Below are 56,147 nucleotides of genomic sequence, written 5' to 3'. Positions count from 1 at the left end.
GTGTGGTTAATGATTGAGACTAGCGCGGCAAATGCAGAGTTTTGAAGACTTGTGTAAAGATGGGTAAGTGTTCGTAAACGTTGTGCCTGTGTCTGCAAGCTTGATAGCGCGTTGAGGCTGCGCATGGGCATGCCGTCATAACATTGCAACAAAGTTGCTAATCCTGGCCTAACTGTTCTAAAATGACTTGTCGTTTGTTAACTCGCTGCTCGTCAAAGAAGTCGCATCATCAACGCTCTCAAACAAAAAATCTTCAACTGGGACAAGCTGGGCAATTTTGTTTCCCTGCTCTGTCTGGTGCACTGTCTGGTGCTGCCTTGGTTGGCCATGTTCATGCCCTTGTCGGTGTTTCTCGATGAAAGCGTGCATGTCTGGCTGTTTGCCGCCTTGCTGCCCGCTGCAGTGTTTGGTGCCTGGTCTGGCTGGCGTCACCATGCCGACCTCAAACCCAGTTTGCTGCTGGCCAGCGGTTTGATTTTGGTGGGCTGTGCTGCTTTTCTGCCCATGAATACCGCGGCGGAAATTGCGTTGACCATACCAGGCAGTCTGCTGCTGATTGCAGGCCACAGCCTCAATCGTCGTTTGCAGGCGCTTTCTCACTTTGCTGCCATGCAGCATGAGAACTCCTGAAAAATCCCGACAAAACTCTATCTCTAGCGTCAAAATTCAAAAATTCCTGGCACTCCGCCTTTGTGCCTTTGCCCATATAGGGCTATAGTCTGGGCTGGGAGTCGTTGTACCGACTTGTATATTGCTGTGTGGCCGGACGGGCTCTCGTTTCTTTCCACCCACTTAATAAGAAGCAATCATCATGAGTACAAATAGCGCAGATATTGGCCTCATCGGTTTAGCCGTCATGGGTCAGAACTTGGCATTAAACATCGCAGATCATGGCTACACGATCTCGGTATACAACCGCAATCCTGAAAAAACCCGCGATTTCATCGCCCACTGCAAGGACAACGAACCCGCTGCTGAACGCCTGCAGGGTTTTGAAGATCTCGCCACCTTTGTCCTCAGCATCAAACGCCCGCGCAAGATCGTTCTGCTGGTCAAGGCTGGCAGCGCCACCGATGTCACTATCAATGCCTTGATCCCCTTCCTGGAAGAAGGCGACATCATTATTGATGGCGGCAATGCCTTGTGGACAGACACCATACGCCGCGAGAAAGAATTACGTGCCAAGGGTCTGGAATTCATAGGCTCTGGCGTTTCTGGCGGTGAAACTGGCGCCCGCTTCGGCCCTTCGCTCATGCCCAGCGGCACCCGCAAGGCCTGGTCCTCGCTGGAGCCTATCTGGCGTGATATCGCCGCCAAGGTAGACCCACGCACGGGCAACCCGATTGAAGGCGGCACACCTGGCAAACCTGTACAAGGCGGCTTTGCCTGTGCCGAGTACATAGGCCCTGATGGTGCAGGCCATTACGTCAAGATGGTGCACAACGGTATCGAATACATCGATATGCAGCTGATCTGCGAACCTACTGGCTCATGAAGAACTTGCTGGGCATGCGCGCCGACGAAATAGGCAAGGTATTTGAGGAATGGAACAAGGGTGAACTATCCAGCTTCCTGATCGAGATCACTGGCGATATCCTGCAACAGAAAGACCCGGCGGGTGAGGGCTTCCTGGTGGACAAGATTATGGATGCCGCAGGGCAGAAGGGCACAGGTCAGTGGACAGCTGCCAATGCGCTGGAACTGGGTTCTCCCGCCAATGCAATTGCAGCAGCGGTGTTTGCGCGTGCCTTGTCCACAGTCAAGGATGAGCGCGTAGAAGCCAGCAAGATACTCAAGGGGCCGGAAATCAAGCTGGAATCCGACCGCAAGAAGCTGATCGAATCCATACGTAATGCGCTGTATTGCTCCAAGATTTGCGCCTACGCCCAAGGCTTCCAGCTCATAGACAAGGCGCAAGTGCCTATAACTGGAAACTCAACTTTGGTGAGATTGCGCAGATCTGGCGTGGTGGTTGCATCATACGCGCGCGCTTCCTGCAGAAGATTACCGATGCTTACGCCCTGGACTCACGCTTGAAGAACCTGATGCTGGACCCTTACTTCACCGAAGCTTTGGAAGAAGGCCAATCCAGCTGGCGTGAGGTGGTGTCACTGGCGGTGCGCAATGGTATTCCGGCCCAGGCCTTCTGCGCCGCGCTGTCCTACTATGACGGCTACCGCAGCGCCAGCCTGCCTGCCAATCTGTTGCAAGCCCAGCGTGACTACTTCGGTGCGCATACCTATGAGCGTACCGATCAGCCACGTGGTCAGTTCTTCCACGTGGATTGGCCGGAGCCAGGTCGTCCGCAGCTGGATGCTTAAAAGCAGTTCACACTAAATCTTGCAGGCTTTAAGGTCTGCTAAAAAGCCTGGCCCCTGGTGGGGTTACCACCAGGGGCCAGCGCATTTTCTCTTTGACTCAATTCGGCTTTGAGTTAATAGAGTTCATGCGCTTGAGTTAACTCGCAATGCATTAATCCGCATCAAGCTGTTGCGCAATCGCGCGCAGCTCAGCCTGCGGGTCTGTAAATTCTTCGTACTCATGTTTGCTACGCTTGTACCAGTAGCGGCTGTTCCACTCATCCCCTTCTATCTTGTGCAATACCGCATGCACAGTGTGCCTCGGCACTTTCGATATCCTGGGCAATATTGTGCGCACCATGCCAGTCTCCGGCCAATGCCAATTTCACCGCTTGTTGCAAAGACATGCTGTCCTCCTATTTCTGCACCTTTAGTCCGCAAAATTTGCAGGGATGTCTACCTAAAACCCTGCATGATTTGTAGGAAATCCCATCTGTTGCATCGCATACCCTCATGCCGCTTAAATCTAACACCATGATTTTAAATCATTAAATAATTTTCTCCGAGTCAAGGTTCAGCTGGCCTCGTATTTGCTATATATTGCTTATATTTTTACTATGATTTTCTCATGATAAGCAATTCACCGCATAGGTCGCTGGCGTATTTCTTTCTACTAAGTTATCTCGCACTACTGGCATTGGCGCTAGATACCATCAAACTGCAACAAGCTTGGGATAGCGGCTTACCTGCTTTTGCCTTTATCGTCGCAAGCTGGCTGTGCTACAGCGTTTACTACTTGCTGCCCAGCATGGTATTGACCTGGCTGACCCAGCTTGTGCTGCCGCGCAAGCCAGTGTTCTCTTATGCCATGGCCGTCATCACCACCTCGCTGACCAGCCTGCTGCTTTATGCCAATGCCAAGCTGTATGCCCTGTATGGCATGTTCATCAATAGCTTCATCATCAACCTGATCACCACGCCCGGCGGTATAGATTCTCTCGGTGGCAGTCAGGCCAGCCAACTGGGCATGGCATGATAGTCGTGGGTTTTGTTGTGCTGCATCTCATCTTGCTTGTGCTGTGCCTGGCCATGGCCAAGGGTGCTCGCACAGAACAAGCTCATTGGCGTCGTGCATTGATACCTGTGATCATCATCACCAGCTGGGCATACATCTGACCTATGCGGCGCAAGATGCCATGGGCAAGCCCACCATGACCAGCCTGGCAGAAAGCGTGCCTTTCTTCCACCCTGTCACCACCAAAAGTCTGTTCAAACATCTGGGCGTGAAGACGGTAGAACGGGCCAAGCTGAATATTGCCGGGCGGCTGAATTACCCGCTCAAGCCATTTTCTGTGCAGGCGCCTGCTAAACCTTACAACATCATCTGGCTGACCTCGGAATCGTGGCGCGCGGATATGCTCACCCCGGAGATCATGCCCAATACCTGGCGTTTTGCCCAAAGTGCGCAGAAATTCAACCAGAACTACAGCGGCGGCAATGGCACACGCATGGGTGTGTTCAGCATGTTCACAGGCTTGCCGGGCAATTACTGGTTTGCCTTTATGCGCGACCAGCGCGGTGCAGCGATTATTGATGTCTTGCAACAACAGCAGTATCAGATATCGCTCTACACCAGCGCAATGTTCAGCTATCCGGAATTTGACCGCGCATTGTTCAGCCATGTCCCGCCGCAACATATGCAAGCGCTACAAGGCAATGGCAAGCCAGGCTGGATGAATGACAGGCAAAACGTCACCGACATGCTGGACGCCATCACCAAGCGTGACCCGGCAAAACCCTTCTTCAGTTTTATGTTCTTTGAGTCACCGCATGCGCGTTATCACTTCCCGGAAGAGAGCGTGATCCGCCGCCCCTACAAGGACGACATCAATTACGCCACGCTGAGCAAAGCCGAGTTACGCGACGATATCGAGCCGATCAAAAACCGCTACATCAATGCCGTTCACCATCTGGATAGCCAGTTTGCCCGCGTGTTTGCCTATCTGCAGCAACATCAGTTGCTGGATAACACTATTGTCATTTTGGTTGGCGATCATGGCGAGGAATTCATGGAGCATGGTTTCTGGGGCCATAACTCCACCTTCGTCAATGAGCAGGTGCGCACACCCTTGGTGCTGTGGCTACCCAATCTCAGTGGGCAAGAGCACAACGAAATGAGCAGTCATATGGATATTATCCCGACCATCATGCCTTATCTGGGAGTGCAAAACCCCAGTGCGGATTACACCCTGGGACATGACCTGATCAATGGGACAGATCGCAGCTACACCTATATTTCAGACTGGTATCGCATTGCTTACCTGGACGACAAGGTCAAGGCCACCATGAATATCAATGGCTACGCCAGTACGCAATTCACCACCCCTAAAGATCAAGCCTTGCCTGCTCATGAGTTGGCAAGTGCCCAGCAAAGCCAGGCACGCATCATGCTAAACATCATGCATGACCTGAGCAAATTCCTACAAAAACAATAAAACAACCATAAACCATCATGAAAGCAACCCTATGCAAGCTCTCACTCAACTCGCTCTACGCGGTGCCAATGGCCTAGCCCTGGCGCTTATTTATCTGCAACATCTGGTGGCCTTGCTGCGCCCTGACGCAGCGGCCAACCGCTTGGGCAAAGCCAGCAGTATTAAGTAGCCCATAAAGTAATAAAAACTGATGACATCAAAGTCTTAAGGATTGCAGCAATGATCAACGACTTGTCATAAGATATGCTGGCTTGCAGGCAGCTTACCCAGCCTGATATCACTACAAGGAGCCTATCGTCATGAAGTCGTTGATTGCTGTTGTTCTCTGTACGCTATCCTTTGCTGGCCTGGCCCATGCCGGCACCCAGCAGGACAAGATGAAAGCCTGCAATGCCGAGGCTGCCACCAAGAATCTCACTGGCGATACGCGCAAGGCGTTTATGCAGACTTGCCTTTCCGCCCAGCCAGACACGCCGCAAAACACCCAGCAGCAGAAAATGAAATCCTGTAACGCTGAAGCAGCTGACAAAAAACTGGCAGGGGATGCGCGCAAGGATTTCATGAAAAACTGTCTATCGGCCAATCCAGCCGCCAGTAACAATTCCCAGCAGTTGAAAATGAAGACTTGTAATACCGAGGCCAGCAGCAAGAATCTGCAAGGCAACGAGCGCAAGAGCTTTATGTCATCCTGCCTGTCAGGTAAGTAAACCGCTGTGATTTATCCTGCAGGAAGGCGTTTGGCAGGCTAGAATAGCGGCAATGATAAAAACCCCAATAGTGGGAGGAGCCACGCAATGCTGATTCAAAGCCATATCGCCGACCTGCAGACCGCCACAGGTACCATGCGTACCTATGTACACCGCCCCGCTGGTGAAGGTCGCTTCCCGGCGGTGCTGTTCTATTCTGAAATTTTCCAGCAAACCGGGCCGATTGAGCGTGCCGCACGCTTTTTGGCAGGTCATGGTTACGCCGTGCTGGTGCCTGAAGTGTTCCACGAGCTTAACCCCATAGGCACGGTATTAGCCTATGACGATGCAGGCCGTGACAAGGGCAATGCCGACAAGTCCGCCAAGGATGTGCAAGGTTATGACAGCGACAACCGCGCCATGATCGAATATGTACAGCAGCAAGACTGGTTCAACGGCAACATCGGTGCCATGGGCTTCTGTATCGGCGGCCACCTGGCTTTCCGTGCCGCGCTGCAACCTGAAATCAAGGCTACCGCCTGTTTCTACGCCACCGACCTGCACACTCAGGTCATCCCTAACCAGCCTGGTCAACACAGCATGGAGCGCCTGGCGGATATTAAGGGCGAGCTGCTGATGATCTGGGGCAAGCAGGACAACCATATCCCTACCGCAGGCCGCGTCAAGGTTTATCAGGAACTCACCGATGCCAACCTGAGCTTTACCTGGCATGAGTTCAACGGTCAGCACGCCTTTATGCGCGACGAAGGCGAGCGCTATGACCCACAACTGGCTGCCACTGGCTACCAGTTGGCCCTGCAGTTGTTTGGCAGGACTTTGTAATACCGCTTCAAAAAGCCGCAGATTCTGCGGCTTTTTTATTGCCTGGCATTGTTAGCCAGTGTTCTTCATGACCTGTCTGTATTGCGGCAGGTCTTTTTGCATCTGAAAGGTCGTTTTTATCTCGTCAGCTTTTTAATTCATTCAATAAGGGGAGCAGCACCATGAAACGTATTGCAATCTTTGCCGATGGCACCTGGAATTCACCTGATCAAGCCCGCTCAACCAATGTGCTCAGTCTGGCGCAAGGCGTCAAACCTAACGCCAAGGGCGTGGAGCAGGTGGCTTTTTATGACTGGGGCATAGGGTCTGAGGGCAACAAGCTCAGCGCCGGGATTACCGGAGACGGCATAGACAAAAACATCATGGATTGCTATCGCTTTATTGTGCATAACTATGAAGCAGGGGATGAGCTGTATTTTTTCGGCTTCAGCCGCGGTGCCTATACCGTGCGCTCGCTGGCCGGGTTTATCCGCAATAGCGGCCTGCTCAAGCGCGAGCACGCCGGGCGTGTGGCCGAGGCTTACAAGCTTTACCGCAAGCGCTCACGCCAGAGCGGCCCCAATGCCCCTGAAGCCACCGCCTTCCGCCAGGCGTATGCCGTGGCAGATATCACCTACATTCAGTTTGTCGGCGTCTGGGATACCGTGGGCTCGCTGGGGATTCCGATTCCTTTCTGGGGCACACTGGGCGCGCGTGAGTTTCTCTTTCATGACACCGAGCCCAGCAAGATTATTCTGCGCGCGCGGCATGCGGTTTCCATAGACGAGAACCGCGAGGATTTCAAACCTACCTTATGGAGTGAAAAACCCGGGCTGGACCTCAAGCAAGTCTGGTTTGCCGGGGTACATTCCGATGTAGGAGGAGGTTACGACGAGCCGGGGCTGAGCTTTTGTGCGGCGCAATGGATGGTGACTGAAGCTGAAGAATCAGGATTGATTTTTGAACCTCACCTGCATAATGCCATCCAACCTGATGAAAACGACCTGCAACACAACGAACGCAAAGGCATTTATCTCGCCCGGGATGAGCATATACGCAGCATCTCTGGGCCAGTTCACCGGTCTGCCAAACAGCGTTGGGACAATAATTCCGACAACTATCGCAGCAAGAGCAAGGCCTTGGCCCAGCTGCTGGAATCTGTCGGCAATGACTGGAGCAAAATCGAACTGAGCAGCTAGAACTATCCTAAGCTGGGTCACCCAGACCGAGGTCATTTTGGTCGGGTTATCTCTGGCTGCAGTGCCTGCGTCTCTAGATAAGAATAAAGGAGCAAGTTTGGCACTACATCAGCGTGACTTTAAGCAGAACAACGGCCATGCCGTTGCCATTTTCGGCGAGGTGCTGGCGGATATATTCCCCGACGGCAGCGTGCTGGGCGGTGCGCCTTTCAATGTGGCGCGCCACCTGCACGCCTTCGGCCTGCATCCGGTCATGATTACCCGCATAGGGCATGACGACCTGGGCAAGGAGCTGATGCAGGAAATGCAGCAACTGGGCATGGATACCACAGGCGTGCAGGCTGACCCTGTGCATCCCACTGGGCAGGTCAAAGTGCATATGGCCGAGCATGGCCATGAATTTGAGATTCTACCCGGCCAGGCCTACGACTATATCAACGCTGGCGTCACCCATATGGTGACCATGTCCACCAAACCTGATCTGGTGTACTTCGGCACTCTGGCGCAGCGCAATATGGAAGCCAGGCTGGCCCTGGATAATTTCCTCAACTATGGCACCAGCCCGCGCTTTCTTGATATCAATCTGCGCGACCCCTGGTATGACAAGCACACGGTGCGTCGCTCCTTGCTGCGCGCCGATATCGTCAAGATGAATGATGACGAGCTGGCGGTGCTGGCCCCCATGCTACGTCTGCCAGGCAAGACCGCATTTGAGCATGCGGCTGCGCTGATCAACCGCTTCCGCCTGGATTACCTGCTGGTAACCGCAGGTGAGGCGGGTGCTTGGCTGATGCATGAATCCGGCAATGTCACCAGCATCAACGGCAGCAGCACGTCTATCAAAGTGGTGGACACCGTAGGTGCGGGCGATGGTTTTGCCGCAGCTACATCCTCGGCATACTCAAGGCTGGGAGATGGATATCACCCTGACACGTGCCCACCAGTTTGCGGGGGCCATCTGTGGCATACGCGGCGCAGCACCCAAGACTCAGGATTTCTACCTGCCCTTCATCAAGGAGTGGCAGCTATGAGCACCGCCAATAATACTGGCGCCGAAGCAGGCACCAGCCATTCTGCCAAACCGGGTGAACGCCCGATTTACATCCTTATGATCAGCATGCATGGCCTGATCCGCTCCGAGAACCTGGAGCTGGGACGTGATGCCGATACCGGGGGCCAGATTACCTATGTGGTAGAACTGGCACGCGCTCTGGCAGAGCATGAAGGGGTGGAGAAGGTAGACCTGATGACCAGGCGCATAGAGGACGAAAGCCTGCCCGCCAGTTACAGCACACCAGAGGAACAACTGGAAGACAACGCGCGCATTATCCGCCTGCCGTGCGGCCCCAAGCGCTATCTGCGCAAGGAATCCCTATGGCCGCATCTGGATCAGATGGTAGACCAATGCCTGCACTATCTGCGCAAACAGGGCGGCCGCTTGCCAGACCTTTTGCATACGCATTACGCCGATGCCGGGTATGTAGGCCAGCAACTCTCTTTGCTACTGGGCATTCCGCAAGTGCATACCGGGCATTCGCTAGGCCATCCCAAGCGTGCGCGCCTGCTGGCCTCAGGGCGCAAGGCACAGGCAATTGAGCGTCAATTCAATTTCGAGCGCCGCATTGCCGCCGAAGACGCGGTGCTGGAACACGCCTCCATGATCATCACCAGCACCCAGCAGGAGATAGACGAGCAATACAGCCTGTACCACCATTTCGACCACCAGCGCTTCCGCGTGATTCCGCCCGGCACCAATACCACGCGCTTTTCCCCGCCTGGGCGTAACAATATAGACCCGGCCCTGCAGCAGAATATAGACCGCTTCTTTGCCGATGCAGATAAACCGCTCATTCTGACCATCTGCCGCCCGGAGCTGCGCAAGAATCTCAAGGGACTGATCAAGGCCTATGGCGAAGATGCTGAATTACAGGCCGCCGCCAACCTGCTCATCGTTGCCGGCACACGCAAAGGCATACGCGAGCTGGAAGAATCCCAGCAGCAGGTGATGCAGGATTTGCTGCTGGATATTGATCAATACGATCTCTGGGGCAAAGTGGCCATTCCCAAGCATGTCACGCAGGACGATGTGCCCGAGGTTTACCGCCTGGCAGCGCGCCGCCGTGGCGTGTTTGTCAACGCCGCACTCACCGAGCCCTTTGGCCTGACGCTGATAGAAGCCGCGGCCAGCGGCTTGCCCTTTGTAGCCCCCGACGATGGCGGCCCGCGTGACATTGTGCGTAATTGCCGTAGTGGCTTGCTGGCCAATACCCTGGATAGCCAGTCCATCGCCTTTGCGCTCAAGGAAGTGCTGACCGACAAAAACCGCTGGCGCATCTGGGCCAAGAGCGGCCTGGTGGGCATCAAGCGCCATTACAACTGGCAGGCCCACGTTAACGCCTATATGAAGCAGGTACGCCAGGTGCTGCACAAAGAGCGCAAGCGCTGGCGCAGGCAATTGGTTATCACCCTGGATTCAGGTAAATCCTATATGCCGCTGGTTAATTCCGCCTTGATCAGCGATATAGACAACACCTTGCTCGGCGATAAACGTGCGCTCAAGCAATTAACCTCCTGGCTCAAGAGCCACAAGGGCCAGTTTGCCTTTGGCATTGCCAGCGGCAGGCCGCTGGAAAGTGCTGTCGCCATTCTCAAGGAGTGGCAGGTGCCTACGCCCGAGGTCTATATCACCTCAGTGGGCAGTGAAATCCACTATGGCGCACGCCTGATTCCCGACACTGGCTGGGCCAACCATATCCGCCACAAATGGCGCAGGGATGATCTGGCGATTGCCCTGCAACAGATACCCGGCCTGACCCTGCAATCGGCGGAAAACCAGCGCGAATTCAAGCTGAGTTACATCGTCGATGCGGCCAAGATGCCCTCCATAGAAGAGATCAACCGCCAACTGCGTGATCAGCAGTTGTTTGCGCAGCTGATCTACTCGCATGGCGAGTTTCTTGATGTGTTGCCCATACGCGCCTCCAAGGGTCACGCCATACGCTACCTCTCCTACAAGTGGGGGGTGCCGCTGCGGAACTTCCTGGTGGCTGGTGACTCAGGCAATGATCATGAAATGCTGGTGGGCGACACCCTGGGCGTGGTGGTGGGCAACCACAGCGAAGAGCTGGAACAATTGCGCGGCATGGAGCAGGTGTATTTTGCGCAAGGCCACTTCGCCGCTGGCATTCTTGAGGGCATGCAGCACTACCGCTTTGAGGAGATCAAGCCACAGGCTCCATTGCCTTGAGCAGCGACTTGGTTTACTGGCGCTGAATTTCTGCTTATCCAACAAGAAAGTGTATCGGTATGTATGAACAAGTTTCCCATTCATTGCTGAATGACATTCTGATTGCCCTTGACCCTGAGCTCAAGGGAGATGACCTCAAGCACTTCTACATACGCCTGGGGGCCAACTTCTACGCCATACACTCCTTGTTCCAGCTGCTGTACGGTGAAAGGCGCGATTTCCGTCTGCAAATGCACAAGCTGGTGGAGGTCATGGCCAAGCAATACCGCAACCGTGCCAATGAGTTGCGTAACCGTGACCTCGCGCGCGAGAAAGACCATGACTGGTTTCTCAGTGAGAAGCTGGTAGGTTATGCGCTCTACTGCCAGGAATATGCCCAAGGCCTCAAGGGCATGCATGAAAAGCTGGATTACCTGCAAGAGCTGGGCATCAACCTGGTGCACATCATGCCCATACTGGATGGCCCCAAGGGTCGCAATGATGGCGGCTATGCCGTGCGTGACTTCCGCAAGATAGACAGTAAATATGGCACCCTGGCCGACCTCGATGCGCTCAGTGCGGACATGCGCTCGCGCGATATGCTGCTGGTGCTGGATGTAGTGGTCAACCACACCTCGGATGAGCACGAGTGGGCGAAAAAGGCCAAGAAGGGCAACAAGAAATACCAGGAATACTATTACACCTACGCCGACAGAAAGATTCCTGATCTGTTCGAGCAGACCATGCCCGAAGTATTCCCCGAAACCGCGCCCGGCAACTTCACCTGGGATGAATCCATGCAGCGCTGGGTGATGACGGTGTTCAACGAGTTTCAGTGGGATCTCAACTACAAGAACCCGGCTGTGTTTATTGAGATGATAGATATCATCCTGTTCTGGGCCAATCACGGTGCGGACGTAATACGTTTGGACGCTGTGGCCTTCCTCTGGAAGAAAATAGGCAGCACCTGCCAGAACGAGCGCGAGGCGCATCTCATCCTGCAATTGATGAAGGACTGCTGCCAGGTCACAGCCCCGGGTGCCTTGTTCATTGCCGAGGCTATCGTGGCCCCGGTTGAGGTGATCAAGTATTTTGGCGAGGATGCCATCAATGCCAAGGAATGCGAGATTGCCTACAACCCCACCTTCATGGCCTTGTTGTGGGAAGCAGTGGCAACCAAGAAAGCGACCCTGTTGGATATAGGCGTACGCAATCTACCCACCAAGCTGGATCGCGCCACCTGGCTCAATTATGTGCGCTGCCATGATGATATTGGCCTGGGCTTTGACGACAACGATATACGCGCCGCGGGCTATGACCCACAGGCGCACAGGCGCTTTATGGTGGATTACTACACCGGGCAATATCCTGACTCCAGCGCTACCGGGGTGGCTTTTGGCCGTAATGAGAAAACCGGAGATGCGCGCATTTCCGGCTCGTTAGCTTCTCTTGCCGGGCTGGAAACCGCCTTGCTCAATAATGATGCGGCGGCGATTGATATCAGCGTCAACACCATTATTCTGCTGCACAGCATGATTGCCGCTTTTGGTGGCATTCCGCTGCTGTACTACGGTGACTCCATAGGCACGCTCAACGACAACACCTATCTCACCGATGAAAACAAACACCATGACAGCCGCTGGGTACACAGACCAACGCTGGACTGGGAGAAAGCCAAGCGCCGCCATGAACCCGGCACGGTGGAAAACCGCATCTTCACCGCCATCCAGCGCCTGATTGCCGTGCGCAAGCAAATCCCGGCCTTTGCCGACCTCAACAACCGCGAGATGCTGGATGTGAAGAATCCACATCTGATGGTGTTCCTGCGCTTTGCCTCGCGCGGCATGTATTCACGCGTGCTGGTCATCGCCAATTTCGATACCTCGCCGCAGACCATGAATCTGCGCGAGCTGGATGCGGTCAATCTGTTCGAGCACCGCGAAGCACGCGAACTCTACAGTGACAGGCCCATCTCTACCCGCAGTGGCGAACTGCTCATACCGCCGCTGGGCTTCTACTGGCTGCAGCTCTAAGGCTGCTCTATACATCCCCCCTGAATCGATACAAGGAAATCCATGAACTCATTCCTCAACCTGGCCAATCACGAAAACCTCACCCACTACATACAGTCTGGCCTGCGCATTATTCTGGTGATTATTGCCGCCTTTGTGCTGATACGTTTGAGCCAGAAAGCCATCAGCCTGCTCAAGGGCAGGTTGCGCCTGCATGCGCAGCAAAATCTGGAAGAACTGAAGCGCATAGAAACCCTAGGCCGGGTGATAGGCTATATCGCCAGTACCGTGATAGGCGGTATTGCCGTGGTTGAAGTTTTGCATGAGCTGGGCATCTCCATCGCGCCCATATTAGCCGCTGCCGGGATAGTGGGTGTGGCCGTGGGTTTTGGCGCCCAAAGTCTAGTCAAAGACTACTTCAATGGCCTGGTCATGCTGCTGGAAAACCAGATACGCCAGGGTGACTCCATAGAGGCTGCAGGCAAGAAGGGCACGGTGGAGGAGGTGACATTGCGCCATATCCGTCTGCGCGATTATGAAGGCAGCGTGCATTTCATTCCCAATAGCGTCATCACCACCGTCAGCAATATGAGCCGTGGTTTTGCCTATGCCGTGATTGATATCAAAGTGCCAGTCAACAGCGATTTCAACCACATCATGGAAGTGATGCAGAAGATAGGCGAGGAGCTGCGCCAGGACGATGCTTTCAAGGACAAGATCACCAGCGAGCTGGAAATCGCCGGGGTAGAGCAAATGGATCATGAAACCGCAGTGCTGCGCGGGCGCTTCCAGGTGCAGCCGCAAGCGCAAAGCGGTGTTAGGCGTGCCTTTATGCTCAGGCTGAAAAATGCACTGAGCACCGAAGTTGAAGCCGCCTGAAGCTGGAGATAATCATGAATACCCCTGCAATTAATATCCCTGCAAAGAACATCACCGGAATTCTATTGGCCGCTGGCCACTCGCGCCGTTTCAGCCAAGGCAATAAGCTGCTTTACCCCTTGCAGGACGGCAGGCCTACCGCACTGGTGGCTGCGCAAAACCTGATAGAAGCGCTACCCAATAGCGTAGCCATCATCCGTCCTGACGAACATGTGCTGGCGGAACTGCTGGAAAAAGCTGGGCTAAAGGTCTTGATGTGCAATGAAGATCAGCAGGAGATGGCAGACAGCCTGGCCGCTGCGGCGCGCTATCTGGCCAATCCGACATTAATCTGACGGGGTGGTGGTGGCACTGGCGGATATGCCATTTATTCAGCCACAGACCATTTTGCGCGTGGCTGAAGAACTGGTGGCAGGCGCTGGCATTGTTGTGCCCGTCTATCAGCAGCAACGCGGTCATCCGGTGGGTTTTCATCAGCGCTATCTGCCTGAGCTGGAAGCCTTGCAAGGCGATGAAGGTGCACGTTCGGTATTGCAGCGTCATGGCCTGGACATACGCAAACTGGAAAGCCAGGACCCTGGCATAGTGGCCGATATTGATACCGTGGATGATGCGCAAAGACTACTGACTGCGCTGGGAAGCTAGAAGTGTTAAGCCAGGCTTGAGCTTAATGCCAGCCCTGAGAATAATTCAGGGCTGGCGATCAACTTACTGTTAAGTGTCACTGTGCATCAACTGGCGCAGCTGGGGCTGGAATGTGTGCTCAGCGTATGCGCAATCGCCTGACTGGCGAGCGCGGCACTGCGCTGCTGTGAGCGTATCTGTATGATCTCGGCCAGTATCGCCACCGCAATCTCGGCAGGTGTTCGACTGCCTATGGACAACCCTACCGGGCCATGCAAGCGGCCTATTTCTTCCTCGCTCAAATCAAACATGCGCAGACGCTCACGACGTTTTTCCTGATTCAGCCTGGAACCCAATGCGCCTATATAGAAGGCATCCGACTTCAGCGCTTCCAGCAAGGCCATATCATCCAGCTTGGGGTCATGGGTCACCGCAACAATGGCTGTGTGATGATCGGCAGCCAGTGCCAGTACCACATCGTCCGGCATGCCCTCGCACCATTCCACATTGGGCACTTGCCATTGATTGCGGATTTCCTCGCGTGGGTCGCAAAGCATGACCTTGAATTCCAGCGCCTGTGCCATGCTGGCCAGTGAGGCCCCCAACTGATTGGCCCCTATGATCAAGAGCCGCCATTGCGGGCCGTAGTAATTGTGGAACCACTCGCCTTCTATGGCAGCCATGGAGCCAGGCATGGCTTCACCCAGCTCCACTTCATGCGTGCCCAGCTTGATGGAGCGGCGTAGCAACTGCCGCGCCTGCAAGCTATCCAGCAGCGGCTGCACACTGGCAACATCCTGCAATTGCTCTACACAGATTTGCAGACGCCCGCCGCAGGGGATGCCATAGCGCTGGGCTTCATCGCGACTGACGCCATATTCCAGCAAATCGCTGAGCGGCGTCAGCCTGCCCTCGCGTGCACGTGCAATCAGGTCATCCTCTATGCAGCCGCCAGACACCGAGCCTACCATCTGCCCGTCTGCACGCACTGCCATGAGCGCCCCCGGCAGGCGCGGGGCTGAGCCCCAGGTTTTCACCACGGTGCATAAATGCACGGTATGTCCTGCCGCCAGCCACTCCGCCGCCCGGCTCAGCACTTCCAGTTCCAAGGCATGCATGGATGACTCCTTAGGCTTTCTTCAACTGATCACGGATGGGCAGGGTACGAATACGCTTGCCGCTGGCCGCGAAAATGGCGTTGCAGATGGCAGGGGCCATGGTAGGTGTCACTGGCTCGCCTATGCCGCCCAGCGGTACATCCAGGCCATGCTCGACGATATGCACACGGATATCGCGTGGGGCTTCGTCTATGCGCAGCACTTCGTACTCATGGAAATTGCTCTGCTGCGGCATGCCATCCTTGAAGGTGATCTCGCCGCTCAAGGCCAGGCTGCTACCCATGATGCAAGCACCTTCAGCCTGTGAACGTATGCGATCCGGGTTGACCTGCGGCCCGCAATCGACGGCGATATCCACGCGTGGAATGCTGATGCTGCCATCGTCCGCCACCACCACCTCAACCACGGTGGCGATATAGGTGACAAAGCTATAGCACAAGGCCAGGCCCAGACCATGGCCCTTGGGCAACTTGCGGCCCCAGTCAGCCTTTTTGCAGGCCAGCTCAACTACATTGCGCATACGCCCTATATCCAGCGGATAGCGCTCTGGCGATTCGCCGTAATTCCAGCTATCGGAAATATCATCCGGATTGATCTTGCGTGCCGGGCCTAGCAGATCCAGCAAATAGTCCTTGGGGTCTCGCTTGGCCTTATGCGCCAGTTCGTTGGCAAAGGATTGCACGGCAAACGCATGGGGAATATTGGATACCGAACGGAACCAGCCTATGCGTGTATGTGCAGGCACTTCTGTGGTTTCTACGCGTACGTTAGGAATATTGAACGGCATGTTGACCGCAGACATGCCCAGCTCGAACGGTGCGCCACCCTTGGCCCCGGCAACAAAGGTCGAGGCTATGGTGGGTGCAGAGGAGCGGTGCAGCCAGGCAGTAGGCAAGCCCTTGGCATCCAGCCCGCACTCCAGGCGTTCCAGCGACACGGTGTGGAAGTAATCGTGGTGGATATCATCTTCACGCGTCCAGGTTACCTTGACTGGCTTGCCGCCCATGGCCTGCGACAGCAAGGCCGCTTCTGCAACAAAATCAGGCTTGGACTTGCGGCCAAAACCACCACCCAGGAGTGTGACATTGATCTTGACGTTTTCAGGCTTGAAACCCAGATGCGCGGACACGGTTTCTAGTGTAGCCTGCGGTGCCTGTACACAAGCCCAGGCCTCGCACTTGCCATCAATAATGCGCACTGTGGCAGCAGGCGGCTCCATGGAGCTGTGGGCGATATGCGGCTGGTAGTACTCGGCCTCGAAACGCTGCTTGGCCTTGGCCAGCGCAGCCGGAGCATCACCATTATTACGCACGGCCTTGGCGGGCTTGCGCGCGGCATTTTCCAGTGTCTTGCGGTAGGCCTTGGATTCATAGGCCTTGTTTTCACCGTGCTCCCAAGTCAGCTTCAGCGCTTCACGGCCCTTGATTGCAGCCCAGGTGTTGGTCGCCAACACGGCCACCCCACCTAGCGGATGGAATAGCGGTGGCAGGGCGCTGCTCTTCAACTCCAGCACCTTGACCACACCAGGCACCTTGAGCGTGGCGCTGGCATCAAACTTTTGCAGCTTGCCACCAAACACTGGCGGCCTGGCAATCACGGCATGCAGCATGCCTTCCAGCTTGGTATCTATGCCGTAGTGGGTAGCGCCGGTGACAATTTTGCGGCCATCAATATTGCGCGTGTTGAGTTTGCCTATATAGCGGAATTCTGCGGGCGACTTCAGGCGCAAAGCTTTGGCAGTGGGCACTTTCTGCTTGGCGGCAGCCGCTGCCAGCTCGCCATAGCCCAGGGTCTTGCCACTGGGCTTGTGCAGCACTTGGTGCTGCTTGGCCTGTACTTCAGTCACAGGCACACCCCATTGCGCGGCTGCGGCGGCTTCCAGCATCATGCGTGCACTGGCACCGACACGGCGCATAGGCTCGAAAGAGTGACGTATGCTGCGTGAGCCATCGGTATTCTGATTACCATACTTGGCTTCATTACCTTCCGCCTGCACCACGCGCACCTTGGCCCAATCAGCTTCAAGTTCATCGGCCACCACCATGGGCAAGCTGGTACGCACGCCCTGACCCATCTCTGAGCGGTGGGCGACGATATTGACGATGCCATCGCTGTCTATGGAGACAAACACCAGCACATCATCCTTAAGACCACCGGGCATGGCGTCACCACCAAATTTCTTAGGCTCTTCCGCGGTTGCGGCGCGCACCAGACCATTGGCCCCTACGGTGAGCGCGAGACCTGTGACCAGGCCCAAACCCTTGAGCAGGCTACGGCGTTTGAGGTCAGGCTGATTGGATGCATCCAGCATCAATTCCGCGCTCATGATTTGGCTCCTTGCTTGGACTCAGCAGATTTAACGCCAGAAGCTGCCTGCTTGATGGCTGCGCGTATGCGTGGATAAGTACCGCAGCGGCAGATATTGCCGCTCATGGCTTCATCAATATCTTCATCGCTGGGGTTGGGTGTGGTTTTGAGCAGGGCAGTGGCCGCCATCACCTGACCCGCCTGGCAGTAACCGCATTGCGCCACACCCAGATCCAGCCAGGCTTTTTGCACGGCGCTGCCTACTGCGTCATGTTCTATATGTTCTACTGTGGTGATTTTCTTGCCGACTGCGGCAGAAACCGGGGTGACGCAGGCGCGCACTGGCTCATTGTCGAGATGGATGGTGCAAGCGCCACATAGCGCCATGCCGCAGCCAAACTTGGTGCCTGTGAGTTGCGCAATATCGCGCAGGGCCCAGAGTATGGGCATCTCGTTCGGCACATCGAATTGCTTGCTTGTGCCATTAATTTCCAGCGTTACCATGATGATCCTTTCAGGTTCTACTCGCGTTATATTCAGGCTGGATAAAGGCTAGATTTAAGGCTAGATTTAATCCGTTATATCCAACAGAATATATCGTTAGTAATCAAATACATGGCCGAGTATGCGCAAATTCCCCTATTGAATAAATGGAAATATACTTATTTTAGAATTCCAATTTATGGAATAATGACATTCGTCGCTTATTGATATTGGTATCGAGAATCATTCATGCTTAATCGTCTGGAAATGATGCGTATTTTTTGTGCCACGGCCGAGGCCTCAAGCTTCAAGGAAGCGGCAGCCAGGCTCAGCATTTCACCGCAGGCGGTAACCCGCGCCGTGAAGGAGCTGGAAGCCATACTTGGTGAGCCGCTGTTCTACCGCAACACCAGGCAGATGCGCATTACAGAATATGGCGAGCAACTGGCGCTGCGCGCGCGCGAAACCATAGGTCAGATGGATGATTTGTTTTTGCCATCGGGCAAGCGGCCGCAAAGCGAACTCAGCGGCATTGTGCGCATCACCGCACCCATCGTCATAGGCCGGGTGTTTTTATTGCCTATCCTCAGCCGCATTGCGCGCGAGCATCCGCAGATCACCATAGACTTGCGTCTTTCAGATACCCATAGCGATGTAGTCGAGCAGCAGATTGATATAGGCGTGCGCGTAGGCTTTTTACGCGACAGTAGTTTTGTCGCCCGCGCTCTTTCCAAGGTGTCGTTCTATGTGGCTGCCACGCCGGAGCTGGTGGCACGCACCAAAGCCCCACGTACCCTGCAAGAGCTTAATGAAGTGCCCACCATTGCGCTGGTGGACAAAAGCAATGGCCGTAACTGGCCCTGGTTTTTTGTCGATGGTCAGCAATTTGCGCCCAAGCAGAATAGCTTTATTACCGACGATTCTGATCTGGAGCTTTCCCTGGCGCTGGCAGGGGTGGGTTTTGCACAGTTGGCGGCTTCTTTCATCATCCCGCATATCAAGAGCGGACGGCTGGTGACGGTGCTGGATGAATTCATGGCGCCATCCTGGGATTTATATGTCTACCGCCCCAGGCGTGGCCCGGTGCCAGAGCGCATACGTCTGGTGTATGACGAGATTGCCAAGGCCTTTAGCGACCCAGCGCAATATCCGGTAGAAAGATAGCCGCGCCGAAAAACCACGGGCGCAAAAGACTCAATGCAAGTCGCGCATATTGAGTCTACGCAAACGCGGAGCCCATTTGGCGACTGCACCGACCACGCCTATGGTCATCATGCCGCCGAACACTACTGAAGGCACCAATCCCATCAGCCGCGCAGTCATGCCGGATTCAAACGCGCCCAGTTCATTGGAAGAGCCGATGAAGATGCCATTGATGGCGGAAACCCGCCCACGCAGCTCATCAGGTGTTACCAATTGCATAATGGTGGTACGCACGACGACTGATACCCCATCACACACCCCCGAAATCAACAGTATGGCCGCTGCCAGCCAGAAGTGCCCACTGAGGGCAAAGGCAATGATGCTGAGACCAAAACCCGCCACCGCAATCAGCAGTATCCGCCCGGCATGACGCTGCACCGGATGCCGGGTGAGCCAAAGCCCGGTGGCGATGGCCCCTAGCGCGGGCGCAGCGCGCAATATGCCCAGGCCTTCTGGCCCATGGTTGAACACATCGTGGATAAACATGGGCAACATGGCCACCGCGCCACCAAACAGTACGGCAAACATATCCAGCGCCTGCGCACCCAGCATGATTTGATTACTGAAAACAAAGCGCAGCCCCTGGGCAATGCTGGCAAACACCGGGGCACTTTCACTGCTGGGCGCTTGCGCTACCTTGAGGCTGAACATGGCTAGCGCTGCCAGCAAGGCAAACAAGGCAGAGCACAGGTAGGCGGCACTGATACCAGCCCAGGCAATCACCCCTCCGCCTATGGCCGGGCCCAGCACCAGGCCAGTCTGCAATACCGAGCTACCTATGCTGGCAGCACGGGCAAATTGCTGGCGCGGCAATATCTGCGCAAACATGGCGCTATAAGACGGGCCAATAAACGCGCGTGCGAGCCCCACGCAGGCAATGGATATATAGATAAACAGCGAGGACTCGCTATCATGCAAAAACAGGCCAGCGGCGATAGCAGCCAGCACCAGGGCATTCACCACGAGTACGATGCTGGCACTGAAACCAAACCAGCGTCGGGAATAATGATCAACGGCATAGCCCGCAAACAGGGCGGTGCAGAAATAGGGGATGACTTCGGCCAGACCTATCAGACCCAGGGATAATGGGTCGCGGGTGATCTGGTAAATATGCCAGCCCACCACCACCGCCATGATCTGGTAAGAGAAAGTGACGCTGACGCGGAAAGCCAGCAGTTGCAGGAAATGCTTGTTACGTAGCGGCGAAAGGTTTAGCTGAGAAGTGGCGACATCGGACATGGGCCTATTTTACAGGCTGCTGAGCAATATGGCCTGATCCTTGACCAGGGATTTGGATAGACGCAAGCGTGGCTGGCTGCAATATCGTGTCAATTTTGCAGCAGAACGCGGCGCGACCATGCCAGCACAGGCAGCATAACCAGGGCACCCAGTGCATCGGCAAGCAAGTCGTCAAACCCAGCCTGACGCCCCGGCAAGAACAGTTGATGGAATTCATCAGCAGCCCCTGTCACGACCACCAGCAACCATATCGCCCACAGCGGCAAGCGCGGAAAGGCAAGGCCCAGCAGCAAGCCTATGGAACCAAACACGAAGAAATGCACGACTTTATCCCAAGGTGGGGGAAACAAACTGCCTGCGCCTGGGGCGGCACCACCAATGAAAATACTCGCGATAAGAAAAATGACCAGGGCCAAGGCCAAACGATTGAGAATACGGGGATTTATCAAAATCTAGGGGTTCCGGGAATGGCGGGGAGGCGCAACAGGTCTTGATGCTACACGAGCCCAGGCTGGGCGTCATCCCTGACTAGTCTCTTGTTCATTAAAACGTGGGGAATACCTACCTGCTCAAAGGGCTTGCCCTGCGACTCATAGCCCAGGCGCTGATAAAAGCCAGGGCAGTGAGACGCGCATCCAGCTTGATCTGATCAAAGCCCTGGCTGATCAGCCATTGTTCCACCGCCAGCACCAGTCGTTGGCCCAGACCCTGGCCCTGCATTGCAGGCTGCACCGCCATCTGCCGCAGCTTGGCGAGAGGGCGCTGTTCAGGCTTGATCACCAGACAGGCCAGAATATTCTGATCATGCACCAGCGCCAGATGCCATTGCTGGGCTTCGCCTGCGAGATCGTGGGCATCCAGCTTGCGCCCCAGCGGCAGCCGCAGCACTTGCTCGCGCAAGGCCAGGGATTGTTGATACCAGTGGCTGTCATAGTCCAGTCGTTGCAGCAGCATATTCAGAGCTAATTTCGCACGCTACTCTTCGCTGGCGCCTACAACGCGATTGCGTCCAGCCTGCTTGGCCTTGTATAAGGCAGCATCCACGCGGGGTATCAGGGCCTCTGCCGTTTCCTGCGCTTCGCGCTCGGCTACCCCAGCACTGAAGGTGATCAGTACCCGTTCATTGTTGAGCATGAAGAAGTTGCGCGTGAGATCGCGCTGCGCGCGCGTCATGATCTCTATGCCTTCTTTTTCCGAGGTGCCCGGGAAGATAATGATGAATTCCTCACCACCATAACGGGCCAGTACATCGGTACTGCGCAGTGATTCCTTCACCACCTTGGCCAGGTGCGCCAGCGCCTTGTCACCAGTGACATGGCCTAGCTGATCATTGAGACGCTTGAAGTGATCTATATCCAGCATGGAAAGGCTGAGGGTGGTGCCGTGGCGGTTGGCGCGATCAAATTCCCGGCCCATGGCTTCTTCCATACCGCGTCGGTTGAGGGTGCCAGTGAGGAAATCCTCATGCGCGACTTCGCTGAAATAATCCAGCTTGGAGTTGAGCTCCTTGATCAGGCGCTCCGCCTCCAAGACCCTGCCCTGGGTTTCAGTCAGCATGTCGCGGGATTGCCGCACATTCATGCCTATGCTGCGCGTGTCTTCCAGCATTTTGTCTATCAGTACCTTAAGCTCGAGGATATCCTCCGTCGCCATGATCTGCTGCTTGTAGCCTTCAATCTTGTCTTGATAATCGCTGGTGCTTTCCGTGAGGTCGGCCAGCCGCACCACGAACACTTCAGCCATTTTCTTCACAGAATCACGCGCTTCCAGCAATCTGGGTTTGACCTGCCCCTGCTTGAAGATCAATTCCTTGAGGCTGCTTTCAGCGTCGTAAAGCATATCCAGGCTGAGCTGGCGTGAGAGTATCTCTTGCAGAATCAGGGTTTGCCCATGCAGCCATTCATCTTCCATCACCAGCTCACTCATGCTGGACATCAACAGGCGTAATAGCTGTATCAGGGCATCATGGGTGCGCTGCTGGGTATCGCCATGCATTTCCAGGGTAAACAGTACCGAGCGCAGGTTTTCAGACTGCCGCATTACATCATCTTCAGCGTAGGCCAGCCGGATATCGGCCAACAGGGTTTCGGCTTTTTTAGCCATCTCCGGTGTGCTTGCCAGTTGCGGGATGATAATCAGGCTGATGGTACGCATCAGCATATCGCGCCATTGCTCGGCAATACGCGCATAGTAGGCACGCGCAGGTTCAGGCTCTGAAGATGCAGCGTTTGCGCCTGGCGCTGCATTGCTGGCGCTAGCGCCTAATTCCGTGTCAGGTAGTGCCAGATCTTCGGCCATGCCAGTGCCCCAGGAGTCCGCCAGTGACTGAATTTTTTGCGGCAGGGCAGGGTCATGAGAAAAATTGTTCAGCAGGCGGTTGAGACCGTCACGCTTGCGCGTCAGCGTCACGCCTTTATGGCTGGTTTCCAGTTGCTTGAGCAGGTGCTTGACGGCCACTGGCCAGCTGACTTCCTCACCGCCACTGACACCGGGCAGCAGATTGAAAAACTGCTCCTTGAGCTTGGGCCAGTTTTGGCTATCTATGGATTGCTTGATGGCCTGCGCACTGGCCTGATACCGCGGATTCTGCTGGCTAGAGGCTTGCAGCACCTCATTGAGACTATCGGCAAGCGCGCGCGAACTATCTTCTGATTTAACACCAGCAATCTCATCATAAACCGTGCGGAAGTTATCGGGCGTGGGCTGGATCTTGCGCGAAGCAAGTTGCATCAATGTCTGACGCGCAATATCGATGGCGGAGGCAGGTTCCTGCATCATGTCGACTTTTCATTCTAGAAGGGTTGATGGCTAGGGTGCTTAATCAGTGCATCAGCCCATGCTGCATGCGTTGCTGGACTATCGCGTCAGGCGATCATGATCAGTACCCGGCATCATCATACACCCGGATCATGGCGACTTGTGTTGGTGAACTCGCGCCTATTCCACCGAAAACACCACAGGCTGAGCTCCAGCTTTGGGAATGCTGTAAACCGTCAAGGTGCCGGGCTGCATTTCCCCCATGCCTGGGGAGTTCATGGGCATATCTGGCACGCTGATGCCTATGATATTGGGCTTTTGTTTGAGCAGTTTCTGAATGGCAGCGACAGGCACATGCCCCTCTACCACATAGCCGCCTATGAGCGCAGTGTGACAACTTGCCAGCCGCGTCACCCCATATTGCTGTTTGATGCGCGCCATTTCATCGCGCCCCTTGTCATGCGCCTGCACTTCAAAGCCATGCTGGCGCAGATAAGTGACATATTTCTGGCAGCAGCCGCAATTGGCATCCTTGTACAAAGTCATGGCAGGCAGCGCCCAGGCGCTAGTGGTTTGTAGCAAGAGCAAGCAGGCAATCAGGCGGAAAAATTTGGACATAGATGTTTGGCGATAAGGCGTTTGGATTCACAACGCGGGAATGAGAAACCCGGCTCCGCAGCGCGAAAGCCGGGTGGCCTAGCTTACTTCTTACACTTTTCCTTTTTCTTGGATTCGATTTCGTGCACCAGGCCGTCCTCGATTTCCACTTCAACACAGGCACCGACTACCAAGGGGCCGTGCTCTTCTTCCAACTCTGTATCCTTGGTCACGTCCAGTTTGCGACCACCTACCACCCACTGTCCAACATCGGTCTTGGGACGGCTCTCGATCACGCCATAGAACTCTTCGTCGGCAGCTTGCACACTCCAGGCCATGCCGGAAAGTACGCTGGCGGTTATCAGGCTAGCGAGCAAATGTTTCATGGGGCTTCTCCTTCTGCACACGCAGATTATGATTGAAATAATGATATTGCCTGGGAATCATTCCCCATCACTTTCACCATGTCAACCTTGCTAGCTATCAGCCTCTAGCCTGCGCACCGCCAAGATTGAAGCTTTGTTCGAACTGTTGCAGCGGCTCGGGCAAGCCAAACAAATAACCCTGATAGGCCAGGCAGCCATGTTGCGCCAAGAAACTCTGTTGCTCGCGGGTTTCCACACCTTCGGCAATGACCTTGAGGCCTAGCCCTTGCCCCAGGGCAATGATGGTGCGGACGATAGAGGCATCGTTGCTATCCACCAGCACATCACGCACAAATGAGCGGTCTATCTTCAATTGCGACAAAGGCAGCCGTTTAAGGTAGGCCAGCGAGGAATAACCAGTACCAAAATCATCCATAGAGAAGCCTACGCCCATGTTCTTGAGCGTATTCATCTTGATGATCATATCCTCCATGTTTTCCGCCAGCATGCTCTCGGTCAGCTCCAGCTTGAGATACTGCGGATCAGCCCCGGTTTCGCTGAGAATGTTCATGACCTGATCAACAAAATCCGGCTGATGCAACTGACGCGCGCTGACATTGACCGACAGGCTCAACTCTGCGGTTTCAGCACGCTTGGCCCACTGCACCAGCTGCTTGCATGCCGTGCGCAACACCCAATTGCCTATGGGCAGAATCAAGCCAGTTTCCTCGGCCAGGGTAATAAAGCTTGCGGGAGAGAGCAGGCCACGCGTTGCATGCTGCCAGCGCAGTAGTACTTCAGCGCCAAACAATTGGCCATCACTATCCACCTGGGATTGATAGAACAATTGCAACTCGTCGCGACGCACTGCCTGGCGCAAGTCCTCTTCCATCGCGGCACGCTCGGTGATCAAGGCCTGCATGGTGGGGTCGAAGAAACGGTAGGTATTGCGGCCTGCTGCCTTGGATTGGTACATGGCGAGATCAGCCCGTTTCAAGAGCTCATCCACGCCCACCTGTTGCTGGCTGCCAAATAAAGCAACGCCTATGCTGGCGGAAGAATAATGTTCATACCCTGAAAGCTCAAAGCCCTGCTGGAAGGCCTGCAATATCTTCTCCGCAATCAGGCTGACATCCTGGGCGGCCTCGGTTGCCAGCTCACCCAAATTCTCCAGCACCACCACAAACTCATCGCCACCCAGGCGCGCCACGGTATCGGTCACGCGCACGCAACTGACGATGCGCTGCGCCACCTGCTCCAGCAACATATCGCCGACATCATGGCCATGGGTATCATTGAGGGTCTTAAAGTTATCCAGATCAAGGAATAGCAAGGCACCGGAGCGATTGAGACGATTGCTGTTGAGCAGTGCCTGCTCCAATCTATCCAGCAATAAAATCCGGTTGGGCAGATTGGTCAGCATATCGTAGAAAGCCAGACGCTGGATTTTATTTTCTGCCGCCTTGCGTTCGGTGATGTCGCGCTCCACCGCCACCCAATGGGTATATTGACCTGCGGTATTGGCAATTGGCAAGATTTCCATCTCCAGCCACATTTCCTCGCCATTTTTCTTGTAGTTGATTAGCTCGGTACGTACCGCCTCACCTTGCTTCAAAGCCTGCTTTACGCGCACCAGTTCTTCAACCTGCGTATTGGGGCCATCCAGCAAGCCTGGGGGCAAATCCAGCACCTCATCGGCCCTATAGCCTGTCAAACGCTCAAAGGCCTTGTTGACAAAGATCAGGCGCGGCGGCTTGTCCTGCTCAGGATCGGCTTCTGCAATCAGCACAATGTCATTGATACACGCCACGCTGGCTTCCAGCAGCTTGAGTTGTTCTTCAGCGCGGCTGCGCTCAATGGCAAGGCCAACGATATGAGAGCAGGCGCTGACCAGCTCCATCTCACGCTGATCCGGCACGCGCGGTACGCGGCCATAGACGGCAAACGTACCCAACACCTGCTGCGTGCTGGAAAATATAGGCATGGACCAGCAGGCGCGCAGACGATGGCGTTGCGCCAGTTGACGGTAATCCAGCCATAGCAAGTCATGCTGGATATCAGACACCACCACGGTTCTGCGTTCATAGGCAGCAGTGCCGCATGAGCCAGTGTTAGGCCCGATTTTCATACCCTGCACATCATGCAGGAAACTGCGTGGCAAGCGTGCTGCAACCCCATGGCGTAGGAATTCACCTTGTTCCAGCAGCATGATGGAGCAGGATATTTCCGGGAACTGATCTTCTATCAAATGCACGGCGGCAAGCAATACCTCGTCCAGCTCGGCACCCATGGCGATGCGTTCCAGCAGGCGCCGTTGCTCCACCTGCAAGCTCTCTTGGCGTTTTTCCTGCTCTATGTTTTCCACCACCTTGATCAGATTGTCATGGCTGCCATCTGCGCCCTGCACCATGGAGGCACTGATGCGCACCCAGACTGGCTGGCCAGATTTGGCGCGATAGCGTTTTTCCACCACGGAATGGCTAATCTCGCCGCGTATCAAACGCTCGCGGTTCTCGCGCGCCAACAGGCTGTCTTCTTCGTAATTGACGTCATGGCAGCGTAGCTGCTTCAACTCTTCTTCGGTATAGCCAACGATCTCGCAATATGCCGGATTGGCCAGCAGAAAACGGCCATCGCTATTGATCATGGCTATCCCGGCGGCAGCGGCGTGGAAGGTGAGGCGTACCTGCTCCTGGCTGGACTGCAGCTCACGTTCAATCAACCGTCGTTGCTGGATTTCGGCATTGAGTGCATGCGTACGCTCCAGCACGCGCCTGCGTATCTGCAGATTCCATAGCAGCACCAGGGCCATGACCACGCCCACCAGCAAAGTGGTACCTGCAAACCAGCGCACCAGATGGGTACTTTCAGTATTGGTTTTGTAGATAAAGCCCGAGAGGTCATAGCCCGGCTTGATCAGGCCAATATCGGCCATGACCTTGGCAATGAATTCCCAGCGTGCCTTATTCATATGCCCGATCTCAACCACTTCTGGCAGGATGTAACGGTGCATATCGCGGGCTTCATACATCAATTGCTTCAGTGTCACCTTGCGTTCGGCGACACCAGGCATGCGCAGGATCAACTGGGCAATTTCGTGCGGGTTATCCAGCGCATACTTCCAGCCCTTGAGCGAGGCACGGACAAAGGCATCGACGCGATCAGGATGCGCGGCGATTTCAGACTCTGAGGTAAACAGCGTATCGCCATAGAAATCAATGCCGTAATCCATGGCCGCCAATGTCGCGGGCGGATAGCCGCGCTCCATCATGATATTGGGCTCAACCGTGGCGTAGGCAGAGATCACATCTACCTTGTCATTAAGCAGATCCTGCAAATTGCCGCTGTGCGGCATCAGAATCAGATTTTGTAGATTGACGCCTTCCTTGATCATCAAGGCTTTTTGCTGGGCATCGCGTCTATCTGCGGCCAGCATGATGCGCTTGCCTTCAAGGTCTGCAGGGGTGGTGATATTGCTGGATTGCTTGCTGAGCAGTACATGGGGCGAATGCTGGAAGATTGCGGCCAGCGCTACAACAGGCTCGCCTTCAGCGCGGGCGAGTACCAGCTCGGTATCACCTACGCCAAACTGTGCCCTGCCACTGGTGACCGACTTGATGGAGGAATTGCCTGCACCGCCTGGCACTATCTGTACATCCAGGCCTTCCTGGCGGTAGTAGCCTTTAGCCTGCGCTGCGTAATAGCCTGCAGACTGAAACTGGTGATACCACTTGAGTTGTAGCGTGACTTTTTCGAGCGGGGCGGCTTGCAGCGGAGCCAGGGTAGAAATCAGCAGCAGTGCAAGCAAGCCAAGAAGCCAGCGCGCAGCACGCAACATGCTGGCTGCCCCCCGGCGACAGGCTTGGTAGACTGCTCTCAAATGATGTTCCCCGCTTTGGTTTTTTTATATTTTTTTAAGTTTAGCAAAGCTTATCATCGTCTTATATTACACGGCGTTTTTATTCGCAAAGGTAATGACCAGTACATCGCGATACGCTGCCTGCGTGGCATCTATCTGTTCTACAGGTGTGACGCCGTGCATACAGCGCAGGTCATCCACCAATGCCCAATCCAATGGGTCAGTCAGGGTAAAGCTATCCAGCACTTCTTTATTGAGGTTGTGCAAGGTAGTGGTGCCACTGGAAATATTCACCCGCTTGATCATCATCACCAGCACATAATCAACGCCATCGCGGTGTATCCCTTCAGGGGCTGGCAGACCATGTACTTGTTGATTGGCCTCAATGCGGAACTGATGAGCTTCAATATGCCAGCGTGCCTCGGGCTTGAGGTGACTGAACAAATCTCTACAGAACAGCATCACCGTCTGCAGGGTCTCGCCCTGAATCAAGGCCTCGGGTATGGCTCATAAATGCGGGCGATACCGCCATTGAGCGAGTTGTATTCACGGCTCTGGTAATGTGGTTGATGCGGCTCCAGCACAATCGGCCCCTGTGCCTCTGCGCTCAGCGTGGCAAAGCGACGTCGACGATAACTGCCGCCGTCAGCCATATATTCATCCAGGGGCATGCCATCCCAGCTGGCATCCAGTGCCACCCAGTCTGCCAGTGCATCGGCTCTGATGGCGGTCAGCCTGGCGCGAACTTGCTGCCCACGCACAAAGCAAAAACCGTCCTGGGTAATCTGACTGGCTAGTCCCTGTATATCAATTTCCTGCATGACACCTTTTCACTCAAAATTTGACGAGCACCATGATGTTCGCCAGCCAGATAAGGCTAGTGGAGTGAGCATATTAGCGAATCACAGCCGATTTAGAAAAAATAGTTGACCTTCATCACTAAATAACTAATTATGTAGTGATGAAAACCGTACCCCATATTCCGCCCGCCTGGAAAAATATCTCCGATCTGTTTGTTGCACTAGGTGATGAACATCGCCAGCGCATCCTGCTCTCGTTCGAACCCGGCGAGCGCATCAGCATAGGTGATATCGCCGCGACCATGCCCTTGAGCCGCACCGCAGTTACCCATCACCTCAAGGTGCTGGAACATGGCGGGGTGCTCAAAAGTGAGAAGGTAGGCAAGGAAGTGCGCTTCTACATCAACAAAGCCCATATGCAAGAAGCCTTAAGCAGCGTGCTGGAATTCATAGACCACAACATCTAGTCGTCCCATAAAAACCAGAAGAATTGAGAGAGGAGTCTCATGCTAGTCGCGATTACCAGAACCATCATGAAACTGTTGTTCCGTATTGAAGTAGTGGGTCAACAGCATGTGCCCCGGCCTGAAAAACTACTGATCATAGGCAACCATGAGTCTTTCCTCGATGGTTTCATCATGGGCTTGTTCCTGCCAGTGCGCACCACCTTTGTTGTCCACACCACGGTGCTGGAAAACCCCTTGTTCCGCTGGATACTCAAGCATGTACCGCACTTGCCTGTAGATACCAACAGCCCACTGGCCATGAAGAAAGTCATACGTCTGCTGGAAGCAGGCGAATCAGTGATGATTTTCCCTGAAGGCCGCATCACGCTGACTGGCAGCCTGATGAAAGCCTACGATGGCCCGGCATTTGTCGCCGCCAAGACTGGGGCCACCATATTGCCAGTGCGCATCCATGGTGCGGCCAGAAGCTATTTCAGCCGTTTGGCCAGCGACTATCCACACTCCCTGTTACCCAAGATCAGGCTCACCATACTGCCACCCACCCACATCCCCATGCCCGACGCCCCCAGTGCCAAGCAGCGCCGACGAATTGCGGGAGAGCGCATGCAGGCCATATTGCAAGACCTGATGTTTCGCTCTGAGCCCAGCAATACTTTGTATGGCGCATTGCTGCAGGCCATACGCACTTATGGCCGCAAGCATAAGCTGGTGGAGGATATGCAACTGGTGGAAGAAGACTATGGCAGCGTGCTGAAGAAAAGCCTGGCACTGGGCAGGCTGGTCAGCAAGATCAGCGCCCCTGGCGACACGCTGGCCGTACTGATGCCCAACGTCACCAACACTGTGTGCTTGATTTTCGGCATGAGCGCCATGGGCCGGGTGCCCGCCATGCTCAATTACACCGCGGGCACCAGCGGCATGCAGGATGCCTGTACCGCAGCTAATATCAAGACAGTGATCACTTCCCGCAAATTCATAGAAGCCGCCAAGCTGGAAGAAGTGGTGGCCAAACTCGCGGGGCTGGAAATTTTTTACCTGGAAGATATGCGCGCTGGCTTCAGCTGGCGCGATAAGCTCTGGCTGGTGGCCTATGCATTGCGCTGCCCCGCGCGGATTGCCCAGCAACACAATGTGGATGCCCCTGCCGTGGTGCTCTTCACCTCAGGCTCTGAAGGCAAGCCCAAAGGCGTGGTACACAGCCACCGCGGCATCCTGGCCAATATTGCCCAGATCCGTGCCGTGATTGATTTCTCGCACCGCGATAAATTCATGATGGCCCTGCCCATGTTCCATTCCTTTGGCTTCACCTGTGGCGCCATCATGCCGCTGGTTTCAGGCAGCAAGGTCTTCATTTATCCTTCTCCGCTGCACTACCGCATCATCCCCGAAGTTATCTATGAGCGCGGCTGCACCGCCTTGTTTGGCACCAGCACCTTCCTCGGCAATTACGCCAAGTTTGCCCACCCTTATGACTTCTACAAGATGCGCTATGTGATTGCCGGTGCCGAGAAGCTCAACAGCGAAGTCCGCAAAACCTGGATGGAAAAATTCGGCATCCGCATTCTGGAAGGCTATGGCGTTACTGAGACTGCCAAGCCTGTGCTGGCGGTGAACACGCCCATGGCCAGCCAGATTGGCACCGTAGGTCAATTGTTGCCTGGCATAGAGATGCGCCTGGAAGAAGTACCCGGCATCACCGAGGGTGGTCTGCTCAAGGTCAAAGGCCCCAACATCATGCTGGGCTATCTACTCTATGCACAACCTGGCGTCTTGCAGCCACCTGCCGAGGGTTGGCATGACACTGGCGATATTGTCAGCGTCGATGCGCGCGGCTTCATCACCATACAGGGCCGCGTCAAACGCTTTGCCAAGATTGCGGGCGAGATGGTTTCGCTGGAAACCGTGGAATCCCTGGCCAGACTGTGTTCCCCAGAACAGCAACATGCAGCGACGACACGCGTGGATGCCCAGCGTGGCGAGACTATCCTGCTTTACACCACAGACCCCGAGCTTGCACGTGAAGCACTGTCCCAGGCCGCCAAGAAACTTGGCCATACCGAACTGGCGGTGCCGCGCAAAATCATCGTCGTCAAAACCCTGCCGCTGCTGGGCACAGGCAAGATTGACTACGTGACACTGAAAAAAATGGCTGAAACCAGCTAGATCACTCAAGGACAAGATCATACAAGCACCTGCAATAGCCGCTTCACCCGTCAACACATCCCTGCTCAGCCGCGGCATGATCGCCGTCATGCTGGCGCAGTTCATCTCGCGCTGGCCGACAATGCCTTGTTATTCGCTGCCATTGCCTTGCTCAGGCAGGTAGTGCGCCCGCCTGGCAAATTCCCTTGCTGCAGGAATTCTTTGTGATTGCCTATATTCTGCTGGCGCCGTTTGTTGGCCCCTTCGCCGACAGCTTGCCCAAGGGCAGGGTGATGGTGATTGCCAATCTGATGAAGCTACTGGGCACAGGCGCCATGCTGGCGGGTTTGAACCCCTTGCTGGCTTACGGCATGGTGGGCCTGGGTGCGGCGGCTTACTCCCCAGCCAAATACGGCATCCTCACCCAGATGCTGCCGCTGGATAAACTGGTCAAGGGCAACAGCCTGATGGAGGGCTCCACCATCGTCGCCATACTGCTGGGTGCGGTGCTGGGCGGCCAGCTTGCCGATCACTGGCTGACCGGGTCGCTCTATGCCATCAGTGGCGCTTACCTGCTGGCGGTACTGATCAATCTGCTGATTCCAAGGTTGCCGCCATCGCATAAGCTGGAATCTTTCAACCTCGTCATGCTGTTTAAAGATTTCACACGCGCCACACGCACGCTGATGCGCGATGCCGATGCGCGCTTTTCCATCGTAGGCACCAGCATTTTCTGGGGCGCGGGCAGCACCCTGCGTTTTCTGCTGGTGGCCTGGGTTCCGGTGGCGTTGAATATTCATGATTACAGCACCCCCGCCAACCTCAGTGGCGCAGTGGCCATAGGTGTGGCATTGGGTGCAGTGGCGGCAGCGCGCTGGATTTCACTCAAGACCATCAACCGCGCCCTGCCAGCCGGGGTTCTGATAGGCCTGGCCATCGCCTTGTTTGCTTACTCCAGCAACCTCTATATGGCCGCTGCCTGTCTGTTGCTGATAGGTTTTCTCGGCGGCATGTATGTGGTGCCACTCAACGCATTGTTGCAGGAGCGCGGTCATGAATCTGTGGGTTCTGGCCATGCCATCGCCATCCAGAACCTGTTCGAGAATTTCAGCATGCTCTTGCTGATGGGTATCTACATCTGGCTCAGCAAGCTGATGATCCCTGTGGTGCCAACTGCCATGATCATAGGTCTTCTGGTGTTCACGGCCATCAGCCTGCTGGCATGGCTACGCATCCGCCAATCCCACTAGACAGGTGCCTCATGCAAAACCCATTACTACATGCGAGTATTGCCTTGTCGTGCCTGACAGTCAGCACTGCCTGCACTGCGTGGAGTGCTGAACACCCGGCCAGCAGCGCACAGTGGCTAGGACTTTATCCCGCGCAGGCGTTCCACACCGTACCAGCAGATTGCACTAGCTGTGGCATCCTGCCGCAAGCGGCATGGTATTTCGAGCATGATCTCCTATCCGTAGCGCTTGATCAAAACAGCATTACGGCATTTACCGCGGCTCTCACTGCGCAAGAAGATGTACGGCAATCTGCGCAGTTGCCTGTGACTGAAAAACCCCTGCCGCCATTAATCTGGAGAGGCATAGCAGAACGTCTGCAAGCCGTGCAGCTACAAGCTAGCCCAGCCCCAGCAGTTTCAGACCAGGCAAATTCTGCCCCAGCCAACTTGCTTGATAAAGGTAGATTGCCTGATGGCAGCGTGATTGACTTGCAGGTCGTGCCCAAGATTCCCACCAACCTGTCCTATCTGGACCAGACGAGTTGGGCGTTCTACAGGCAGCGCCCTCTCGCACTGGGCGGGCAAACCAAGGAGCAGGGTGAATTCACCATACGCACCATCTGGCCTATGGATTTCAAACTTGAGCAACAAACATCAGCCAGCCCGCTGCAGGATGGTGAAACCTTGCAAACTCTGGTGAGACAGTCTCATGGCGGTGCTCAAAGCCCTTATCACAGCCGTATTCTCTGGCAACGCCAGCCAGCTTCCAGCCCATGGCAAGACAAGCCTGCGCTGGGCATTATGCTGAACGGTGCGCAAGGTGATGATGACGAAGCGCACGGTGGGCACTTTGCCGTGCTGACTGGTCGCGTGGGGGAAGATGGGGATTGGTCGCAGTGGTTGGTCAATAACTTTTACAACCTGGATGCCTATGGTGAGAAAGGCATTATTGCCGCCATTACTCCGGCGGAAAACTATCTGTTTGACCTTAACAGCGGCCAATCTTTTTATCGGCCTTCCTACATGTTGGTCGCCATTCTCAAAAACGCTGAAGCTGCACAGCGCTACCAAACTGCAATCAACCGGGTGTTCCAGCATTTTTATCGCCATGACATTGTCTATCACCACTCTGCCGCCAATTGCGCAGGACTTAATATAGACACCTTGCGTACCTTGGGTTGGAATATCCCCACCCGTGGCCACGCAGGTTATATGCAGGCAATCGCTGCATGGTTTTATGTAGCGGTGACCCAACAGGATCTGACAGCCGCGCGCCAGCTTTATGACTATTTAACGCAGGAATCCACCCGACTTTATCCAGCGGTGGCGTTTGATGCCATAGGTCATGACTTGTTGAATCTGGTTGCAGGCAAGCTGGATCGTCCCCTGAGCGCTTATGAGCGTGACCTGGCTGATCAGATAGAAGCCTTGGTCTATGTGCATATTCCGCAGATACCTAGCGAGCGCGCATTTGGCCAAGCGCCTGTCTATTCCTTCGCGGAATATCTCGCGCAAGCCCCTGCTGAACGCAAGGATTGGAAAATCATCCCCACCACTCCCAGACCCTTCCCACCGGAATTGCGCGATGGGGCCAGCCCAACTGTCCAAGCCCCTTTCCCTGTGCCTTGGACAGTGGCAGCTGTACTCACAGGCCTCATCGGCTTACTTGGCTTGGGGGGCTACCTGATAAAAACCTGGTATCAGCGCAAACGGGGCTAAAGGTGTCAGCATCGTCCTACAAGCAATTCAGTGGTTTACCGAATTTCCTGTCGCGCTTGACTCCTTATATTGCACATACCTACCAATATCACTAGGAGTAGTACCATGAAAAAAATCACTGCCTTTGTCATGCTCTGCGCAATGATCTTCTTGACTGGCTGTAACACCATGAAGGGCGCTGGGCAAGATATCCAGCGTGGTGGTGAAAAGCTTGAAGATGCGGCTGACCGCCATAAGTAATAAATAGCGACAAGAGATTATTAATCCGCTCATGATAATCATGAGCAGGATTTCATGACTTGTACACATGTGCTTGCGCAGTTTGAGGGTTAAAGTCTGACCCACATGCTTGAATCAATTGACGGTATGTATCCCGATTAACTCGCTAAGGAGCTTTATCATGTGGACCAAGCCAGAAGTCACTGAAATGCGTTTCGGTTTTGAAGTAACCATGTACGTTTGCAATCGCTAAGTCATTCCAGCTGATTACAAGCAAGCTAACGGGAGCCTCGTGCTCCCGTTGTCATTTCCAGCTTGAGTTTTCTGCCGCATTATTAATTAGCAATCTTCTCTCTATCTGCACTAAACCACTGTTGCAGAAAATCAGCCAGGCTACGCACCATCAAGGAAGACTGCCTGTGTTGTGGGTATAGGGCATACACAGCGCTGCTATCTCCCATAAAGCCGCGCAACACCTGCACCAACTCTCCGCGTTGCAAAGCCTCGCGCACATAAAACCAGGGCAGGCCCACTATGCCCAACCCCGCCACCGCCGCCGCACACATCACCTCGCCATGATTGGAACGCAGCACAGGATGCACCATGAGCTTGAGCGGTTCGCCATTGACGATAAATGGCCACTCCGCACTGCGCGCACTAATGCAGCGGTGTAGCCCCAACTGCAATGGCGAAGCGGGTTCGCCATATTGCTGCAAATACGCTGGGCTGCAGCAATACACCAATGGAGAATCCATCAACCTACGGGCTACCATGCCCTCGTCAGGCTGCTGGGTGATGCGAATTACCATGTCATAACCTTCACCCACCACATCCACCAGGCGGTTATCCACATCCAGTGCCAACTCCAGCTTGGGATGCAATTGCATGAACTGATTGAGCGCGGGGGCCAGCATCATGCTGGCAAAAGACACCGGGGCAGAAATACGCAACAGACCACGTAATTCTCCACTGCTGCTGGCCACCGCCTGCTCGGCCTCATCCACCTGTTGCAGTATGTTGAGGCAGCGCTGGTAAAACTCACGCCCCAGCTCTGTGGTGGACAATTTACGCGTTGTGCGTAACAGCAAACGCGCGCCCAAGCGCGATTCCAGCTCCATGATTCTGCGGCTCACCAACTGCTTGCTGATGCCTAACTGGCTGGCAGCCGTGGTGAAATTGCCGCTTTTGACCACCGCAGCGAAGATTTTCATTTGCTCAAGCTGGCTCATTGTCAACCTATCATGGACAGTCATTCAAAATAATTGGGGATTATCATTAAACCCATCCACAAATACAATGGCTCCCATGTTGCAAAGCTGCATTGTCTGAATCAAGACAGCAGCATACAAACGCAGTCATTCATTAATTTATATTTAGCTTAAGGGGCAAATCTCATGAATACATTTAACCTCAGCACTTTCTCTGGCCGCGTACTGCTGGCCCTGATTTTTGTCATCAGCGGTTTCGGCAAGCTGGCTGACCCTAGCGGCACTATCGCCTATATCGCCAGCGTGGGTGCACCAGCGCCCGAGCTGGCTTATGGTGTGGCTTGATTGTAGAGTTGGGTTTGGGGCTGGCCTTGTTGCTGGGTTATCACGCCAAAATATCTGCGCTGCTAATCGCAGGCTTTACCCTGGCCACCGCATTTCTGTTCCATTTTGATTTCGGCAACCAGATCCAGACCATTATGTTCCTCAAGAACCTGGCTATCACTGGCGGCCTGCTGCAAATCGTTGCCCACGGTGCTGGCGGTTTCAGCCTGGATGGCGCACGTCGTTAATTTACTGCACTTACATTCCCATCGAGCAGGAGCTAGGCAATGAGCACTTTGTTTATTTCCCACGGCGCACCCACCTTGGCCATTGAGCCAGGTGTGACAGGCGAGTTGCTGACTCGATTGGGGCAGACCTTGCCGCGACCCAGCGCCATTCTGGTGGTCTCGGCACATTGGGATACGCGCGCTCCTAGGGTGAGTGTGGCCAGTCAGCCAGAAACCATACACGACTTCGGCGGCTTCCCAGCCGCCATGTACCAGATCGAATATCCAGCCCCAGGCGCACCCGCGCTGGCGCAGCAGGTCAAGACGTTGCTAGCGGAGGCTTACCCCGATGTGGCGCTGGACCCGCTACGCGGGCTGGATCATGGTGCCTGGGTGCCGCTGATGTTGATGTACCCTGAGGCGGATATTCCGGTGACGCAGCTATCGATACAAAGTCATGCGGGCGCTGCTGCGCATTTCGCCCTTGGGCAGCAACTGGCAGCCCTGCAAGATGAAGGCGTTATGCTGCTGTGCTCTGGGGCCATCACGCACAATCTGCATGACTTCTTCAGCGCAGACCGACATGCCAGCGTGCTGGATTATGTGCCCGCCTTCAGTGACTGGATGGGCCAGCGTATTGCCGCTGGCGATAAGCAGGCTTTGCTTGATTACCGTCAACTAGCTCCGGCGGCAGCGCGTGCGCATCCGCATGAAGATCATTTGCTACCCTTGTTTGTAGCCTTGGGTGCGGCGGAGAAAATGGGTAAGCCAGAACGTCATCAGCCAGAGAATACCTATGGCATCCTGGCGATGGACACCTACGTTTGGCAATAACCACTGGACTTGCAATAACTAACAGGGCGACATCTTATGCAGATGCCGCCCTGTTGATTTAATGCAAAACTGCTATCAGCAGTGACTTGCTGTGGCTAGCGCTGAGTGGCAGCAGGTAACACAAAGCCCTTGGGTAGTAACACCCAGAGCCGGCCTTGCTGTTTCATAGCACCCGCTTTTTGCCCTGCGGCATCACCCGCACCCCAGAAGAAATCGGCACGCACACCACCTTTAATGGCACCACCAGTGTCTTGCGCCAGCATCAAGCGGTTGAGCGGCGCGTTGCTATTGGGTTGAGTCGTAGCCAAAAACACAGGTGCACCCAGCGGAATGTATTTAGGATCAATAGCAAGCACACGCTCACCCAGGATAGGCACGCCCAAAGCGCCCAAGGGGCCGGGTAAACCCGCAGGCAATTCGCGGAAGAAGACATAGCTAGGGTTGGTATTGAGCAACTCCTGCACCTTGCTCGGGTTTTGTCTGGCCCATTGCTTGATGCCTTGCATGGAGCCTTGTCCAAGGTCATTTCGCCACGCTCAACCAGGGTACGGCCTATGGATTGGTAAGACATGCCATTCTGGTCGGCATAGCCCACATGCACCGCCTCGCCATTATCCAGACGGATCAGGCCAGAGCCTTGCACTTGCAGGAAGAACAATTCAATCGGGTCATTGACCCATAACAGCTCTTTGCCAGCCAGTGGCGCCAGCCCAGCCTCAATCTCGGCTCTATCGTAATAAGGCAGTAGCTTGTTGCCCACCAGACGACCACGCACGCGCTTGTTGGCGAGCTCAGGGAATAAACCAGACAGCTCGACCGTAATCAGGTCGGCAGGGCGGGTATAGAGGGGATAACGGTATTGTGCTGTCTTGACGCGGCTGCCCTTGAGCAGCGGCTGGTAATAGCCGGTAATCATGCCGCTATCACTTCCGTCCTGGTTGCTGGCCTGGTAGACATTGAAATACTGGCGGTAGTAGGCCTGTAGATTGGACTCGCTAGGCTGCGCAGGCATATGACCTGCCGCCTCGCAGGCCGCCTGCCAGGGCTGGCGGTTTTTCAGGGTGCTGCAACCTTGCAGCCAGGCAGGCCAGGATTGCACCAGCTCGGCTTGGTCAAACCCCGCCAGGTCTTCCCAGCGTGCAGGTTTGAGCAGGCCGTAATCAGCCACCTTGCTGCCAGAAGCCAAGGTTTCCTGTGGCTTGAGCTTGGGGTCTGCCGGGTGAACCGGAGCAGGCTGAACAGGGGTAGGCTGAACCGGAGGCTGGGCAGGTGTTGCCTGCACAGGCTGGTCAGCCTTGGGGCATTGGCAGGCCTGCGGCGCAACTGGCTCAACCTTGACATGCTGGTGACCACCACAGGCAGCCAGCAGCAGGGCGAGCAAGAAGTAAAACGATCTGAACATGGAGTGTAGTGAGTACCGCAAGTGGGTGGCAGAGCGTACTGCTAATGCAATACGCGTGGCATGTTGAGGGTGAATGGCGCGATGGGGCACTCAAACTGGGTGCCATCCTCGGCGGTGATCTGATAGCTGCCCTGCATGGTGCCCACCGGGGTAGCCACCATGGTGCCGCTGCTATATTCAAAATGCTCGCCTGGTTGCAGCAGAGGTTGCGCACCAACGACGCCCAGGCCACGCACTTCCTGGGTTTTGCCGGAGGCGTCCTTGATAATCCAGTGACGGCTGATTAATTGCGCGGCAACGTTGCCAGTGTTGGTGATACGCACACTATAAGAAAACACATAGCGATTCTGCTCGACATCAGACTGATCGGGCACAAAGCTGGTTTCTACCTTGACCGTGAACTCATAGCGTTTCTCGGCTGACATGTACGCTCCTTAAGCGATCAATCCACTGGTAGGGGAACTGGGAGATGCGGAATAGAGCTTTTTCGGCATGCGACCAGCGAGGAAAGCTTCTCGGCCAGCCTGCACCGCCTTGTTCATCGCCGCTGCCATCAACACCGGGTCACGCGCCGCAGCTATCGCGGTATTCATGAGTACACCATCACAGCCCAGTTCCATCGCTATCGCAGCGTCAGAGGCCGTGCCTACACCCGCATCCACCAGCACGGGAATCTTGGCATTTTCGATGATGATTTGCAGGTTCCAGGGGTTGAGTATGCCCATGCCTGAGCCTATCAGCGAAGCCAGTGGCATCACCGCAGCACAGCCAATTTCTTCAAGTTGCTTGGCGATAATCGGATCGTCCGAGCAATACACCATGACATCAAAACCATCTTTGACCAGGGTTTTGGCCGCGGCTATGGTTTCCAGCATATTAGGGTATAGCGTATTGGGGTCACCCAGCACTTCCAGCTTGACCAGCTTGTGGCCATCCAGCAGCTCACGAGCCAGACGCAAGGTACGTACGGCATCATCCGCGCTGTAACAGCCTGCGGTATTGGGCAGATAGGTGAATTCCTCAGGTGGCAGGAAATCCAGCAGCGAAGGCTCGCCTGCGTTCTGGCCTATATTGGTGCGGCGTATTGCCACGGTGATGATTTCAGCACCGCTGGCATCAATCGCCGCGCGCGTTTCGGTGAAATCCTTGTATTTGCCAGTACCCACCAGCAAGCGCGAGCCATATTGCTTACCCGCTATGTTCAATGTATCCATTAACCGCCTCCTACCGCGCCTACAATTTCGAGTTTATCGTCACTATTCAACACCGCCTCAGCAAAATTGCCGCGCGGCACAATCTCGCCGTTACGTTCTATCGCCAGACGCTTGCCAGTGAGGCCCAGATGCTCAACAAGCTCGGCCACGGTCAAACGCTGCACCTCGAATTGCCTGGGGTTACCGTTGATGGTCAGATGAATCAATTGAGGACTACCTAGTGAATAAATCTAAAGTGAAATATATCTCGCGAAAAACCAATATCGAGTTGCAAGACCAAGATGTTGGAAAGCAGGCAGAAAGCCTGCTGCAAGTACCCGTATTTTACGTAGGTTCAGGGGCAATTAGCAAACCGACTGCAAAAACAGTTCACCATCAGCGCAAGGCAGGAATAGCCGGGTATTTCGCTGATTGATCCCAAAATTCAATCCTGCGTGACAATCGTATTATGATGTCATCATTCTGCGCGGCTTGACGCTTGATAACAGGCTCTATAGGCTGCGCTCTACCGCGAATGGCATCACTGACCCTGAGATAAACTAGGCAAAAAAATTGTCACAGCAGCCATCCCAAAACTCCAAAGCGCAATTCCAAGCCGGGCTCGCCGCCGAAGCCTCTCATGATTATCTGCTAGCCCTGACCCATTACACCGCTTCGCTGGAGGCTGGTGCTGACCAAATGGGCACCCAGCTGGAAACCTGGCTCAAGATAGGCAATCTGTTCCTGCGCACCATGAAATACCAGCAGGCGGCTGAAACCATGGAGTTTGTACTGGGCATGTCGCCGGGCAATGTACAGGCCGTGTATGGCTTGGCGATTTCTTACTTCTATCTGGGCAGGCTGGAAGAAGCTTGCGCCTTTATAGACCACGCTGTGGAAATGCAGCCGGACAATTCATCTTTTGTGCTGGATAAAGCCAATATCCACTCCATCGCCAGACCAGACCCGGCGCAGAAGCTGGCGCTATACAAAGCCTGGGGCGAGCGCTTTGCTGATCCATTTGGCCGTCAGGCCCAGCCCTTTGCCTATGACCGTGCCCCTGGCCGTTGCCTGCGTGTGGGTTATGTCTCCGGCGATATGCGTGCCCATGCCGTGGCGTATTTCATGGAGCCAGTGTTTGCTCACCATGACCCCAGCAAGGTGGAAGTGCATGTCTTTGCCACCAATCGCCAGCAGGACGACACCACCGCCCATCTGCAAACCCTGGTGCCACACTGGCACGATGTCTCCAGCCTGGATGACAACGCCTTATATAAGCTGATTCGTCAGCAAAACATCGATATTCTGGTAGACCTTTCCGGCCATACCCAGGGGCACAGATTGTATGTATTCGCGCGCCGCGCCGCACCTATACAAGTAACCTGGCTGGGCTATATAGGCGGCACGCTGGGCATGCAGGCCATGGATTACCGCCTTACGGATTGGGGCATGGACCCGGCAGGTAATGAGCGTTACTACGTAGAAACCCTGTTCCGCCTGCATTGCATGGCGAGTTATATCCCGCCTGCCAATGCGCCACTGGCAGAACGCCCACCCATGCTGGACGGCAATGCACCTACCTTGGTGTCACTCAACAGCTCACGCAAGCTTACCGACCAAACCCTGCTGCTGTGGAAACGCATACTGGAAGCCAGGCCAGATGCGCAGCTGCTATTGCATGTGCAGGAAGTCAGCATAGAAGATGCCGTCAACACCATAGAGCCGCGGCTGGTGCAGCTGGAACTGCCGCTGGATCGCATCATCGTCTCGCCCATTGTGCCCATGGAAGAATTCATGACGCGCGGCACCATGGCCGATGTTGCGCTGGACAGCTTCCCGGTTTCGGGTGGCACCACCACGCTGCATACCCTGTGGATGGGGCTGCCGATTATCACCATGCAGGCAGAAGATGCAGTATCGGCCTCTACTGGCAGCACCTTGCATGCGCTGGGGCTACAGGACTGGATAGCGCGTGATGAGGATGATTATGTGGCTAAAGTATTGGCCCTGCTGGATAAGCCGCAGGCTTTGCTAGAACATCGCAGCCATATCCGTGACAGCATGCGTGCCAGCCTGCTGATGGATTATGCGGGCCGTTGCCGTGAGCTGGAACTGGCGTTCCGCCGTTTGCACTACAACTATCTGGCGGGCCGCCATATCAGCCTGGATACCCAGCCATTGGGCGAAGCGAGCTGGCCCTGGTGGATCAATGGCTGGCTGAAACCAAGCCCAGACAAGATAAAGAGGGAAGCGCCAGCCGCCCATGAGCGCTCAATCTCGCCACCCCATCCCGCTGCTGACGCCGCAGTTGCCCGAGCGCGCACTGCTACAGCCCTATCTGGATCGCATAGACGCCAGCCGTCATTATTCTAACTTCGGCCCGCTCAACCAGGCACTGGAAGAACGCCTGACAGCTTTCTTTGCTCCGCACAGTGCCGCAGGCGTGCAGGTGGTAACCACCAGCAGCGCCACCACCGGGCTGGAACTGGCCTTGGCCAGCCTGGAACTGCCGCCTGGCAGCCGCGTGCTGGTGCCAGCCCTGACCTTTGTTGCCACCTTGACTGCCGTATTGCGCGCAGGCCTGGTGCCTGTGGTTTGCGATATAGATCCTGAAAGCTGGTTACTGACCCCCGAGATTGCCGAAGCTGCCATAACCAGCACTGGGGCATTAGCTGCATTGCCAGTTGCCGCCTTTGGCCAGCCTGTGGATACCCTGGCCTGGAGCCAGTTTCAGCAGCGCCATGGGGTGAAAGTGGTGGTAGACGCCGCAGGGGCGTTTGGCAGCCAGTGGGTAGCGGCCAGCGACATTGCCGTGGTATTCAGCATGCACGCCACCAAAACCCTGGCCGCAGGAGAGGGTGGGCTGGTGGTGGGCGGTAATGCCGCGCAATTGACCAGCATCCGCCAGATGAGCAATTTCGGCATCAACCTGGACCCAGCAGCGCAGTTACCCGTGGGAATGTTGACCCGCGTAGGCAGCAACGCAAAATTATCGGAATACCACGCTGCAGTGGCCCATGCCAGCCTGGATGGCTGGCAGGCACAGGCGGCACGACGGCGCGAGATTTATGCGGATTATCGCCAGACCCTGCAATCGCGTTGTGGCGACAAATTGCAATGGCAGGCAGGCGAGACGTTGGCGGCACCCACATTATTCTGCGTGCGCTTGCCCGATGCCGAGCGCCGTGAACGCCTGGAACAACAGGCTGGCAGCCTGGGAGTCAGCACCCGGCGCTGGTACCAGCCCTTGCTGCACCAACATGGCGCGGCGGTTCAACCGCTGGTGGTTTTAGCCACGCCCAATGCCGAGAAAGTGGCTGCTGGCTTGATTGGCCTGCCATTCTCCTGCTTTATTAACCATACTCAAATCAAGTATATTGCAGATATTGTCTATTCTGCCGTTACCAATATAAGCAACACCCACTACTAACACATCAATCAAGGTCGCTACGAGCACGCTATGAGCACAATTAATACATTCATTGAAAAATTCAACGAAGCTGTCGATTTCCAGGAACCCGTGGAAGTGACCGCTGATACCAAGCTGCAAGACTTGCCCGAGTGGGATTCGCTGGCTGCGCTGGGTGTGATCGTGATGTGCGATATGGAATACAAGAAAACCATCACCGGCAATGATCTTGCTGGTTGTAACGTGATTGCCGATATCTACAAACTGGTTAGCTAATTCATGACTCAATCCACCCTGCACAATATCCGTTTCAAGGGCCTGACAACTTGTGTGCCCGAACGCACGCTGTCCAATATCGAGGATTGCCCGGTAGAACAGCGTTCCGAGCGCGAGCGCCTGGTGCGCAATATAGGCATTGAAACGCGCAGGGTGTGCCTGGAAGGCGTGGTGTTCTCTGATCTGGCGCAAGAAGCGGGTGAAAAGCTGATCGCGGGCCTGGGTTGGGATAAATCCTCGATTGATGTGCTGCTGGTGGTGACCCAATCTCCGGATTACCCCATCCCTGCCACCGCTATTATCTTGCAGGACAAACTGGGCCTGTCACACGGCACAGTGGCCTTCGATATCAATCTGGGTTGCTCCGGCTATGCCTACGGCTTGTTTGTGCTGGGCTCCATGCTCTCGGCGCATGGTCTCAAGCGCGGCATCATGCTGGTGGGCGATAAATCCTCCAACCCGCTGTCGCTGGATAACGGCTTGCTATCCCTGTTTGGCGATGCCGCCACCGCCACCGCGCTGGAATTTGAGGAAAACGCACCGCCCATGTACTTCAACATGGGCAGTGACGGCAGCGGTCACCGCGCCATCATCATTGAGGCGGGTGGCCAGCGCGTGCCTATACAACCGCATCATCTGGAGCGCTTGCCGGGTGCCGATGGCATTTCGCGCAAGGGCACAGATGTGATTCTTGACGGCCCTTCCATCCTCAACTTCTCCATCCGCGAAGTGCCGGCCTCTATCAGTGGCCTGGTGGAATATTCCCCCTTCAGTCTGGAAGACATTGATTACTTCGTGCTGCATCAGGCCAACCGCATGATCAATGAAACCATACGCAAGAAGCTAGGCCTGGCCCCAGAGCGCGTGCCGCTTTCGCTCAAGGAATTCGGCAATACCAGCTCGGCCTCCATCCCGGTCACCATGACCACCAAGCTGCTGCAAGAGCTGGGCGCAGGTCGCAAACGCCTGCTGCTGTCTGGCTTTGGCGTAGGCTTATCCTGGGCTTCCTGCATCCTTGAGATCGAAGACGCCTATCTGCCTGCCTTGATCGAGATATAACAGCCATATGACGGTAGCAAGTCTTGAAGCTTTCAGCTTGGCGGGCAAGCGCATTCTGGTGACAGGCGCTTCCTCAGGCCTGGGGCAGGCAGTTGCCATAGGGGCTGCCGCCGCTGGCGCAGTAGTCATTCTCACCGGGCGCGATACTGAGCGCCTGCAAGCCACGCAGGCACAACTGGCAGGTAGCGGGCATCTCAGCATTGCTGCGGATATTACCGACCCCGAGCAGCGCGATGCACTGGTCAGTCAGGCAGGTGTCATCGATGGTCTGGTGCATAGCGCAGGCACCGCCGCCGTGCGTTTGTTCCGCCAGATAGATCAGGATTTCATAGACCGTGATTTCGAGATCAATTTCGATGCGCCACTGCTGCTGACCCAGCGCCTGCTAGCAAAAAAACAAATTGCCCATGGCGGTTCCATCGTCTTTGTCGGCTCTATCGCTGCGCATATAGGCACCAAGGCTTCCAGCATTTATTCCGCCAGCAAGGCCGCCTTGCGTCCGGCAGGGCGTGCGCTGGCGCTGGAAGTCGGCCCCAAGCAGCAGATACGCGTCAACTATATGGCGGTAAGCTATATCGAAACCCCCATGCTGGCGCGGCTGGCCGAGCAGGGCATGGGCGGCAGCATGGAAACTGTCGCCAACCCACCGCTGGGCAAAGGCTTGCCGGAAGATGTGGCCAATAGTGCAGTGTTTCTACTTTCCCCGGCCTCGCGCTGGATTACCCGTGCCACCCTGTTTGTCGATGGTGGCCTCAGTTGCCAGATCAGTGCGCAATGATGACTGCTATTTCTTCCCCCTTCTCTCTTGCTGGTAAACGCATTCTGGTCACAGGCGCATCTTCTGGCCTGGGCAGGCAGATTGCCATCTCCTGCGCTCAATCCGGTGCCAGCCTGATTATCTGCGGCCGCAATGTAGAACGCTTGCAGGAAACGCTGTCACAGCTCACTGGTGAGGGCCATAGCGTGATTGCGGGCGATCTGACTGACGATGATGTCATCGCCCAGACTGTGGAACAGGCAGGCAGTATTGATGGAGTAGTGCATTGCACTGGCATCTCCGTGCCCATGCCCGCGCGCATGACCAAGCGCGAATTCATGGAGCGGCTTTACAGCATCAACGTCTTCACACCGCAATTGCTCACCGCCCAACTGCTGCTCAAAAACCGCATCAACAAGGATGGGGCAATACTATTTCTGTCTTCCATCGCCGCCGTGCGCGGTGTGCATGGCATGAGTGTCTATTCCGGCACCAAGGCGGCGCTGATTGCGGCCACACGCTGCCTGGCACTGGAAACCGCCAAACGCGGCATACGCGTTAACTGCCTGGCGCCGGATCTGGTAGAAACGCCCATGTTGCATGGCTCGGGTGCCAATATGCCGACAGAAGAATGGCTAGACCAGCAACGTGCCATTCACCCGCTGGGCTTGGGTACGCCTGACGATGTGGCCCATGCTGCCATTTTCTTCCTTTCATCTGCCAGCCGCTGGATCACGGGCACCACCCTGATCATGGATGGCGGCATTACGCATTAGGCAAGGGGAGGCGGCGTATGAAAAACCTCATCATCATTGGTGCCAGTGGCTTTGGCCGTGAAGTGCTGATGATGGCCATAGATAATCCCAGCCACCAAGTAGATTGGGTCATCAAGGGTTTTCTCGACAACCGCCCGGGCATACTCGATGGTTTTGCCACGCACGCCCAAGATGTGCCTGATGCCATGGACTACTCACCGGAAAAACGCCTGCGCTATAGGCGTGATTACCCAATATTGGGCGACCCACTGAGCTACACGCCTGAACCCGGCGATGTTTTCCTTTGCGCCATGGGCAACCCGGCTGACCGCAGAAAATACGCTGAGCCGCTGATGGCCAAGGGGGCAGAATTCATACGCCTGGTGCATCCCATGCGGCGGTTTCCACCTTTGCCAGCATAGGCCGGGGCAGCATCATAGGGCCGTACGCCGCCCTCTCTCCTGACAGCCGCATAGGGCAGCATGTCACGGTAAGCAGTTATACCGCCATTGCCCATGATGTTGAAATTGCCGACTGGGTAGAGATAGGCGCACACTGCCTGATTGCGGGCAATGTGCATATAGGCACTAGCGCACGCGTGCATCCAGCTCAGTCATCACCGCCAAATCTCGCATAGGCGAACACGCCGTCGTGGCAGCCGGAAGCGTGGTATTCAAAAGCGTCTCCGCCCACACCACCGTCATCGGCAACCCGGCACGCCGCTTTGACTGGAAACCAGAAACTCCTGCATCACATACTGACGCCTCACCTAATGAAAGCAAACCCGCATGACCGAAGTTGCAGCCCGCAAGCCTGAATCCGAAGCCATAAACAGCGCCACCGAGCTGGCGCGCAGCAAACTGTTGCAGATTGCCGAGCGCTGCCAGCAGGATAGACACGCTTATTTCCCCGAGCGGCCGCCGAGATGATTCATGGCAGCCAGACCCTGCGCGTGCTGGTGTTCAGCACCCGCGGCTTAGGGTTTTGTCAGCAGTTGGATCAGATTGTTGCCGCTGTAGCGCTCAAGGGTGGGGTGATAGAAGCCCTGGTGCATGACACCGACGATACCGATAATCTGGACAACCCCAGACTGCAAGGCTTCAAGCAGATCAAGGCGGCAGATTTCTTTGCCAACCCTGGTGCCTATGCAGGCTGCCTGGTGGTAGATAGAACCTGCACCTGGTACCCAGGTATACGCTACAAGGTCAGGCTCAAGCAGGCCGGCTTTGCCGTGCTGCGCGTAGAGCAATTCCTCAATGCGCCCGGTCTTGAAGCCGCGGGTGGTTCATACAGACTGCATTCCGACCTCATGCTGAGCCGCTTTGATGAGTTTCTCGGGCTGGAAAGGCACTGGCATGACAACTGGTCACGTCAGGCTTATTACTACTCGCTGGCTGCGTTTATCAGCATGAATCATGAGTATTTTGCCTTCCATTGTGGCGATTATCAGCAGCGCTATTTCTCTGCCGATATTGATCTCAAACTGGGCGCCCATAAGGTTTATGCTGATTGTGGCTCGCATGATGGTCAGGAAGTGCTGATTTTTGCCGAGCGCGTGAAACATCAGTTCAAGGCCGTGCACGCTTTTGAGCCTGATCACAACAACTTCATCAATCTGGCCAAACGTATCAACGCATATATCGCCCAACATGGAGCTTTGCCAGTTTACTGTCATGAACTGGGTGTGTTCGACCGTGATGGTTATCTGCATGCCGAAGGTTATGGCTCTGGCGTCACCATCACCGAGCAGGCAGGCACACCCGGCAACGGCCTGCATGTCTGCCGCCTGGACGATATGCTGGATGAACTGGGACATTTGCGCCTGGAAATTGAGGGCGCAGAGCTTGAAGCCCTGCATGGTGCGCGCGGCCTGATTCAGCAACATCGCCCGACCATGACGGTTTCTGCCTATCACAAAGCCACCGATTTCCCTGATCTGCTGCACTTTATAGAGGAAACCGGGCACAACTATCAGCTTTCACTACGCCACCAGTCGCTGGAACCTGGCGTACTGTGTATTTACGCGGTTTAGGCTAAGGTATAGCTCACCATGCGGCCCTTGCTAACCCCAGCCCATTACACTACTGAGCACTGGTTTGCCCAGGAGCAGGCGGCTATTTTCAAGCGCCTGTGGATACTGGTGGCGGTCAAGCCCATGCTGGCCAATCACAATGATTACCGCAGCCTGACCCTGGCCGGAGTGCCGCTGGTGATTCAAAACCACCAGGGCACCATACGCGCCTTCAGCAATATCTGCCGCCACCGCATGGCGCGTATACAAGAGCAGGAATTCGGCAACCGCGCCCTGGTCTGCCCCTATCATCACTGGTGCTATAACGAAGAAGGCCAGCTGATACACACGCATAGAGACCCGGCCGTGTTCGGCTTTACGCCCAATGAAACCGCCGAGATTCGCCTTAAGCAATATGCAGTCAGCATCATAGGCAGCCTGGTGTTCGTCAACCTTAGTGATGAGCCCCTGCCCATTGCAGAGCAGTTTGATGAGCAAACCCGCGCCTTGTTACAGCAATACACGGCTGATATGGATAGCAGCTTTATCTATACACGCTATGAAGGCCAGTTTAACTGGAAGACAGGCATGGAAAACATCAAGGATGCGCTACACGTGCCTTGCCTGCACAAATCCACCTTCCCCAAGCATTTTCGCGTCAATATCGCTGCAGATAGCAGCATTAACAGCCGCGATGCCAGCTACCAGCCCAGCAATACCGCTTTGCCGCAGGCGACTACCCAGGGCGCCATCGCCATGCAGGAAGCGCCAGAACTGGAATGGCAGTCTCTGGTGCAACAACTGGAGTGCAAGGGTAGATACCAGACCTTCCACCTGTTCCCCAACGTCAATCTCATGATTATTGATGGCAGCTCCTTTGCCATTCAGGTATATAACCCGCTGGCGGCTGACCGCAGCGAAATGCAGATGATGGTGGCCCTGACCAAGCAGCAGCAGGATTTCCCGCATAAGCCGTAGTGCTGTGGGAGCATTTGGTGAGTGACATGACGGTATTGCAGGAAGACATAGACTGCCTGGAAGCCTTGCAGACCAGCTTAGCAGCCTCTGATGCCGAGTTTATCCACGGCGCTTATGAAACCGGGCTGCTGGAGTTTCATGGTGCTTATTTGGCACAGCTGGAAACAGTGCACTTGCCACAGCAGGAGGTCTAAGCATGAAGCCCTTACTACTGTTTGGCACTGACGCAGGCTTGCCACGCATACTGCATGAAGTCAGTCAGACTGGCTTGTATGAAGTGGTTGGTATCATCGGTGAAGCAAATGCAGCTCAAGCAAGCACCAAGGAGATTGCGCATTACACCGAACTGGCCGCCGTGCCCGCTGATCTGCGGGCCACAGCTTCAGCCTTTATTGTCGATGACCAATCCCTACTCAATCAGCAGCGTCTGGCACGGTATATGGCCATCAAGCGCCTGGGCCTGCCCATCATTGCCATTGCCAGCCAGCACGCCTCCATCGCCAGCGGCGTCAAACTTAGAGAAAACGTGCTGGTAGACCACGGCGTGCGCATACTGCCAGAGGCCAATATAGGGGCCAATACCTGGATCATGCAGGGTAGTGAAATTGGCGCAGGTGCCAAGATAGGCAGCTCGTGCTGGATAGGCAGTCAGTGTGTGGTGTCTGACCAAGCCGTACTGGGCAAGAACTGCACCCTGGCCGCAGGGGTCATCATAGGTGCTGGCGTAGTATTGCCGCCCTGGACCACCATCAACCAGCGCTGCACTATAGACAAAAGCCCCGAAACCACCGTGTTTCTCGACCCGCGCTTCCGTGCTCCGGTGTATTTGTTCGATAAACCGCAACGCTAATCCCAGCTCAATTTATTTTCAGCGCCCAGCTCCTTATGTCCAACCATCTCAATTCGCCGCAACTCTACTGTGACCCGCAGATATTTGACCAGGAGCGGCAAGGGCTATTTGCCGAGCAATGGATATTTGCTGGCATGGCCCACCAGCTGCGCCAACACAATGATTTCATCCGCGTGGATTTGCTGGGACGTGACGTTATCATCCAGAACCTACGCGATAAACTGGTGGCCTTCGTCAATGTCTGCAGTCATAGGCACTCCATCATTCATGACGCCCCCAGCGGCAACCGTTCACTGACCTGCCCTTACCATAGCTGGCACTACAATGCCGAGGGCATCCCCACTGGCATTCCGTGCAAAAAAGCCTTCCCCCTGGTCACCGCCAACCCCGAGGCCTATAAGTTGCAGTCGCTGGAACTGGCACGGCTGGGGACTTTATCTTTCTGCGCGTTAATCCTGGTGAGCAAACCCTGCCAAGTTTTCTAGGCGATGCCATGGGCTTTCTGGAGCAGGTATCTGCCGCTCTGGGGACCTGCATAGATGTGCATGAATCCAGCATACAAGCCAACTGGAAACTGGTGATAGAAAACTCGCTGGAAGGCTATCACGTGCCGTTTGTGCACCGTACCAGCCTGGCGAAATCCAGCGAAATCCAGTTCAGCCAGGATGAAAAAGATAGCCAGGACTTCATGCCAGAGACAGGCCACAGTGCCGTGCATAACCATGCCAACGAGAAATGGTTGCAGCGCTGGTCACGCTATCAGAAGGACATAGGCCAATGGCCCTTCATGTTTGAGCACTATGTGCACCAGTTGGTGTTCCCCAACCTCACCGTCACCTCATTCCTGGGTTACAGCTTCCACGTACAGCACTTCCGCCCGCTGGCACATGATCTCACCAGCGTGCACTCCAGCATCTACTCCACACGTTTCGATGGGCAGAGCGCACGTGGCAAAGTCCTGATGCAATCCATACAAACTGAAAACATAGGCTTTACCCACCAGGTGTTTGATGAAGACAAGACCGCTTGCGAGCGCACCCAGCGTGGCTCTGCTCAGGCCAGCCGACCTTCTATCCCGGGTGAAATCATAGAGCAACGCGTTAGTGATTTCCGCAAGACTTATCACCGCCTGCAAAAGCTGAAATAAGCAGAGTTAATTAAGGCAGAGTTTAAACGCACTTCCTCCAGCCCTGGCGTGGCGCTTAGCCCCCACAAGCATGCTGCCAGCAGGCTGAGCACTTGTCAGTATCGGCTGACAGCACATTCATCCCACTGCCGACTCCGCTCAGGTCTGGCTCGTCCTAAGATGGTTCCCACGATGAATCGCAATGCGAACATCCATTTTTACTCAAGCAAAAGGAGTGCAAAAATGAATTGGGATCAAGTTGAAGGTAATTGGAAACAACTCAAGGGTAAAGTGCGCCAGCAATGGGGCAAACTGACCGACGACCAATTTGAACAGATCAAGGGCAACCGCCAGATGCTGTCCGGCAAGTTGCAGGAACTCTACGGCATTTCCAAGGAAGAGGCAGAAAAGCAAATTTCCGCCTTTAACAAGGAATGTAGCACCAAGCACTAGCTCCCTAGTGTGGATTTGATTCTCCTCTAGTAATCCTCCCTTTTTACCGGCCCGCGTGGCCGGTATTTTTATGGCTGCACCTTTGTCCCACTAGGTCAGAGATACCAACTCGGATAACCGCGCAGATTTCGTTGCGCTGATCGTCTATTGAACCTCTTGGCAAGCTGCCGCCTTGAATCAGCGCCCAATGCTGTTAACATGCGGTTTGCCCGCACTTAAAGCAAAGACATGTCATTAATAGACATTAGTCTTGGGCATATAGATCAAGCCACAATGAGCACACACTTTATATTTATCGTCGGCATGGAAAAATGCGGCACCACCGCATTGGCAAACTGGTTGGTGAATCAGCAGTTGGCACAATACCTGGTGCCCGACGTCAAAGAGCCGCACTTGTTCTCCCGGCCAGATATCCGGCCCAGCTTGCCCGCTGCTGCTGCGCTGCCCTGGCTGGATGCCAGCACCAGCTATGCGCATAATCCCCATGCTATTGCGCAATTGCCTGCGCATAACAGCAAGATTGTGCTGTGCCTGCGCAATCCCTTGCAGCGTGCCTGGAGCGCTTATCGCATGAAAAAGCTGCTGGCACAGCAGGGTGAGGGCGCAGCCCAGCTAGCGCGTGATTTCTACAGCATCACTGACCCCAAGCTGGTAGAGGGCATGGCTGCACAGAGTGCTTATCAGCTACAAAAACAGGCTTTTCTGCAATTTTTCCCACGTAAGTCCGCGCCCCATGTGGCCCAGTATTTTGACGCCGAAATTGCACGTTTACGCCAGGGCAGCTTTGCAGAGCGCGTGCAGTATGAAACCGCCTTTTATTTCTCGCGCGGCGGCTATCCTTTCTTGCCCGTGCTGGCGATGAGTTTTTATTACCAGGCCTTGCGCCAGTTGCTGGATAAATACCTGCCCGAGGACATTATTGTGCTGTCCCTGCATACGCTAGAGGATGCAGATAATCGTGCGCACTTCCTGCACCGTCTGCTGGATGACCAGGCAAGGCAGAAGGCATCCGCTGCAATACCGCTGACGTTTTCCACTGAACATTATGAGTTTGATGAGGCCAAGCCTGATTTTGCCGCCGCTGAATGGCAGAGCCTGCGCCAGACTTTTGCCTACGACCTGACGCAGACTGCCACACTGCTACAGGCGCAAAACATAGACACTCGCTTATTAGACTGGCAGGAGTTGGGCCGGGATCTGCCGCTATGATGCAGCCTATGTGTTTATGGTTTACCGGACTTTCGGGCGCGGGCAAGACTACCTTATCCACCATGCTGCACCAGCGCTTGCAGCAGCAGGGTTATCGCACTGCGCTGATTGATGGCGATGACTTGCGCCAGGGCCTGTGCTCTGACCTGGGCTTCAGTGCTGAAGACAGGCGCGAGAATATTCGTCGCGCTGGCGAAGTGGCAAGCTTGATGATGGAGGCTGGCCTAATTGTGCTGGTAGGGCTGATCTCGCCTTTCCGTGCAGATAGAGACAAGCTCAGGCAGCGCTTTGCCCCGGGTCAATTCATAGAGGTGTTTGTTGATACACCGCTCAGCGAGTGCGAGCGCCGCGATACCAAGGGCTTATATGCTCGCGCGCGCAAAGGCGAGCTCACACAGTTTACTGGCATCAGCAGCCCTTACGAGCCGCCGCTGGCGGCAGAGGTGCATATCCGCACGTTGGAAGGCGAGATGGAAAACCAGATTGAGACTTTGCTGGCAGTAATACAAACGCGTCATATCCATCCGCACCTGGTAAACGCTACAAGAAAAAGTTCTGCCGCGGCTTGATGCAAAGCAGGTACTATTTTTGCTAGTTTATTCATGATGACCTCACCAGGACCCTATCATGCCCCCCACCTTCAGCTATGTTCAATGCCAGTTCGCTGGCATGCGTTTTGTAGTCCGCATCGAATCCCGTTTACTGCCTGCCGCCATACGCGGTAGCGCCCGCGAGCTTCAGGTAACACCCGCGCCTGCCTTCTGCGCAGGCCTGCCCGCGTCCAGCTTTGCCGCCATAGAGGGCAACAAGCTCTACAAACTGGGCTATTACCTGCAGCATATGTCTGAGCTGCCGCCTGTCAGCAAGATTTGGAGCTATGGCTCTGTGCAGTCTGGCGCCATGCTGGCGCTGAGTGAATTGGCGCAATTGATGGGCGTGGAATTCCATTATGTGCTGCCCTATATCGCAAGCGAACTGGCCCTGCACCCCGAGGGCAACCTTGCACTGGCAAAGGGCAAACAGATGCATTTGCATGTTGATGGTGCATTGTATAGGCGCATGGCGCGCGGGGAATTTGTGCCTGCGCCTGGAGAATTGTTCTTCCATGAGGGCGGTAATCATAGTCAGGTGAGCTATGGCATGACGGTATTGGCGCAGGAACTCAGCCAGGTGACGCAAAAACTGAATTTAAGCCGCGTGTTCCTGCCCGCTGGCACAGGCGTCACCTCTTACCATCTGGCGCAAGCAACCCGCAATTGGCGCATTACACCACCCCGGCCTATGGCGATGCCCTGCACCTGCAACAGGTATTTGCGCGCTTGGGCACTAGCAGCAGCGAACCAACCATACTCAGTAGCCACATCCATTACCGCTTTGGTTCACTGTACCGCGAGCTATGGCTGCTGCAGGCCGAGCTTGAAGCTGCCACTGGCATAGCGTTTGACCTGCTGTACGACATGGCAGGCTGGATGGCGATTCTGGATCAGCGTGAGCAACTGGGGCAGGACTGGCTTTACTTGCATCAGGGCGGACTAGGTGGCAGCGTGACCTTGGCCGAGCGCTATCGCAAGCAGTTTGGTGAATCTGAGCTTAGCCTGAGCGCGGCTTGAGTCAAATAAACGCTTAAAAACAGCACACCCAGCGCAAGGCTGGGTGTGCTGTTTTATTAGCTCAAGCTCAGAATTTGATTGTGAGCAGTTAAGCCTTAGAAGTTGAATCTGAGAGCTTAAAGCTAGAAATCCAGCGTTAGCCCCAGATTCACCGAGCGGCCCATGCCTGCAACCGGGCCCATGATGCCAGCCCTGCCATTGGCGTTCCACTCTGCGTAATTCACCCCGCCCAGTGGCAGCGCATAGTAGCGGTCAAACAGATTGGTGACGCTGAAATCCAGCCTGGCCTTGCTCCACTGATAGCTGCTGCGCAAATCCACCAGGGTGTAGCCGCCAGTTTCGGGTTCAAAGCGTGCCTGATCAACACGGGTCTTGCTGTCTACAAACTGCACATCCACACCGTTAGACCAGGCACCCTTGCGCTGCTCCAGGCTGATACGGGCATTGAGCGGCATGATCTGGTAAAGATCGTCACCATTCGTGCGCTCCGCACGGGTCCAGGCTAAAGTGCCACGCACACGGCCCTGACCCCAAGCCCCTTCCTGCCACAGCTGACGCGTACTTTCCAGGTTCAGGCCATAGAAGCGCGCATCCTGATTATCAAAGCGCAGATTGGCACGACCACCCGCCAAACCGCTGCTGATCTGCTCAACGCCTATGTAATCCTGCACATAGGTAAAGTAGGGCGTAGCGCGCACTTGCCAGACGTTTTGGCCTGCATCATGCAAATCCAGCGTGGCGCTCAAGGTGTTGGCTTTTTCCGGGCGTAGCTCAGGGTTGCCGACATAGCCATTGGCATCGCCAAACCAACCTATCATATTGCGCGCCATCTGCCCGGCACCCCAGGAGTAGCGCTCATACAGATTGGGCGAGCGCGTCTTGCGCGCATAGCCAAACTCCAGAGTGGCTGTGTCTGAAACCAGATACTTGCCACTGGCGGTGACATCCAGATGATTATCGCTGGCAGAGCGGCTGCCACGGTTGAAAGCCGCTGCCGCCATGTTATCCGCCATATTCATCATGCCCGCGCCATAAGACTGCACCTCGCCAGTGCTGGTGCGCACATGATCCACGCGCGCGCCCAGCAGACTGCTCCAGCGACTATCCCATTGCGATTCCACCTCGGCAAACACACCCAGACGATCGCGGCGACCATCATTGATATTCACATAAGTGCGCGGGCCCATCATCATGCTGCCCGCCACAGGTGGCCACCAGTCATCCAGGGTATTGCGGTGGAAATCACTGCCCAGGCGCAGCTTGTGCTGCTCAGACAAGGGCAGGGTGAACTTGAGGTTATAGCCCATATCCTTGCCGTGGGTGTTCATGGGCATCATGCCGGGCTTCTCTGAGGTAAAGAACCCCATCTCATGCTTGACCTCTTGCCAGTAAACCCGCGCATCGAGATCACCCCAACTGAAATTGCGCTTGTAATTGGCATTGATGGCATCGGCGGTATTGCCCACCAGATCCATATATTGATTAGAGAAGCCTTGATGCGGCACTTCCTGATGGCTAAGCCTGAGCACAAACTCCTCGTTCTCGCCCTTGGCACCTATGGTCAGCGCCTGGATATGACGCTCAAACTGCGTGGCACGCACCTTGCGGCCATTACCGTCTTGGTAACTCTGGCCACGATCCATGGTGCTGGTGAAATTGAGGCTGAGATTATCGCTGGCTGCCGTGGCGCTCAAAGCGGTGCTGAGGCCATTGTTAT

The 56,147-nt window shown here is 55.2% G+C and carries 60 protein-coding genes and 5 pseudogenes (1 of these 65 cut by a window edge); 46 read left to right on the top strand and 19 right to left on the bottom strand.

Going from position 1 to position 56,147, the window contains the following annotated elements:
- Positions 1-225: 225 nt before the first annotated feature.
- Together JCM2850_RS11120 and gnd are read left to right on the top strand one after the other, a co-directional pair.
- On the top strand, positions 226-630 hold the full coding sequence (locus JCM2850_RS11120; RefSeq protein WP_081775038.1) for a MerC domain-containing protein: 405 nt from the start codon (positions 226-228) through the stop codon (positions 628-630).
- A gap of 181 nt (positions 631-811) precedes the next feature.
- A pseudogene (gene gnd, locus JCM2850_RS18785) lies at positions 812-2,321 on the top strand (NADP-dependent phosphogluconate dehydrogenase).
- A 151-nt stretch (positions 2,322-2,472) separates the two neighbouring features.
- On the opposite strand, the gene JCM2850_RS18780 reads toward gnd, so the two are convergent.
- A complete protein-coding gene (locus JCM2850_RS18780; protein ID WP_369384880.1) occupies positions 2,473-2,661 on the bottom strand; it encodes a hypothetical protein in 189 nt (62 codons plus the stop codon).
- Positions 2,662-2,928: 267 nt separating this feature from the next.
- Here JCM2850_RS18780 and JCM2850_RS18775 point away from each other — a divergent pair, with 267 nt between their 5' ends.
- The 12 genes and pseudogenes from JCM2850_RS18775 (at position 2,929) to JCM2850_RS23465 (ending at position 14,264) form a co-directional block, all read left to right on the top strand.
- Positions 2,929-3,336 carry a hypothetical protein gene (locus JCM2850_RS18775; RefSeq protein WP_148301244.1) on the top strand — a complete coding sequence of 136 codons (408 nt, stop codon included), beginning with the start codon at positions 2,929-2,931 and terminating at the stop codon, positions 3,334-3,336.
- 85 nt (positions 3,337-3,421) lie between these two features.
- Positions 3,422-4,795, top strand: a complete 1,374-nt coding sequence (locus JCM2850_RS18770; protein WP_234406214.1) for a sulfatase-like hydrolase/transferase — start codon at positions 3,422-3,424, stop codon at positions 4,793-4,795.
- A gap of 31 nt (positions 4,796-4,826) precedes the next feature.
- A complete protein-coding gene (locus JCM2850_RS21650; protein WP_159105161.1) occupies positions 4,827-4,964 on the top strand; it encodes a hypothetical protein in 138 nt (45 codons plus the stop codon).
- A gap of 130 nt (positions 4,965-5,094) precedes the next feature.
- A complete protein-coding gene (locus JCM2850_RS11095; RefSeq protein ID WP_025871870.1) occupies positions 5,095-5,502 on the top strand; it encodes a PsiF family protein in 408 nt (135 codons plus the stop codon).
- An 87-nt stretch (positions 5,503-5,589) separates the two neighbouring features.
- Positions 5,590-6,324, top strand: a complete 735-nt coding sequence (locus JCM2850_RS11090) for a dienelactone hydrolase family protein (RefSeq protein WP_025871869.1) — start codon at positions 5,590-5,592, stop codon at positions 6,322-6,324.
- 161 nt (positions 6,325-6,485) lie between these two features.
- Positions 6,486-7,502, top strand: a complete 1,017-nt coding sequence (locus JCM2850_RS11085) for a T6SS phospholipase effector Tle1-like catalytic domain-containing protein (RefSeq protein WP_025871867.1) — start codon at positions 6,486-6,488, stop codon at positions 7,500-7,502.
- Positions 7,503-7,755: 253 nt separating this feature from the next.
- Positions 7,756-8,349, top strand: a pseudogene (locus JCM2850_RS22840) (PfkB family carbohydrate kinase); the annotation flags it as partial.
- A 261-nt stretch (positions 8,350-8,610) separates the two neighbouring features.
- The gene (locus tag JCM2850_RS18765) at positions 8,611-10,749 is read left to right on the top strand and encodes an HAD-IIB family hydrolase (protein WP_234406220.1); all 2,139 of its coding nucleotides are present in this window, start codon (positions 8,611-8,613) and stop codon (positions 10,747-10,749) included.
- A 59-nt stretch (positions 10,750-10,808) separates the two neighbouring features.
- Positions 10,809-12,761: an alpha-amylase family glycosyl hydrolase gene (locus JCM2850_RS11075; protein ID WP_025871863.1), complete on the top strand. Its 1,953-nt coding sequence runs from the start codon at positions 10,809-10,811 to the stop codon at positions 12,759-12,761.
- Between the two features lie 42 nt (positions 12,762-12,803).
- Positions 12,804-13,619, top strand: coding sequence for a mechanosensitive ion channel family protein (locus JCM2850_RS11070; RefSeq protein ID WP_025871861.1), 816 nt, complete (start codon positions 12,804-12,806; stop codon positions 13,617-13,619).
- A gap of 14 nt (positions 13,620-13,633) precedes the next feature.
- Positions 13,634-13,954 carry an NTP transferase domain-containing protein gene (locus tag JCM2850_RS23470; protein WP_267879275.1) on the top strand — a complete coding sequence of 107 codons (321 nt, stop codon included), beginning with the start codon at positions 13,634-13,636 and terminating at the stop codon, positions 13,952-13,954.
- Positions 13,955-13,979: 25 nt separating this feature from the next.
- On the top strand, positions 13,980-14,264 hold the full coding sequence (locus tag JCM2850_RS23465) for a nucleotidyltransferase family protein (protein ID WP_267879274.1): 285 nt from the start codon (positions 13,980-13,982) through the stop codon (positions 14,262-14,264).
- 86 nt (positions 14,265-14,350) lie between these two features.
- Here JCM2850_RS23465 and JCM2850_RS11060 read toward each other — a convergent pair whose 3' ends face one another.
- From JCM2850_RS11060 to JCM2850_RS11050, 3 genes are read right to left on the bottom strand one after another with little or no spacing between them, the layout of a single operon-like run.
- Positions 14,351-15,361 (bottom strand): XdhC family protein, encoded by a 1,011-nt coding sequence (locus JCM2850_RS11060; protein WP_025871859.1) that lies wholly within the window; start codon positions 15,359-15,361, stop codon positions 14,351-14,353.
- Positions 15,362-15,371: 10 nt separating this feature from the next.
- On the bottom strand, positions 15,372-17,687 hold the full coding sequence (locus tag JCM2850_RS11055; protein ID WP_025871858.1) for a xanthine dehydrogenase family protein molybdopterin-binding subunit: 2,316 nt from the start codon (positions 17,685-17,687) through the stop codon (positions 15,372-15,374).
- Positions 17,684-18,172 (bottom strand): (2Fe-2S)-binding protein, encoded by a 489-nt coding sequence (locus JCM2850_RS11050; protein ID WP_025871856.1) that lies wholly within the window; start codon positions 18,170-18,172, stop codon positions 17,684-17,686. Before JCM2850_RS11050 ends, JCM2850_RS11055 begins: the two co-directional genes overlap by 4 nt.
- Positions 18,173-18,400: 228 nt before the next feature.
- On the opposite strand from JCM2850_RS11050, the gene JCM2850_RS11045 reads away from it, so the two are divergent.
- Positions 18,401-19,315: a LysR family transcriptional regulator gene (locus tag JCM2850_RS11045; RefSeq protein WP_025871854.1), complete on the top strand. Its 915-nt coding sequence runs from the start codon at positions 18,401-18,403 to the stop codon at positions 19,313-19,315.
- A 30-nt stretch (positions 19,316-19,345) separates the two neighbouring features.
- Here the strand turns inward: JCM2850_RS11045 and JCM2850_RS18755 are convergent, their stop codons facing one another.
- The 8 genes and pseudogenes from JCM2850_RS18755 to JCM2850_RS18740 all read right to left on the bottom strand — a co-directional run bounded on the left by JCM2850_RS18755 (position 19,346) and on the right by JCM2850_RS18740 (position 28,824).
- On the bottom strand, positions 19,346-20,593 hold the full coding sequence (locus JCM2850_RS18755) for an MFS transporter (RefSeq protein ID WP_051525381.1): 1,248 nt from the start codon (positions 20,591-20,593) through the stop codon (positions 19,346-19,348).
- Between the two features lie 89 nt (positions 20,594-20,682).
- The gene (locus JCM2850_RS18750; RefSeq protein WP_159105160.1) at positions 20,683-21,042 is read right to left on the bottom strand and encodes a VanZ family protein; all 360 of its coding nucleotides are present in this window, start codon (positions 21,040-21,042) and stop codon (positions 20,683-20,685) included.
- Between the two features lie 112 nt (positions 21,043-21,154).
- The gene (locus tag JCM2850_RS18745; RefSeq protein ID WP_051525379.1) at positions 21,155-21,547 is read right to left on the bottom strand and encodes a GNAT family N-acetyltransferase; all 393 of its coding nucleotides are present in this window, start codon (positions 21,545-21,547) and stop codon (positions 21,155-21,157) included.
- A 21-nt stretch (positions 21,548-21,568) separates the two neighbouring features.
- Positions 21,569-23,371: a GGDEF domain-containing protein gene (locus tag JCM2850_RS11025; RefSeq protein WP_234406213.1), complete on the bottom strand. Its 1,803-nt coding sequence runs from the start codon at positions 23,369-23,371 to the stop codon at positions 21,569-21,571.
- A gap of 159 nt (positions 23,372-23,530) precedes the next feature.
- Positions 23,531-23,968 (bottom strand): DUF411 domain-containing protein, encoded by a 438-nt coding sequence (locus JCM2850_RS11020; protein WP_025871851.1) that lies wholly within the window; start codon positions 23,966-23,968, stop codon positions 23,531-23,533.
- An 83-nt stretch (positions 23,969-24,051) separates the two neighbouring features.
- The gene (locus JCM2850_RS11015) at positions 24,052-24,333 is read right to left on the bottom strand and encodes a DUF5666 domain-containing protein (RefSeq protein ID WP_025871849.1); all 282 of its coding nucleotides are present in this window, start codon (positions 24,331-24,333) and stop codon (positions 24,052-24,054) included.
- A 97-nt stretch (positions 24,334-24,430) separates the two neighbouring features.
- On the bottom strand, positions 24,431-28,150 hold the full coding sequence (locus tag JCM2850_RS11010; RefSeq protein WP_025871847.1) for an EAL domain-containing protein: 3,720 nt from the start codon (positions 28,148-28,150) through the stop codon (positions 24,431-24,433).
- A 108-nt stretch (positions 28,151-28,258) separates the two neighbouring features.
- Positions 28,259-28,824 (bottom strand): annotated as a pseudogene (locus JCM2850_RS18740) (2OG-Fe dioxygenase family protein).
- Positions 28,825-29,132: 308 nt separating this feature from the next.
- Between JCM2850_RS18740 and JCM2850_RS11000 the strand changes: the two are divergent.
- From JCM2850_RS11000 to pqqA, 6 genes are all read left to right on the top strand, one after another.
- Complete coding sequence (locus tag JCM2850_RS11000) at positions 29,133-29,438, top strand: ArsR/SmtB family transcription factor (RefSeq protein WP_025871845.1); 306 nt, start codon at positions 29,133-29,135, stop codon at positions 29,436-29,438.
- A 39-nt stretch (positions 29,439-29,477) separates the two neighbouring features.
- Positions 29,478-31,601 (top strand): bifunctional acyl-ACP--phospholipid O-acyltransferase/long-chain-fatty-acid--ACP ligase, encoded by a 2,124-nt coding sequence (gene aas / locus JCM2850_RS10995; RefSeq protein WP_025871844.1) that lies wholly within the window; start codon positions 29,478-29,480, stop codon positions 31,599-31,601.
- 185 nt (positions 31,602-31,786) lie between these two features.
- Positions 31,787-32,830 carry a lysophospholipid transporter LplT gene (lplT, locus tag JCM2850_RS18735; RefSeq protein ID WP_234406212.1) on the top strand — a complete coding sequence of 348 codons (1,044 nt, stop codon included), beginning with the start codon at positions 31,787-31,789 and terminating at the stop codon, positions 32,828-32,830.
- An 11-nt stretch (positions 32,831-32,841) separates the two neighbouring features.
- Positions 32,842-34,530, top strand: a complete 1,689-nt coding sequence (locus tag JCM2850_RS10985) for a hypothetical protein (RefSeq protein ID WP_036265990.1) — start codon at positions 32,842-32,844, stop codon at positions 34,528-34,530.
- Between the two features lie 105 nt (positions 34,531-34,635).
- Complete coding sequence (locus JCM2850_RS21065; RefSeq protein ID WP_025871840.1) at positions 34,636-34,770, top strand: entericidin A/B family lipoprotein; 135 nt, start codon at positions 34,636-34,638, stop codon at positions 34,768-34,770.
- Between the two features lie 160 nt (positions 34,771-34,930).
- Complete coding sequence (pqqA, locus tag JCM2850_RS23460; protein ID WP_081774944.1) at positions 34,931-35,002, top strand: pyrroloquinoline quinone precursor peptide PqqA; 72 nt, start codon at positions 34,931-34,933, stop codon at positions 35,000-35,002.
- An 82-nt stretch (positions 35,003-35,084) separates the two neighbouring features.
- Here the strand turns inward: pqqA and JCM2850_RS10975 are convergent, their stop codons facing one another.
- Positions 35,085-35,960 (bottom strand): LysR family transcriptional regulator, encoded by an 876-nt coding sequence (locus tag JCM2850_RS10975; protein WP_036266030.1) that lies wholly within the window; start codon positions 35,958-35,960, stop codon positions 35,085-35,087.
- Positions 35,961-36,143: 183 nt separating this feature from the next.
- Between JCM2850_RS10975 and JCM2850_RS22835 the strand changes: the two are divergent.
- The 3 genes and pseudogenes from JCM2850_RS22835 to JCM2850_RS10965 all read left to right on the top strand — a co-directional run.
- Positions 36,144-36,346: pseudogene (locus JCM2850_RS22835) on the top strand (DoxX family membrane protein); the annotation flags it as partial.
- The gene (locus tag JCM2850_RS22830) at positions 36,329-36,529 is read left to right on the top strand and encodes a DoxX family protein (protein WP_369384882.1); all 201 of its coding nucleotides are present in this window, start codon (positions 36,329-36,331) and stop codon (positions 36,527-36,529) included. The pseudogene JCM2850_RS22835 and the gene JCM2850_RS22830, both read left to right, overlap by 18 nt.
- Before the next feature lie 39 nt (positions 36,530-36,568).
- On the top strand, positions 36,569-37,342 hold the full coding sequence (locus JCM2850_RS10965) for a DODA-type extradiol aromatic ring-opening family dioxygenase (protein ID WP_025871836.1): 774 nt from the start codon (positions 36,569-36,571) through the stop codon (positions 37,340-37,342).
- 95 nt (positions 37,343-37,437) lie between these two features.
- Here the strand turns inward: JCM2850_RS10965 and JCM2850_RS24360 are convergent, their stop codons facing one another.
- The 5 genes and pseudogenes from JCM2850_RS24360 to thiS all read right to left on the bottom strand — a co-directional run bounded on the left by JCM2850_RS24360 (position 37,438) and on the right by thiS (position 40,164).
- A complete protein-coding gene (locus JCM2850_RS24360) occupies positions 37,438-37,650 on the bottom strand; it encodes a 3D domain-containing protein (protein WP_500778287.1) in 213 nt (70 codons plus the stop codon).
- Positions 37,651-37,821: 171 nt separating this feature from the next.
- Positions 37,822-38,258, bottom strand: a pseudogene (locus JCM2850_RS24355) (MltA domain-containing protein); the annotation flags it as partial.
- A 527-nt stretch (positions 38,259-38,785) separates the two neighbouring features.
- The gene (apaG, locus tag JCM2850_RS10955; RefSeq protein WP_025871835.1) at positions 38,786-39,169 is read right to left on the bottom strand and encodes a Co2+/Mg2+ efflux facilitator ApaG/CorD; all 384 of its coding nucleotides are present in this window, start codon (positions 39,167-39,169) and stop codon (positions 38,786-38,788) included.
- A gap of 9 nt (positions 39,170-39,178) precedes the next feature.
- Positions 39,179-39,958 carry a thiazole synthase gene (locus JCM2850_RS10950; RefSeq protein ID WP_025871833.1) on the bottom strand — a complete coding sequence of 260 codons (780 nt, stop codon included), beginning with the start codon at positions 39,956-39,958 and terminating at the stop codon, positions 39,179-39,181.
- Positions 39,958-40,164 carry a sulfur carrier protein ThiS gene (thiS, locus tag JCM2850_RS10945; protein ID WP_036265988.1) on the bottom strand — a complete coding sequence of 69 codons (207 nt, stop codon included), beginning with the start codon at positions 40,162-40,164 and terminating at the stop codon, positions 39,958-39,960. The genes JCM2850_RS10950 and thiS overlap by 1 nt, the downstream gene beginning before the upstream one ends.
- A 14-nt stretch (positions 40,165-40,178) precedes the next feature.
- Here thiS and JCM2850_RS10940 point away from each other — a divergent pair, with 14 nt between their 5' ends.
- The 22 genes from JCM2850_RS10940 (at position 40,179) to JCM2850_RS21645 (ending at position 54,430) form a co-directional block, all read left to right on the top strand.
- Positions 40,179-40,373, top strand: a complete 195-nt coding sequence (locus JCM2850_RS10940; RefSeq protein WP_025871829.1) for a hypothetical protein — start codon at positions 40,179-40,181, stop codon at positions 40,371-40,373.
- A gap of 137 nt (positions 40,374-40,510) precedes the next feature.
- Entirely contained in the window at positions 40,511-42,310 is a 1,800-nt protein-coding gene (locus tag JCM2850_RS10935; protein WP_025871827.1) for an O-linked N-acetylglucosamine transferase, SPINDLY family protein, read from the top strand.
- Positions 42,201-43,367, top strand: coding sequence for a DegT/DnrJ/EryC1/StrS family aminotransferase (locus JCM2850_RS10930; RefSeq protein WP_025871825.1), 1,167 nt, complete (start codon positions 42,201-42,203; stop codon positions 43,365-43,367). The genes JCM2850_RS10935 and JCM2850_RS10930 overlap by 110 nt, the downstream gene beginning before the upstream one ends.
- 30 nt (positions 43,368-43,397) lie before the next feature.
- Entirely contained in the window at positions 43,398-43,622 is a 225-nt protein-coding gene (locus tag JCM2850_RS10925) for an acyl carrier protein (RefSeq protein WP_025871824.1), read from the top strand.
- Between the two features lie 3 nt (positions 43,623-43,625).
- A complete protein-coding gene (locus JCM2850_RS10920; protein ID WP_025871822.1) occupies positions 43,626-44,681 on the top strand; it encodes a ketoacyl-ACP synthase III in 1,056 nt (351 codons plus the stop codon).
- Positions 44,682-44,688: 7 nt separating this feature from the next.
- On the top strand, positions 44,689-45,459 hold the full coding sequence (locus JCM2850_RS10915; RefSeq protein ID WP_025871820.1) for an SDR family NAD(P)-dependent oxidoreductase: 771 nt from the start codon (positions 44,689-44,691) through the stop codon (positions 45,457-45,459).
- Positions 45,456-46,214 carry an SDR family NAD(P)-dependent oxidoreductase gene (locus JCM2850_RS10910; RefSeq protein ID WP_025871818.1) on the top strand — a complete coding sequence of 253 codons (759 nt, stop codon included), beginning with the start codon at positions 45,456-45,458 and terminating at the stop codon, positions 46,212-46,214. The genes JCM2850_RS10915 and JCM2850_RS10910 overlap by 4 nt, the downstream gene beginning before the upstream one ends.
- Before the next feature lie 17 nt (positions 46,215-46,231).
- Positions 46,232-46,615: a PglD-related sugar-binding protein gene (locus JCM2850_RS21970; RefSeq protein WP_199898324.1), complete on the top strand. Its 384-nt coding sequence runs from the start codon at positions 46,232-46,234 to the stop codon at positions 46,613-46,615.
- Positions 46,564-46,830 carry an LbetaH domain-containing protein gene (locus JCM2850_RS24010; protein ID WP_199898325.1) on the top strand — a complete coding sequence of 89 codons (267 nt, stop codon included), beginning with the start codon at positions 46,564-46,566 and terminating at the stop codon, positions 46,828-46,830. The genes JCM2850_RS21970 and JCM2850_RS24010 overlap by 52 nt, the downstream gene beginning before the upstream one ends.
- Positions 46,831-46,844: 14 nt before the next feature.
- Positions 46,845-46,985, top strand: a complete 141-nt coding sequence (locus JCM2850_RS22825) for a hypothetical protein (protein WP_234406209.1) — start codon at positions 46,845-46,847, stop codon at positions 46,983-46,985.
- Complete coding sequence (locus JCM2850_RS21960; RefSeq protein WP_199898323.1) at positions 46,982-47,122, top strand: hypothetical protein; 141 nt, start codon at positions 46,982-46,984, stop codon at positions 47,120-47,122. Before JCM2850_RS22825 ends, JCM2850_RS21960 begins: the two co-directional genes overlap by 4 nt.
- Positions 47,119-48,225, top strand: a complete 1,107-nt coding sequence (locus JCM2850_RS10895) for an FkbM family methyltransferase (RefSeq protein ID WP_025871817.1) — start codon at positions 47,119-47,121, stop codon at positions 48,223-48,225. The genes JCM2850_RS21960 and JCM2850_RS10895 overlap by 4 nt, the downstream gene beginning before the upstream one ends.
- Positions 48,226-48,243: 18 nt before the next feature.
- Complete coding sequence (locus JCM2850_RS18715) at positions 48,244-49,182, top strand: Rieske 2Fe-2S domain-containing protein (RefSeq protein WP_199898322.1); 939 nt, start codon at positions 48,244-48,246, stop codon at positions 49,180-49,182.
- Between the two features lie 17 nt (positions 49,183-49,199).
- Complete coding sequence (locus JCM2850_RS21955) at positions 49,200-49,376, top strand: hypothetical protein (RefSeq protein WP_199898321.1); 177 nt, start codon at positions 49,200-49,202, stop codon at positions 49,374-49,376.
- A 2-nt stretch (positions 49,377-49,378) separates the two neighbouring features.
- Entirely contained in the window at positions 49,379-50,032 is a 654-nt protein-coding gene (locus JCM2850_RS10885) for a DapH/DapD/GlmU-related protein (RefSeq protein ID WP_025871815.1), read from the top strand.
- Positions 50,033-50,067: 35 nt separating this feature from the next.
- On the top strand, positions 50,068-50,517 hold the full coding sequence (locus tag JCM2850_RS20550; RefSeq protein WP_025871814.1) for an aromatic ring-hydroxylating oxygenase subunit alpha: 450 nt from the start codon (positions 50,068-50,070) through the stop codon (positions 50,515-50,517).
- Between the two features lie 8 nt (positions 50,518-50,525).
- Positions 50,526-51,179 carry an RHO alpha subunit C-terminal catalytic domain-containing protein gene (locus JCM2850_RS20545; protein ID WP_025871812.1) on the top strand — a complete coding sequence of 218 codons (654 nt, stop codon included), beginning with the start codon at positions 50,526-50,528 and terminating at the stop codon, positions 51,177-51,179.
- A 222-nt stretch (positions 51,180-51,401) separates the two neighbouring features.
- Positions 51,402-51,611, top strand: a complete 210-nt coding sequence (locus JCM2850_RS10870) for a CsbD family protein (RefSeq protein ID WP_025871811.1) — start codon at positions 51,402-51,404, stop codon at positions 51,609-51,611.
- A gap of 273 nt (positions 51,612-51,884) precedes the next feature.
- Entirely contained in the window at positions 51,885-52,820 is a 936-nt protein-coding gene (locus JCM2850_RS21435; RefSeq protein ID WP_199898320.1) for a sulfotransferase domain-containing protein, read from the top strand.
- A complete protein-coding gene (gene cysC, locus JCM2850_RS10855; RefSeq protein ID WP_025871810.1) occupies positions 52,817-53,389 on the top strand; it encodes an adenylyl-sulfate kinase in 573 nt (190 codons plus the stop codon). The genes JCM2850_RS21435 and cysC overlap by 4 nt, the downstream gene beginning before the upstream one ends.
- A gap of 58 nt (positions 53,390-53,447) precedes the next feature.
- Positions 53,448-54,257 (top strand): hypothetical protein, encoded by an 810-nt coding sequence (locus tag JCM2850_RS10850; RefSeq protein ID WP_025871809.1) that lies wholly within the window; start codon positions 53,448-53,450, stop codon positions 54,255-54,257.
- A gap of 20 nt (positions 54,258-54,277) precedes the next feature.
- Positions 54,278-54,430 (top strand): hypothetical protein, encoded by a 153-nt coding sequence (locus JCM2850_RS21645; RefSeq protein ID WP_159105159.1) that lies wholly within the window; start codon positions 54,278-54,280, stop codon positions 54,428-54,430.
- Between the two features lie 122 nt (positions 54,431-54,552).
- Here the strand turns inward: JCM2850_RS21645 and JCM2850_RS10840 are convergent, their stop codons facing one another.
- Positions 54,553-56,147: the 3' portion of a TonB-dependent receptor gene (locus tag JCM2850_RS10840; RefSeq protein ID WP_234406208.1), read on the bottom strand. 526 nt of this gene lie beyond the right edge of the window; 1,595 of the gene's 2,121 nt are visible here — the last part of the coding sequence; the start codon falls outside the window, past its right edge; its stop codon occupies positions 54,553-54,555.

Source organism: Methylobacillus glycogenes JCM 2850, assembly GCF_000617925.1.
In the GTDB taxonomy this organism is placed as follows: domain Bacteria; phylum Pseudomonadota; class Gammaproteobacteria; order Burkholderiales; family Methylophilaceae; genus Methylobacillus; species Methylobacillus glycogenes.
Note: the sequence above shows the minus strand (reverse complement) of the source record. Positions and strands in the feature narration are given on the sequence as shown.

Bases quoted from the DNA above. Each gene is read 5' to 3' on its own strand.
- JCM2850_RS11025 (WP_234406213.1), bottom strand. From the start codon at position 23,371: ATGATGCAGGAACCTGCCTCCGCCATCGATATTGCGCGTCAGACATTG.
- JCM2850_RS18745 (WP_051525379.1), bottom strand. From the start codon at position 21,547: ATGCTGCTGCAACGACTGGACTATGACAGCCACTGGTATCAACAATCC.
- aas (WP_025871844.1), top strand. From the start codon at position 29,478: ATGCTAGTCGCGATTACCAGAACCATCATGAAACTGTTGTTCCGTATT.
- JCM2850_RS21650 (WP_159105161.1), top strand. From the start codon at position 4,827: ATGCAAGCTCTCACTCAACTCGCTCTACGCGGTGCCAATGGCCTAGCC.
- JCM2850_RS23465 (WP_267879274.1), top strand. From the start codon at position 13,980: ATGCCATTTATTCAGCCACAGACCATTTTGCGCGTGGCTGAAGAACTG.
- JCM2850_RS10930 (WP_025871825.1), top strand. From the start codon at position 42,201: ATGAGCGCTCAATCTCGCCACCCCATCCCGCTGCTGACGCCGCAGTTG.
- JCM2850_RS10985 (WP_036265990.1), top strand. From the start codon at position 32,842: ATGCAAAACCCATTACTACATGCGAGTATTGCCTTGTCGTGCCTGACA.
- JCM2850_RS10920 (WP_025871822.1), top strand. From the start codon at position 43,626: ATGACTCAATCCACCCTGCACAATATCCGTTTCAAGGGCCTGACAACT.
- JCM2850_RS10965 (WP_025871836.1), top strand. From the start codon at position 36,569: ATGAGCACTTTGTTTATTTCCCACGGCGCACCCACCTTGGCCATTGAG.
- JCM2850_RS11015 (WP_025871849.1), bottom strand. From the start codon at position 24,333: ATGAAACATTTGCTCGCTAGCCTGATAACCGCCAGCGTACTTTCCGGC.
- JCM2850_RS11010 (WP_025871847.1), bottom strand. From the start codon at position 28,150: ATGTTGCGTGCTGCGCGCTGGCTTCTTGGCTTGCTTGCACTGCTGCTG.
- JCM2850_RS10910 (WP_025871818.1), top strand. From the start codon at position 45,456: ATGATGACTGCTATTTCTTCCCCCTTCTCTCTTGCTGGTAAACGCATT.
- JCM2850_RS21645 (WP_159105159.1), top strand. From the start codon at position 54,278: ATGGCAGGCTGGATGGCGATTCTGGATCAGCGTGAGCAACTGGGGCAG.
- JCM2850_RS11095 (WP_025871870.1), top strand. From the start codon at position 5,095: ATGAAGTCGTTGATTGCTGTTGTTCTCTGTACGCTATCCTTTGCTGGC.
- JCM2850_RS11070 (WP_025871861.1), top strand. From the start codon at position 12,804: ATGAACTCATTCCTCAACCTGGCCAATCACGAAAACCTCACCCACTAC.
- JCM2850_RS11055 (WP_025871858.1), bottom strand. From the start codon at position 17,687: ATGAGCGCGGAATTGATGCTGGATGCATCCAATCAGCCTGACCTCAAA.
- JCM2850_RS10950 (WP_025871833.1), bottom strand. From the start codon at position 39,958: ATGGATACATTGAACATAGCGGGTAAGCAATATGGCTCGCGCTTGCTG.
- JCM2850_RS11075 (WP_025871863.1), top strand. From the start codon at position 10,809: ATGTATGAACAAGTTTCCCATTCATTGCTGAATGACATTCTGATTGCC.
- JCM2850_RS21960 (WP_199898323.1), top strand. From the start codon at position 46,982: ATGACCGAAGTTGCAGCCCGCAAGCCTGAATCCGAAGCCATAAACAGC.
- JCM2850_RS18765 (WP_234406220.1), top strand. From the start codon at position 8,611: ATGATCAGCATGCATGGCCTGATCCGCTCCGAGAACCTGGAGCTGGGA.
- JCM2850_RS18715 (WP_199898322.1), top strand. From the start codon at position 48,244: ATGCGGCCCTTGCTAACCCCAGCCCATTACACTACTGAGCACTGGTTT.
- JCM2850_RS18780 (WP_369384880.1), bottom strand. From the start codon at position 2,661: ATGGTGCGCACAATATTGCCCAGGATATCGAAAGTGCCGAGGCACACT.
- JCM2850_RS21435 (WP_199898320.1), top strand. From the start codon at position 51,885: ATGAGCACACACTTTATATTTATCGTCGGCATGGAAAAATGCGGCACC.
- JCM2850_RS11085 (WP_025871867.1), top strand. From the start codon at position 6,486: ATGAAACGTATTGCAATCTTTGCCGATGGCACCTGGAATTCACCTGAT.
- JCM2850_RS11045 (WP_025871854.1), top strand. From the start codon at position 18,401: ATGCTTAATCGTCTGGAAATGATGCGTATTTTTTGTGCCACGGCCGAG.
- JCM2850_RS10870 (WP_025871811.1), top strand. From the start codon at position 51,402: ATGAATTGGGATCAAGTTGAAGGTAATTGGAAACAACTCAAGGGTAAA.
- JCM2850_RS10975 (WP_036266030.1), bottom strand. From the start codon at position 35,960: ATGAAAATCTTCGCTGCGGTGGTCAAAAGCGGCAATTTCACCACGGCT.
- cysC (WP_025871810.1), top strand. From the start codon at position 52,817: ATGATGCAGCCTATGTGTTTATGGTTTACCGGACTTTCGGGCGCGGGC.
- apaG (WP_025871835.1), bottom strand. From the start codon at position 39,169: ATGTCAGCCGAGAAACGCTATGAGTTCACGGTCAAGGTAGAAACCAGC.
- JCM2850_RS11000 (WP_025871845.1), top strand. From the start codon at position 29,133: ATGAAAACCGTACCCCATATTCCGCCCGCCTGGAAAAATATCTCCGAT.
- JCM2850_RS23470 (WP_267879275.1), top strand. From the start codon at position 13,634: ATGAATACCCCTGCAATTAATATCCCTGCAAAGAACATCACCGGAATT.
- JCM2850_RS20550 (WP_025871814.1), top strand. From the start codon at position 50,068: ATGTCCAACCATCTCAATTCGCCGCAACTCTACTGTGACCCGCAGATA.
- JCM2850_RS21065 (WP_025871840.1), top strand. From the start codon at position 34,636: ATGAAAAAAATCACTGCCTTTGTCATGCTCTGCGCAATGATCTTCTTG.
- JCM2850_RS11090 (WP_025871869.1), top strand. From the start codon at position 5,590: ATGCTGATTCAAAGCCATATCGCCGACCTGCAGACCGCCACAGGTACC.
- JCM2850_RS10895 (WP_025871817.1), top strand. From the start codon at position 47,119: ATGATTCATGGCAGCCAGACCCTGCGCGTGCTGGTGTTCAGCACCCGC.
- JCM2850_RS18775 (WP_148301244.1), top strand. From the start codon at position 2,929: ATGATAAGCAATTCACCGCATAGGTCGCTGGCGTATTTCTTTCTACTA.
- JCM2850_RS11020 (WP_025871851.1), bottom strand. From the start codon at position 23,968: ATGTCCAAATTTTTCCGCCTGATTGCCTGCTTGCTCTTGCTACAAACC.
- JCM2850_RS11050 (WP_025871856.1), bottom strand. From the start codon at position 18,172: ATGGTAACGCTGGAAATTAATGGCACAAGCAAGCAATTCGATGTGCCG.
- JCM2850_RS10885 (WP_025871815.1), top strand. From the start codon at position 49,379: ATGAAGCCCTTACTACTGTTTGGCACTGACGCAGGCTTGCCACGCATA.
- JCM2850_RS20545 (WP_025871812.1), top strand. From the start codon at position 50,526: ATGGGCTTTCTGGAGCAGGTATCTGCCGCTCTGGGGACCTGCATAGAT.
- JCM2850_RS11060 (WP_025871859.1), bottom strand. From the start codon at position 15,361: ATGCATGCCTTGGAACTGGAAGTGCTGAGCCGGGCGGCGGAGTGGCTG.
- JCM2850_RS18755 (WP_051525381.1), bottom strand. From the start codon at position 20,593: ATGTCCGATGTCGCCACTTCTCAGCTAAACCTTTCGCCGCTACGTAAC.
- JCM2850_RS10915 (WP_025871820.1), top strand. From the start codon at position 44,689: ATGACGGTAGCAAGTCTTGAAGCTTTCAGCTTGGCGGGCAAGCGCATT.
- JCM2850_RS10850 (WP_025871809.1), top strand. From the start codon at position 53,448: ATGCCCCCCACCTTCAGCTATGTTCAATGCCAGTTCGCTGGCATGCGT.
- JCM2850_RS21970 (WP_199898324.1), top strand. From the start codon at position 46,232: ATGAAAAACCTCATCATCATTGGTGCCAGTGGCTTTGGCCGTGAAGTG.
- JCM2850_RS10925 (WP_025871824.1), top strand. From the start codon at position 43,398: ATGAGCACAATTAATACATTCATTGAAAAATTCAACGAAGCTGTCGAT.